We start from the raw sequence: 57462 nt of genomic DNA on the forward strand, positions 1-57462 counted from the left end.
TCAGCCGTTATGACCTCCGCAAAGAAGGGGCTGAACACTTCCATCACCATCTTGTCTGCATGGAATGTGGCGCAGTTGAGGAAATTGAAGAAGACCTGCTTGGCGACGTGGAGAAGATAGTTGAGAATGATTATAACTTTAAAGTTCTGGACCATCGCTTGACCTTCCACGGCGTATGCCGGGATTGTCAGGAAAGAAGCCGAAAAAAATGAATTTCGACGCATACATCGATGAATATCTCCTCTTTCTGAGAGTGGAAAAAGGTCTGAGCCAATCTTCAATCGAATCTTACCATCAAGATCTTAAAAAATATCAGACTTATTTGAATGACTCCGCCATAGATGACTTGAATCGGCTCGACACCGAATTCCTGATTCAATTCCTCAAGATGTTGGATGGTCAAGGTAAAAGCGCCAAAACTTTATCGCGCATGCAGTCTACACTGAAAAACTTCCATCAGTTCCTGGTGAATGATGATATCACCGCACATAATCCGGCACTACGCCTCCAATCCATAAGGAAAGGCAAGACCTTACCTGTCTACTTGACTGTTGAAGAGATGGAAACACTACTATCCACTCCCGACGACTCGATTGCGGGCAGAAGGGACCGTGCCATGATGGAACTACTCTATGCTTCAGGGCTCCGGGTCAGTGAATTGATCGACATCAAGACAAATGATATCAATACGAATCTTGGCTTCATCCGCGTAAAAGGAAAAGGCGACAAGGAGCGTATCGTACCGATTACAGACTATGTAGGCGATCTTCTTGACTCACATATTTCATCAGGACGATTGTCATTACTTAAGGATAAGAATACCGATATACTTTTTTTGACGAATAGGGGAAAGGGCTTCACCCGCCAAGGACTATGGAAGACGATAAAGAAATATGAAGTGCTGAGCGGCATTGGAAAGAACATCACGCCGCATACCTTCAGGCATTCTTTCGCCACCCACCTTGTTGAGAATGGTGCTGACTTAAGAGCCGTGCAAGAGATGTTGGGGCATTCCGATATCAGCACCACTCAAATCTACGCACAAATTTCGACCGTAAAGATCAGGGAAATGTACAAACAATTCCATCCAAGAAAGTAGGAGATAGCATGTTTAAAAGAATACACCTGGTAGTACTTGATTCTGTTGGAATCGGAGCTCAGCATGATGCCAAAGATTTTGGGGATGAAGGGTCGCATACACTAAAACATACACTCGAGCAATATCCTGTAGAACTCCCAAACTTGGAAAAGTTCGGTCTGGGATGCATAGACGCATTGCCAGACATCGATTGCCCGGAGGATACTGAAGCATTCCACAGTAAAATGGATGAAGTATCACAAGGCAAGGACACTATGACAGGCCACTGGGAAATCGCCGGTCTTGATATCAAAAAACCCTTTAAAGTATACCCAGATGGTTTCCCTGAAGCTCTGCTGGATAGAATCCGGGAAGCAACAGGCCGTGACATTTTAGGGAACAAACCGGCAAGTGGTACGGATATCATAAAGGAATATGGCGAGCATCAATTGAAAACAGGCGACTTGATCATCTACACATCCAATGACCCCGTCCTTCAGATTGCGGCTCACGAAGATGTTGTGCCTCTTGAAGAACTCTACGAGATTTGTGAAAAGGTCAGGGCGATGACACTTGACCCGGATTTCCTGGTGGGCCGCATCATTGCAAGGCCATTTATCGGGGAGTCGAAACACGACTTCAAACGTACTGAAAACAGACACGACTACGCGCTTGAACCTTTCGGCAGAACTGTGCTGAACGCGCTTGATGATAATGGTAATGATGTAATCGCCATAGGCAAAATCAACGATATCTTCACAGGCTCCGGTGTGACAGATGCTGTCAGAACAAAGAATAATGAAGATGGCATCGATAAGCTGCTCGAAGTCATGGATCGTGATTTCACAGGTCTTTCTTTCCTCAATCTGGTTGATTTTGATGCACTCTATGGCCATAGGAGAGACTCAGAAGGCTACAGCAAAGCGTTGAAAGCTTTTGATGATAGGCTACCGGAAATCGTTTCCAGATTGGCGGCTGACGATCTGCTCATCATTACAGCTGACCACGGAAATGACCCTACGTTCAAAGGTACCGACCACACAAGGGAGTCAGTGCCTCTCCTGATTAAATCTGGAAAAGATATGAACTATAAAGCACTGCGCAATTCCGAGACTTTCAGCGACTTGGCAGCCACCATCGCCGAAAACTTCAACATTGAGTATAAAACGCATGGCAAAAGCCTGTTTGAAGAGATTGTCTCACATGCGAAATAAAAAGTTCACCTTCATTCTGATTGTCTTGGCGGCACTCGCATGGGGGATTGGATATTGGGTCATGGTGCTATAGAAAACATCACTTTTGATGTTTTCTTTTTTTAATGGCAGCGTTCCGGTCTGAAATTACATCCGAACGATCCCTGAGCCTATGCTTAAACACGATTCCTTCTTCCTGTACGAATCTATTTATGGCCATCTCCCTGAATGTCCCGATAGGAGTCGATGGATCCTGCATGGCGTGCAGGTGCGACCATGTCTCATCGGTGAGGGGGAATTGCAAGGGGGTGAAGGGTATGGTTTTAATATGCTTCTTTCTTTCGTGAATCATTGTGATAAGAATTTCAGTCATGCCTAAAGAAAAAAGGTCATATTCATGCGCATCATAAAGTGCGATGGCTCGGCTATAGGAACGTTCGGCCCCTGCTGTATTTCCTTGCCTGTAATGGTATTCTGCAACTGCTACCAAAATAAGAAAGACTTCCGGATCATGTTTAGTCAAGACAGGCTTCGATTTCCAGTGACTCTCCATGATTTCATGGCATTCGAAGTAATCTTGCTTTATAATGAGTTCGTTATAGAAATCTAAGAGTTGTGTACGTTCCATTGTGCCAGCTCCTAACAATTGAGGTTATTTTATGGATGGTTATAAAGTGCGCCTCGATGTATTCGAAGGGCCTCTCGATCTCCTTCTTCATCTGATCAAAGAATTGGAAATTGATATCTATGATATACCGATGAAGGTGCTCACCCGCCAGTATATGGAATACATTGAAGAAATGAAAGAACTTGAGATCAACGTCGCAAGCGAATATTTGCTTATGGCCAGTGAACTGCTGAAAATCAAGAGTCACACACTTCTTCCCGAACCCATATACGCTGAGGAACCGTTCGAAGATCCAAGAGAATCATTGATGGAGCAACTGATTGAATATCAAAATTTCAAACAATATGCAGAACAGCTTTCCATGATGAAGCAAGAGAGTGAACGCTTGTATATCAAGCCGCCAGAAGAGTATGAAGAAGTGGATGTGTCAGAAGACGAGATGGATGTTTCGATATCTGAACTCCTTGTCGCCTATCAAAAAGTACGGTCGAGGGTTGCATTAGATCAGCCAAAGAACATTGTCATCAACCATGAACGATACACACGTAAAATGGCCGAGTCGTTCATTGGCGCGCATTTCACAGATCGCGACTCACTTGCGTTTCATGAACTCTTCAACTTTGATGAATCAAGATCCAAAGTTGTAGCTGTATTCATAGTACTGTTGGACTACGTCAAGGAAGGCCAAATGAGGATATATAGGGTGCAGGGAGGAGATTATAAAATTGAGAGGCTGTTGGAGTAATGGAAAAAATTGAAATTATAGAAGGGCTGTTGTACATTGCAGGTGATATAGGCTTGGAAGAAGAACAACTGATCATGCATGTTCCCATTACTAAGGAACAATTGGAGAGAGTGACGGATAATTACGATAAACCGAATTTCATCATTCAAAAGCATGGGTACAAATACTTTCTAAAGACATCCCAAGCGATGGAGAAGTATGTAGAACGCGTACTCAGCGACCGCCCAAAACAGAAACTGTCACAAGCTGCGCTTGAAGTCCTATCCATAATTGCCTATAACCAACCCCTTTCAAGAGGGGATATTGAAGTGATGAGAGGAATCAATTCTGATGGGCCTGTCAGCACCTTGCTGAGTAAGGGGTTGATTGCCAAAAAGAACATACAAGATGCGCGGGCGGCCCATTTCATAACGACAGATTATTTTCTACAGCTTTTCGGATTGACCGATTTGGAAGAACTCCCTACACAAGCGGATATCTCAGAACAAGAAGAAATCGACTTATTTTTTGATAACATGAAGGAGGAAGAATAATGGAAGAAATGCGTCTACAAAAAGCAATTGCAAACAGTGGTTATACATCTAGGAGAAAGGCTGAGGACCTGATAAAGGAAGGGCGTGTCAAAGTCAATGGCAAGACAGTATCGGAACTCGGCAGTAAAGTGGTTGATTCCGATAAGATAGAGGTGGATGGCGTGCCACTTGAAACTGAGGAGAAAGTCTATATCCTCTATTACAAACCAGGTGGCGAAATTTCTGCCGTCGAAGATGACAGGCAGCGCAGAACAGTTACAGATGCCTTCCAGCAAATGGATGTCCGCCTATATCCTGTAGGGCGGCTCGATTATGATACTTCCGGTATCCTTCTGTTGACGAATGATGGAGAATTCACGCAGTACATGACGCATCCGAAATATGAAATGAGCAAAATATACAGGGTCAAAGTCGATGGCATCCTAAAGAGGGAACAGCAAAAAATGATGAGGGAAGGAATCAGACTCGATGATGGGCTGACAGCTCCTGCAAAACTTAAAGTCATTAGGGACAAGAATAATAAGAACATGATCCTTGAGCTCACCATACACGAAGGGCGTAACCGTCAAGTTAGACGGATGTTTGAACATTTCGGTCTCAACGTTGTGAAATTGACACGCATCAACTATGACTTTTTGACTTTGGATGGCCTGAGCGAAGGGGAGTATCGTTTCCTCAAGCCGCATGAAGTCAAAAAATTGATCGCCAATGCCAAATCCAGATAGAACAGAATTGTCATAATACTGTCATGTAGGCTTAAATTATATGATGCTATAATGGACATTATGTATAGGGATAGGTAGGTGAAATAAATGAAGAAGAGTACCAGGAACGTGCTCAGGGTCAGCATCATAATACTGATTACGCTACTTATCGGTATCACGCTGTGGTTCAATCTGACCTCAGGCACAAAAACTGTGAATGTCGGCGACGAAGCTACAGATTTCAAACTGTCGACACTGGAAGGTGAAACCATCCAACTTTCTGAATTAACTGCTGAAAAAGGTGTGATCCTGAACTTCTGGGGCACATGGTGCAAGCCGTGCCGTGAAGAAATGCCTGATATGAATGATTTTTACATAGATGGGCATGAAGATTATGAAATCATCGCAGTCAATGTCGGTGAGAATCAACAACAGATCAGACAATTCATTTCCGGTTTGGATGCAGAGCTGCAATTCCCTATAGCACTGGACAGCGAAAAAAGTGTAACCGATGCATATAACATCGGACCACTCCCTACAACCATCGCCGTCAATAAGGATGGAGTAGTGGTTAAAAAACAAGAATACCAATTGAATCATGAGGATATCGCCTCCTTCATAGAGGCTTCCATAGAATAGGATGGATTTAAAATGAAGCTCAAGGACATACGATGTGAATCATGTGGGCATGTCAATCCGCCCGGAACCCAACTTTGCCAGTCCTGCGGTAAAATGATCGACAATGATTATGACAAAGACAAAATCAAAGACTTGATGCGTTATGATGGCAGTGCCGTAAGGTCAAAAACCCGCTCTAAGAGTATATTTGATAAAATATGGATATTTTTCACCTCAATCAAAGTGGGTGTCAGCATCATACTCGCAATCGCGGTTGCAGCAGCGATCGGCACAATCTTCCCTCAGGAATATTTCATCCCAATGGGTGTAGATCCAGCGGAACATTATCAGGAAAACTACGGCTCTTTAGGGTATCTTTACTACTCTCTCGGCTTCCATAACCTCTATTCATCCTGGTGGTTCCTTATCCTAAATGGCATGCTTGCATTATCCATCATAGCTGCAAGCATAGACAGGGGAATACCGCTGTTTAAGTCGCTTAGGAATCAGAGAGTTAAAAAACACAGTACTTTCTTCAGAAGACAAAGGCTTTCTGCAACGGATGAAGATGCTGGTAAAGTGAAGAAATTGGTCGATGGTCTTGCCAAAAAAAGATATAAGGTGAGGGAAGAGGACGGAAATTATCTGCTTGAAAAGGGCAGACTCTCAAGATACGGCCCTTACATCAACCACACAGGCCTGATTCTGCTTCTTCTCGGTAGCATGCTAAGATTCTTCCCAGGGATGTATGTGGATGAAATTCTCTATATCAATGAGGGGGAGACCGAAGAAATCCCGACCACCGAAGGGCAGTATTATATTAAAAATGAAAAATTTACCATCGACACTTATGAGAAAGATGATGGTGAAGTCTTCCAAAAAGCATTGGCTGAAGGCTCGAGTGTCATTAGCAATTTCCAGACTGACATCACTTTTTATGAAAATAAAAGTGCCGACATAGTGGGTTCGGCACCGGATTTGGAAGCGATTGACGAGTCTAGCATCCAAGTGAACCATCCGTACCGCTTCGACTCTTATGACGTGTATCAGTCAAGTTATGATAATTCACAGATGAAATCGATGACTTTCAGACTCGAAGATGCTTCAGGTAATACTATCGGAGATAACTTTACAGTGAACCTCGAAAATCCGGAGTCGACTTTCCCGATCACGGAAGACATCAATGTAAATATGCGGGCTTACTCGCCTGATTTTCTCGAAGTCGCTGAGAATGGTACACTCATATCAGAGACTCCGGTCCCAAGAAACCCAGCATTTGTGTTTGAAGTTGCAGATGGAGATGACAGTGAGCTGAGCTTACTGCAAATAATGAACAGTACAGATATCACCGAAAATAACGAATACAGCGTTCGGTTCGTCGGTGCAGAAGAGCATATCGCGACTGTGCTCACGGTTAAAAAAGACCACACCATCCCATTGATTGCCACTGGATTCGTCATTTTCCTGATTGGACTCGCAATTGGCTCTTACATCAACCATAGGCGCATATGGATAAGGACTGATGATGGGCTGTTGATGGCTGCACATACCAATAAAAATTACTTCGGTATGAAAAAAGAATTGAACGAAGTGCTTGCATCCACCGGTATGGAACCCGTTTCCGATAAGTTGGATGTTGCGCAAACTGATAAAGACGAGGAGTAATATTTATGGCATCTCAATTAGTTACATTAAGCAGCACATTGCTATATGCGGCATTTCTGCTTTATCTGGTGGCACTGTTGCCCCTGGCAGCAAGCATCAAGTCAAAATCTAAAAAGCCAGAAAAAATCGCTCTTATAATGATCATTATAGGGTTTGCCATGCAACTATCCTATTTCATATTAAGATGGATTGCACAGGGTCACGCCCCAGTATCGAATATGTATGAATTCATTACAATGTTTGCAATCATGCTCATTGCAGGATATTTAATCACCTACTACTATTTCAGAAGTGCCTTATTCGGTCTTTTCGCATTACCGGTTTCCTTACTTCTGATGGCCTACGGCAGTATGTTCTCAAGAGATGTGGAGCCGCTTATACCTGCACTTCAGAGTAGTTGGCTTGCAATCCACGTCATCACGGTCACCTTGGCCTATGGTATACTATCGATGAGTGCAGTAGCTGGGTTGATTTATCTCTTAAAAGCAGTTCCGGCAACTGAAAAGTCATGGCAGGCAAGATTCCTTGAAGCTATTATGGCAGGTATTGTCATCGTCGTCACTTTCATCGCAACTACAATAATCATGCAGAACGTGATTGGTTACCAAGATGACTTCATCTATCAAGATAAGCAAGGCCAGACTCAAGTGGCCGAATATCATCTTCCGAGCCTGGTGAATTTTGAAGGTGCCGTGGCGGTTGAAAATGTTGGTGATAATAATTATGAAGAAGCAGAACACTTCCATAGTGGCCTAAACTTGCCACCGATCATTGATTCACAGAAACTCAATACAGTAATCTGGTCAGTGATTCTAGGTACGATCGTCTACGGTATCGTACGCCTGATTTTAAGAAAACGCATAATTGCAGCATTGAAGCCATGGTCCAATAAAGCAGATCTGAATTTGATGGATGAAATTGGTTATCGTTCAGTAATCATCGGTTTCCCAGTCTTCGCCCTCGGTGGCATATTCTTCGCCGCAATCTGGGCCCAGATTGCATGGAGCAGATTCTGGGGTTGGGATCCTAAGGAAACATGGGCTTTCATCACCTTTATGTTCTATACGATTTTCCTACACCTCAGGTTGAATAGGGGATATGAAGGGGAAAAATCCGCTTGGCTTGCGATCATCGGTTTCCTGTTGATACTCTTCAACTTGATTGCAATCAACTTACTTGTAGCAGGACTACACTCTTATGCATAAAATGGAAAGAGGGGTTGTATGACTGAAAGAATTCTCGTAGTAGATGATGAGGAGCGTATCAGAAAGCTCCTCAATATGTACCTTGTGCGCGAGGGATATGAAATTGTAGAAGCCGAAGACGGCGAAGCAGCTCTTGAAATTGCAATGGAGCAGGACTTTCACTGCATCCTTTTGGACCTTATGATGCCTAAAATGGATGGCATAGAAGTTGCTAAACGTCTTAGGGCCCAAAAATCTACACCTATCATCATGTTGACCGCCAAAGGTGAGGAAAATAACCGGGTTGAAGGGTTCGAGGTTGGAGCAGATGATTATATCGTCAAACCTTTTTCTCCACGTGAGGTCGTCTTACGTGTTAAGGCACTTCTCCGCCGCTCATCTGAGACAGCTTTCATAGAAGCTGATGCCACCGCTAAGGATGTCATCATCTATAATCATCTTGTGATTGATAATGACGCCCACAGGGTGCTCGCTGACGATGAAAAAGTAAACTTGACGCCCAAAGAGTATGAATTGCTGCTGTTCCTGGCACGCAGCCCCGATAAAGTCTTCGATAGGGAAGAATTGCTGAGGGAAGTGTGGCATTACGATTTCTATGGTGACTTAAGGACTGTTGATACCCATGTCAAGAGGTTACGCGAGAAACTCAACAAAGTTTCACCGGAAGCGAGTAATATGATTCATACTGTATGGGGCATCGGTTATAAATTCGAGGTTAACGACTGATGAAATTCATTAATAGCGTTGTTACAAAACTGTGGTTGACTATCATTCTGATAGTAACGACAGTTTTAATTTTATTATCCATCATACTGAGTCTCTATTTCCGTAATTATGTATTGAATTCCACCGAAACACTTCTTCAGGAGGAAGTGTCACGAGTCGAAGAAATGGTGCTTACTGAACATTATGTCGATAATCCAGATGAAATACTATTTAGGGAAGATAACCTCATCATCTATATGGATGGGACTGTCCTATCAGAGGAATCTGCCACTGATGAATTGATCTTTAAGGAAACGATTGCCAAAGAGGATGGGGGAAGCACAGTCATCCTAAACGATATATACGGCCATGACTATATGGTGAAAGTCTCCAATCTCAGTGATTATTTCGACAAGGACACAGCTATTCTGAAATACCGTGATCTGGAGGATATCAATGAATCGATGCGTGCAGTGACAACCATAATCATTGCAAGTGCTTTTGTATTGTTCATCATCACCACCTTATTCGCCTTCTTTCTGATAAACCGATTGACGAGGCCTCTTATAAACCTTAAGAATGCAGCATTCAGAACAGCAAAAGGAGACTATAATACACTTCAAGTCAAAAGCCGCGATGAATTGGGTGAGCTTACCCTTGCATTCAACAAAATGAATGACGACATCAGACATAATGTATCGGAAATCACCCATGAGAAAAATTTACGTGAACAAATATTCACCTATATGAATGAAGGTGTATTATACTTCAATCGTACTGCCGAACTGATCTACAGCAACCATAAAGGGAATGAAATGCATCATATATTCCAGAGTACGGAAGCGGGCAGTATACGCTTCAACGATGCCATCAAGGAAGTGGCAGATAAGCGTGAATCCACCATCGAAAGGGTAGAGCTGCAGCATCGTCATTTCCAACTGTCGTACACCCCGGTGAAAGAGGGTGAGACAGTTTACGGAGTGATACTTCTCATACGGGATATAACTGAAGAAGTGGGTGCTGAGAAAATGCGCTCTGAATTCATTGCCAACGTATCACATGAACTCAAAACCCCAATGGTCATGCTAAGCGGCTATTCCGAGGCACTCCTCGACGACATTGTGACAGAGCCGCATGAGATCAAAGAAATGATCGGTATCATCAAAGATGAATCAGATCGCATGAATACAATGGTCAATGAATTGATTACAATTGCCCGCATGGACAGTCGTTCCGACTTCTTCGACATCGTGGATAATGACTTTAATCTGTTGCTTGAAAAACTAAAAAGCCGCTTCAGACATGAGATGAATGAAAATGGCATAAAATTCTCGTTGAATTCAATGGACGGACCTCTGGTTTTCCAATTTGATTACGACAAATTGAGCCAAGTGATGACCAATCTCCTGGACAATGCCATCCGCTATACTTCAATGGGAGATGAGATCAACGTGGATGTATCATCATCACCACATTCAGTGACGATCGAGATCCAGGACACGGGTACAGGAATCAAACCGGAGCATCAGGCTAGAATCTTCGAACGTTTCTATAAGGTTGATGAATCACGGACCAGGGGTCAGCACGGTACTGGATTAGGCCTCTATATCGTCAAAAGTATCATTGAAAGGCATAAAGGCACCATTGAACTGGAAAGTAGATTCGGGTCAGGCACTACATTCCGCATTACACTGCCAAAAATTACTGGAGAGGATTGATAAAAGTGAGAAGGTCACGTCTGGAGAAGCTGATCATCATAAGTATCTTGGCAGCCTTATCCTTCATACTCATGCTTGTACAGTTTCCGATACCCCTTATACCGCCTTTTTTGACTGTAGATTTTTCTGATATTCCCGCCTTCATAGGCTTCATGCTTTTTGGAGGTGTTGCAGGGTCTCTTGTGATTTTGATGAAGATTATATTGTATGGACTGCTCATGGCCAGTGAACCGATTGGACCTTTAGCAAATCTTCTCGCCTCATTTTCGCTTTTGCTCCCCGTATACTTCGTCTACAGTAAATATAAGACCAGAAAATCATTGATTTTAGGGTTCGTTTTAGGGATCACTACATTGACAGTGGCCATGGCTGTGTTGAATTATTTCGTCCTGCTGCCCATGTACGGCCTGATTATCGATCAGCGTGATCTTATAGAGAATATACGTGCAATAATTACTGCCGGAATCATTCCCTTCAATATCATAAAAGGCATATTGGTTGGTCTTGTAGCCTATCTGGTGTATACGAAAGTGATTCCAAAACTGAGGAACTGAGGAAATGAAGAAATCACCTTGATCTGTCAGATCAAGGTGATTTAAATATCATTACTCATATTTCAAAGGATCACCATCAAATGGTTCATCTTCAACTTTTATGGAATCCGTCGGGCATCCATCAAAGGCATCTTCCATATCTTCGAGCAACTCTTCCGGAACCGCTGCTGTTCCTTTATTGTCATCCAAGATGACATAGGCGATGCCGTCATCATCATAGTCATATATATCAGGTGCTGCCGCGCCACATGCACCACATGCAATACAAGTATCCATATCTACAATAGTATATTTTTTTCCGCTCAACACTTTCACCTCTTAACCGTTTCATTCTTTATCATTCTAATTCTAATTACACCATATTTCAATTAAATTAAATATTTGGCCTAATAATACAACCATGGTCGTATTAGGCCACAGACCAGCTCTTTAAATTAAAATGAAAACATATTATACTTACATTGAGAAATATTGAAGTTCTGAGGAGAATGTATATGAAAGACGATTTCTATAAAGATATAAACCATAAGCGGACCCCCGATGAAAAGAAGGATGGAAAGCAGGAAAATGGACATAATGAAAAAAAAGATGCACCCCGATTAAGCCGTGCTGAGCGTCATAAACAAAAAAATAAAACTGATGCAAAAACCAAGCGGCAACCACTTGGAAAAACTATCGGCAACTACATCAACCGCGAAAGTATAGACAAACAGAAAACATTCTTCCTAGATAAATTTTCTTCCTATAAAGAAAGATTCAGAGATGAAATCAATGTCTCTAAAAAGAAATTTGGAGAGTTGAAAAGAAAACGTCCAAATGTCCCTAAAAATAAAAAGCAAGATGAGAATACGCATAATGAGCGCCGCCTATGGCCCATCATTGTGGCTGGTGTCTTCATACTGCCCATAACCATTGCCCTCGGCATTATGATCACAAGCAACTTCTGGCCTGATGACCCGTCAACCCAGATAGCTGATCAATCAGAAGAAAACAGCGAAGAGACTGCGCCTGAGGCACGTAAAGAATTGGAAAAGAAAAAGACACAAAAAGAAAAAGAGGTTGCCCAGGCCCAAAAAAGTGAAAATGAAGATGATGGGCAAAGTGAAGAAAAGAAAGATGACTTGGGCACAGGCACATCGGACTTCTCCTACTCAGAAGAACAGCAGTCTGAACTCGATGACGCCGCTGATGCAGCGATAGAAGAAAAAGAATCAGGGAATGCCAGCGACACCCCGGACAGCCCGGTCACACCACCGGAAGAGGAGTCTCTCGAGCAACCTGAAGAAGCGACACAGGAAACAGATGAAGAACAGTCTTCCGTAGAAGAATCGGCACAGGAAACTGAGCAGGGGCAATCAGGTTCAATCGGCACTTATACAGTAAGGCCCGATGATAACCTGTACCGCATTGCACTCAGATTTTATGGCGATAATAGCCAGGAAAATATAGATAAAATACTCGAGGCCAATGGCATTAATGATTACAGAGAATTATCGGTCGGTCAGGAACTGACCATACCCGAATAGAAAGGTGTAGAACATGAAACAGATTGACACGATTATAATAGGAGCTGGGCCCTGCGGCCTTTCCGCAGCCATAGAGCTGCACAAGCAAGACATGGATTACCTGGTCATAGAGAAGGGGAATGTCGTTGAAGCGATCTACAACTATCCGACACATCAAACATTCTTCTCGTCCAGTGAGAAGTTATCCATCGGGGATTTCCCGTTCATTACCGAGCAGCACAAACCCCAGCGGAATCAGGCACTCGTCTATTATCGGGAAGCAGTTAAACACTTCAATTTGAAGATCAATACTTATGAAGAGGTGACTTCAGGGCGTAAATCTGGAGACCAGTTCATTCTTGAGACCTCCAAAGGACAGTATGTATGTAATCATCTCATCGTCGCTACAGGCTATTATGGCCAGCCGAATCATCTTGATATACCAGGTGAGGATAAGCAAAAGGTGTTTCACTATTTTAAAGAGGCACATCCATTCTTCAATCAGAAAGTACTGGTGATCGGCGGGAAGAATTCTAGTGTTGACGCTGCCATCGAACTCGAGAAGGCAGGTGCTGAGGTCACGGTCGTCTATCGGCGCGATGCGTATTCGAAAAGTGTAAAGCCATGGATCTTACCGCAATTCGATTCACTCGTTAAGAATGACATGATCGATATGCATTTCAGTACTGAAGTAGTGGACATCAAAGATCAGAGCGTGGTGCTTGAGAAGAATGGGGAAACATTCGAACTGCCCAACGATTTTGTCTTTGCGATGATCGGCTATCATCCAGACTATCGCTTCCTGAGCTCATTTGGCGTTGAGTTGAATGAGAATGAATATGGTACTGCTCCTAACCATGACCCGAACACCATGGAAACGAATATTCCAAATTTATATATTGCCGGTGTCATAGCAGCTGGCAATGACGCAAATACGATTTTTATAGAAAATGGCCGTTTCCACGGTAAAATAATTGCTGATGAAATCGCAAAACAGCATTCAGAACGATAGGTTAAAATTTGTTGAAATAATAATAAAACAACTTGGAAATCCTGAATTCAATGGATTTCCAAGTTGTTTTTCTGTAACATCAGCATGCTGGCTGTCAATGCCTGAATACTTCTTCCAGGGCCTCATGGCCATAATCATTACATAGCGCAAGCAATAATTTTATGCGTGCTTTCTGCCCGTTTAGACCATTCGAGAAAATCACGCCCCTTTGTTTCAAATCATGGCCGCCTCCTTCGTAGTCATAATAGCTTCCGACGATACCGTTAAAGGAGCGGGAGACTAGAATGACCGGAATGTCCGCATCAAGTGCAGATTGGAGGCCTTCCAATGCTGTTGGTGGAATATTGCCTTGACCGAGTGCTTCCAGAACCAGGCCATCGTATCCAGCATCCACCAATGCTTTAAAGAATGTATCATCCAGATCTGCATGGGCTTTGATGAGTGCTACCCTTTTGCCTAAATCGACGGAATTGAATTGATCTTGCTTGTTGATGTAGTGATGGTAATGGATGTCGTCCTTTGTCAAGAAGCCGATGGGGCCATGGTTCGGACTCTGGAATGTCGCAATATTTGATGTATGGGTCTTCGTCACATTACGGGCTGTGTGGATTTCATCATTGAAGACGACAAGTACACCCCTCGCAGCAGATTCCGGGGTCATCGCAGTCTTCAGGCTTGATATATAGTTATATAATCCATCAGACCCTATTTCATTTGAGGACCGCATTGCCCCTGTGATGACGACAGGTTGATCGATATCAAGCGTGAGATCTAAAAAGTAGGCCGTCTCCTCTAAAGTATCGGTGCCGTGGGTAATGACGAACCCATCATGCCTGCCGTCATCCTGTAGAATGATGTCACGGATTATCATCATATCTTCTAGAGTCATATGCGGCGATGGCTTCTGCACCGGGTAGATTTCATCCAACACAATCCCAAGTGCGCCTGCACCATCCGTCTCCATCCTGAGTGGATTTTCAGAAGTTGGAGTGACGATGCCATCTGTTGATGACATGCTGATGGTGCCGCCAGTATGTATCGCTAAAATTTTATTCTGCACATGACTTCCTCCTAAACGAATTTATAAATCTATGATAGAATATACTGGAACAATGAACAAGGCGGGTTTATATGAAAAATAAAATTAATATCGCAATTGACGGCCCTGCGGCGGCAGGCAAGAGTACCATTTCAAAACGTGTTGCCAAAAAATTAGGCTACATATATATCGATACAGGTGCAATGTACCGCGCCATTACACTTCATGTTATAAGACATGGCGATGCAGTATTGGATCATCTAGAAGATGTGGACATACGGTTTGGTGCTTCTGGCACATCTGTATTCCTGAACGGGGAAGACGTTTCCCAAGACATCCGTAGCCAAGAAGTGACCCAACGTGTCAGTGAGGTCTCTAGTCAGCACCAGGTGCGCTCTTACCTCGTTTCAATGCAGAGGAAAATCGCAGAAGAAAAAGGTGTGGTGATGGATGGAAGGGACATAGGATCTACCGTTCTGCCCGAGGCTGAGTTGAAAGTCTATATGAAAGCTTCCGCTGAAATCAGAGCCAAGCGCCGCCTGGAGGAAGAAGAAGCGCGTGGAGTCAAGATTGACATCGACACCTTGACTGAGCAGATCATCCGCCGGGATGCCCTTGATATGAACAGGGAGATTTCGCCGTTGGTCAAAGCACCAGATGCGGTGCTTTTGGATTCCAGTTATATGAGCATCGATGAAGTTGAGGATAAAATCATAAAGCTGGCAGAAGACCTGATTAGGAGTTGAAGAGATGTTTTACAATGTAGTCAAATCTTTGGTGAAAGGCTTTTACTATTCCCGTTTCAAGGTAAGGGTAATTGGAGAAGACAGGATACCTGCTACAGGTCCGGTTCTGATATGCAGCAACCACTCTTCAGAATACGACCCTCCCCTCATAGCCATCAATGTAAAGCGAGAGATGTCGTTTTTCGCCAAATCTGAATTATTCAAGATACCTGTGCTCGGTTTTCTGATCAGCCATTTGAATGCTATTCCAGTCGATCGAGGAAAAGGGGACAGGGCAGCGTTGAAGAAATCTGTCGAGAAACTGAAGGAAGGCAATATGCTCCTCATCTTCCCTGAAGGGGGCAGAAACAAATCCGGCACTTTGAAAGATCTTCAACAGGGTGCCAGTTTCATGGCAGTCAAATCCGGAGCTGCCATTGTACCCGCGGCAATCAAAGGCAACTATGACAGAAAAAAGGGGATTACACTTGTTTTTGGCAAGCCGATCGATACGAAAGCACTAACGGAAGAAGGTAAAAACCGTAAGGAAATTACTGAAATCCTCAGGGAAGATATCAACAATCTTCTGATTTCAGAGACAATCACTTGACAAATTGTGATATTTATAAGAAGTTAGAGGTATACTTTTTAGTAATGTAATGGAGGCAGGCACATGACGACAGATAATTTTAAAGAACAAGAGAACAACGAAGAAGTAAACGAAACACAAGTGGACGAAGTGACAGAAGGCAACGTAGAAACAACCGACAGTCTTCCTGAAGAGAACACAACAGATTCTGTAGGTACATTCGAAGTTGGTGACGTTGTCAAAGGCACCGTCTACAAAGTAGAAGACAAATTTGTCAAAGCACACATTGAAGATTCTGATTTTGAAGGCATCGTACCAATCAGCCAGTTGACCAACAAGAGGATTGAACGCCCTGAAGAAATCGTGTCGGAAGAAGACACTATCGAGGGTGTCGTCATCAAGGTGGAAAACGAAGAAGATCGCAAGAATGTCATTTTCTCAATCAGGAAACTGGATGAGGCGAATGCCTACGAAAAATTGCAGGAAGCCAAAGACAATGATGAGACGATTACCGGGAAGGTCATGGAAGTCGTCAAAGCAGGTCTTGTCGTCGATGTGGGAGTCAGAGGATTTATACCAGCTTCTCTTCTGTCAGACGCTTATATTGAAGATCTCGATCAATTCGAAGGACAGGACCTTGAAGTCAAGGTTGAAGATATCGAATCTGAAAAGAATCGTGTCATCCTAAACCGTAAGCGCATCGTAGAATCTGAAAAGGCCGAAGAACGCAAAAAGCAACTTGAATCACTGGAGGCGGGAAGTATCGTCGAAGGTGAAGTAGTGCGCATCACTACATTCGGTGCTTTCATTAATCTGGGCGATGTTGATGGACTCGCACACATTTCTGAGCTGGATTACAGCAGAGTCGAAAAAGTCGAAGATGCAGTTAACATCGGCGACAAAGTCCAAGTGAAGATACTCGACGTTGACCCTGAGCAGGAAAGGATCAGCCTATCCCTTAAACAGGCAAAAGCTAGTCCTTTCGATTCCTTCATTGAAGAACATTCAGAAGGGGAAGTGCTTGAAGGGGAAGTTAAACGCCTCGTCGATTTCGGTGCTTTCGTAGAAGTAACTCCAGGAGTAGAGGGTCTCGTACACGTTTCTGAGATCAGCCACGAACACGTAGCGACTCCTTCCGATGTTCTAAAAGAAGGTCAGACCGTATCAGTCAAAATCCTTTCCCTGGACGAAGATTCCGAAAAAGTATCATTGTCCATCAAAGAAACATCGGAAAAGCCTGCTCGCGATCCTGAGCCAAAAGTCTATCGTGACGATACAGACGATGACGCACCAACACTAGGTGATGTATTCGGAGATCGTTTCAAAGATCTTGATATCTAAACGTTCAAAATAATATTGGATACGACCAGATAAAGAGCGATACCATCGCTCTTTATTTTTATTTTTGTGTTAAAATAAGCTTAAATATAGGAGGTTACTTATGTATAAACCGACAATTGCCGTAGTAGGTAGGCCCAACGTTGGGAAATCCACATTATTCAACAGAATAATAGGCGAAAGAAAAGCAATAGTTGAAGATACTCCCGGCGTTACAAGAGACCGTCTTTACGCTACAGGCGACTGGTTAAACTATGAATTCAACGTCATTGATACCGGAGGGATAGAGATCAAAGACGAACCCTTCCAGGAACAGATTAAAATGCAGGCGGAAATAGCCATTTTAGAGGCGGACGTCATAATGATGATCGTCAATGGCAGGGAAGGTGTTACGAATGACGACCTTTTCGTAGCCCGCATTTTGCAGCAGTCCAAAAAACCCGTTGTTTTGGCGGTCAATAAAATCGATAACTTCGAAATGAGAAGCGATATATACGAGTTCTACGAGCTTGGTCTCGGTGACCCCTACCCGGTTTCTGGCTCACATGGCCTTGGATTGGGTGATGTTCTCGACCAGGCGGTAGAGCATTTTAAAAATATTGAAACCGACGTGGCGGAAGATGACTCTGTCCGGGTCTCATTGATAGGGCGGCCGAACGTCGGCAAATCAAGCCTTGTGAATGCTATTCTTGGAGAAGAACGTGTCATCGTTTCCGACGTGGCAGGTACAACTAGGGATGCGATTGACACCGACTACCATTATGATGGAGAACATTATAAACTGGTTGACACTGCCGGAATGAGAAAACGTGGCAAGGTTTACGAGGCTACAGAAAAATATTCTGTTCTTCGTGCCAATCGTGCCATTGAGAGATCTGATGTTGTCCTTGTCATATTGGACGGGGAAGAGGGCATAATCGAGCAGGATAAACGCATAGCCGGATTGGCTCATGAAGCGGGACGAGCTATACTGATTGTCGTCAATAAGTGGGATGCAGTGAAAAAGGACGATAATACTATGAAGAAGTTTGAAGATCAGGTGAGACAGGAATTCCAATTCCTTGACTATGCACCAGTAGCTTTCGTATCAGCCCTTAAAGGATCACGGTTACCCACGCTATTCCCACTCATCCGACTGGCTAATGAATCCCATAAGAAGAGGGTGCAATCAAGCACACTCAATGAAGTGCTGGTCGATAGTGTGAGCATGAACCCCACTCCGACAGATAAAGGCCGCAGATTGAACATTTTCTATGGTACCCAAGTCAGTGTCGGACCACCTACTTTTGTACTTTTCGTCAATGACGTAGAACTGATGCATTTCAGTTATCGTAGATATTTGGAGAACCAGCTGAGGAAGGCTTTTGATTTTACGGGTTCCCCGATCCACATCATCAGCAGAAAAAGAAATTAGGAGGTTTGATTGACTTATGAAAATTTCATTGATCGGTACCGGCAGTTTCGGCACCAGTTTATCATTGGTACTTGCAGATAACGGCCACGATGTCATCATCTATGGCCGGAACAGCGAAGTCGTTGAAGAAATTAATACAAAACACACCAATTCTTCATATCTGAAGGAAGTAGAACTCCCTTCAAGCATCAAGGCAACTGTGGATTTAAACGAGGCATTGACCCATGCACAACTGGTGGTTTTGGCTGTTCCTGTCAAGGCTATACGGCTTGTCACTCGGGATATGCATAAGCTGTTGGAATCTTTGGGTAAGAAAGTTCAAATAGTGCATGTCGCCAAAGGACTCGAACTCGGCACCCATCTTAGAGTATCTGAAGTCATTGCTGAGGAAACCACTGCTGATACCGTTAAAGATATTTCAGTACTGAGTGGCCCGAGCCATGCGGAAGAAGTTGCCAAAAGATCACCTACGACCGTTAGTGTGGCATCTGCGCAGCCGGAATATGCTAAAATCGTCCAGGATGTCTTCATGAACAACTATTTTAGAGTCTACGATAATGATGATATGGTGGGTGTTGAAATCGGTGGTGCCCTAAAGAACATCATTGCCCTTTCCATAGGCGTCATCCATGGGTTGGGATTTGGCGACAACGCGAAAGCTGCAGTCATCACACGCGGACTTCAGGAGATTGCCCGCCTCGGGACACGTATGGGTGCTGATCCACTCACATTTACAGGGCTTGCTGGCATGGGGGACCTCATCGTCACAGCAACAAGCATGCACTCCAGGAACTATAGATGTGGCATAATGCTGTCTGAGGGCAAGAGTGTAGAGCAAGCCCAAGAAGAGATGAACATGGTCGTTGAAGGCGTCAATACGACACGTGCCGCTTATGAACTTGCTGCAGAATACGAAGTCGAGATGCCGATAACAAAAGTGCTTTATCAGTTCCTATTTGAAGAAATGAGCGAAGAAGAGGCGATTTATGCCCTGATGCTCCGTGAGAGGACTGGAGAGACAGATAAGCTGAAAGAAGTTATGGGAAAACAAAACAAAGAATGGACTAGAGAGTGATCAAATGTTTGATATATCAAGAATGGATCTTATGTGGATATCTTTCTATTCAATAGGTGCGATGGCCCTGGCGGCTGTCCTCATTTATTTAGCGAGGTATAAAATGAATCAAGGGATTTTCAGTTTCATCATCTCAATGATTGCATGGGCCCTTCTGATCATTGCATTTCTGTTGATGATTCCTGTACTGGGGGGTAGTACCCATGCATAGATGGAGATTGATGGTGATGATCATCATCAGTACCATACTCATGGCCGGTTGCCTTTATCCGGAATCCGAAAAGGCAGAGCGCCAAATGCCTGATGAAGCACAGATCCAGATGGTACAGAACGCAGTGGATCTATTCAGTCAGGATTCCGGAGGACTTTTGCCCATTAAAACTAAAGAAGGTCAGCGCGAATACTTGGAATACCAAATCGACTTTGAGAAACTCGTTCCGGATTATTTGGAGAAAAGACCGGAAAATTCCTATGAAATGGGTGGACACTATCAATATGTCGTCATCGACGCTGAAGATGACCCGAAAGTTAAGCTTGCCGACCTGAGAATCACCGAGGAAGTACGTTCTCTACGTCTGCGGTTAAATGCAATGGGAGAACATGTTGAACTGGATGAACAGATTGGTCCGAATGTATACCCACTCGATTTGAAATTCTACAACTTGGAATCAAACCCTACGATAAAAAGCCCTTATACTGGAGCGGCATTGAATGTTTACTATAACGGTGGGGAGGAATTCATTGTAGACTACAGGGAGGACGTCGGAAAGATAATCAAGGAGAATGATCTCTCTTTTGAAACCGGAGAAGATGTACGCAGTGTATTGTACGAATACACACCCATAGTTCCGGTCTATTCCCCAGAAATCACAGTTGATGAGAATAATAACCCAATCTTCATGACAAACCGGTCAAAAGGTGATTAATACGCCTTTTTTTGGCCATAAAACTTCCAAATGCGTTGCAGTGCCCCAGTCACTGTGTTAAAGTCAAAACATAATGATAATGAGCATTATCATTATAGTTATATAAGGAGGTGGACCTAATGAACAAAACAGATTTAATCAATGCTGTCAGTGATCAGGCTGACTTGACTAAAAAAGAAGCAGGTGCTGCTGTAGATGCAGTATTTGACACTATTCAGGAATCACTTAAAAATGGTGAGAAAGTACAACTGATTGGTTTCGGTAACTTCGAAGTACGTGAACGTTCTGCAAGAAAAGGACGCAATCCACAATCTGGAGAAGAGATTGAAATCGCAGCATCGAAAGTTCCAGCTTTTAAAGCAGGTAAAGCACTCAAAGATGCAGTAAAATAATTAATCATTTTAGGCCTAACATATGGTTAGGTCTATTAATTTATAAGGTGATATTTTTCATGGATGCTCTAAGAAAAGAACTCATATCAGACCTCGGTTACCATTCACATATACTTGATATACATAATGATCCTTTCTTCGATTTCTTTTCAGATAATGCTCATACTTTCCGAAACCCCCATGTGAATCAAGCGGTCCTCTTCTTTAATACTGCTCTCAATTTTCTGGACACACCATCTGACGACAGTAGGGAACTTGGTGTGCTCGTAGGAGACTATCTCTTCAGTAAATTTTATTTGAAGCTCGCTGAGCATGAGGAATATGAAGTGCTCCATGATATGATGAACATGTCGAAGTCTTTGAGTTCTACAAAGTCAGAAGTGGCGCTCAAGGAGTCCAGCCCTCAACTTGAAGAGCTTAAATGGCTCCTGTATGGTCCGATGCTGTACTTGATCAAGCATGGCTATGCGGATGATTCACTCAATGATGTCATTGATGAACAGATTGAAAATCTGGACATCACTTCATTGCCATACATAAATCATAAGTAAAGGTGAGGTCAATGGATAAAGAGAAAAAAGTACAAAACATATTCAACACCATCTCAGGCGACTATGACAGGATGAACGATATCATCAGCTTCAACCAACATAATATCTGGCGCAATCGCACAATGAAAGAAATGTTCGTTAAAAATGACCACCGGGTGCTCGATGTCTGCTGTGGCACCGGCGATTGGACCATACAGCTTTCTGAAGTGGCCCCAGGTGCCCAGATTACCGGCTTGGATTTCAGCGAAAAAATGCTTGAAGTTGCTGCGCAAAAAGTTGAAGGGTATGAAAATATAGAATTGATCCAAGGCAATGCCATGTCACTGCCTTTCGATGACGATTCTTTCGATTACATCACCATCGGTTTCGGTCTGAGAAATCTGCCTGACTACTATAAAGCAATCACGGAATTTTATCGCGTACTCAAACCTGGCGGCAAATTGGTGATACTAGAGACATCCAATCCTGAAAATTATCTCATCAACAAAGGCTTCAACCTATATTTCGGTAAGGTGATGCCAGTATTGGGCGGAATTATTGCAAATCGTACTAAGGAATATGAATGGCTTTACGAATCGACAAGCACCTTCCTTACAAAGGACGAACTAAAAGCATTGATGGCTGAGAACGGTTTTGTAAATATAAAAGTTATCAGGCACACTTTGGGCACAGCAGCTACCCATATCGGATATAAGCCCATCGAATGGACGGGGTCGCTGTGAAAACAGTTAAAGAGTACCTTTCCTCAGATTTCGAGGAGATAAATGCATTGATTAAAAAAAGCCTGGCTCCAAGTGATGTGCTTGTCAATAATAAGAGTTATGAGCTTTTTATGTCGGGCGGAAAAAAAATTAGGCCCACGTTCACACTTCTCGCAGGAAAGCTTGGCGATCCGGGTAAATTTGGAGATGTGCTAAAAGCGGGTGCTAGTCTGGAACTCATCCATATGGCCAGTCTGGTGCATGATGACATCATCGACAACAGCAAAATGCGCAGAGGCAAAACGACGGTGTACTATGAACATGGTTATCTTCAGGCCATAAATACGGGTAACTATCTGCTGTCCACTTCAATCTCGCTCGTCAGCACGATAAAACATAAAGAATTGCATAGATCTTTTTCCGAAACGATAAGAGACCTGGTCGATGGAGAACTATTTCAGCTTGACCAGCAGTTCAATGCGCAACAGACGCTTGATGACTATTATCGAAAAATATACCGAAAAACTGCACTTCTCATCGAACTCAGCATCAAAATGGGCGGATATGCTTCTGGCTTATCTTCTTACACACTCAATCATCTGATCGAATACGGTTATCATATAGGGATGAGCTTCCAGATTATAGATGACTGCCTCGATTTCACGGGGGATGAAAAGAATCTGGGGAAACCGAAGTTTTCGGATATGGAGAATGGCCATTATACACTGCCCGTCCTTTTGCATCGGAATCGTGATGCCTCTTTCAGGGATAGGCTTGAAGCATTCAGTAAGGATGGAAAGCACCTTGAAGATTTGATAGAAACGCTACTTGCCTCAGACGCAATTGAACAATCCTTGTCAATCAGCTCCCAACATATTGAGAAAGCCCGGGAAGCCATAAGAGATATTGACTCCCCAATCAAGGAATATTTGATGGAAATAGCAGAAAAGCTTGCGAATCGTCCAAATTGAATTGAAATAACAAAAATAATAGTGTTAAAATGATGAAGAATAGAAAAAAAGGAGTTTTTGAATAATGGAAAAGACATTTCTAATGATCAAACCTGACGGGGTACAAAGAAATCTTATCGGTACCATCGTCGAACGCCTCGAAAACAAAGGTTTTAAAATTGCTGGTGCTAAATTGATGCATGTATCTGAAGATCTTGCGAAGACACACTATCAGGAGCATGCAGATAAACCATTCTTTGGAGAGTTGGTGGACTTCATCACTTCAGGTCCAGTTTTCGCCATGGTACTCGAAGGTGAGAATGTAATCGATACTGCTCGCCTTGTGGTAGGCTCCACAAACCCTCAACAAGCAGCACCGGGCACAATCCGTGGAGATTTCGGCCTTACAGTCGGCAAAAACATCATCCACGGTTCTGACTCAAAAGAGAGTGCAGAACGAGAAATTTCTCTATTCTTCAACGACAGTGAAGTATTGGATTACAACTTGTCCAACACTGACTGGATCTACTAGTAGATCTTAATACAAGCTGGGTAATCTACTCAGCTTTTTTTAGTATAAAAAATTAAATGGGAGGCTATTTACATGAGATTTTTAACAGCAGGGGAGTCGCACGGCCCAAAATTATCCGCAATAGTTGAGGGTTTTCCATCCAATCTTCCGATTGATAAGGAGAGGATGACGCAAGAATTGCTCAAACGTCAGGGTGGTTACGGCAGGGGACGTCGCATGCAGATCGAAAAGGATACCTTCCAGTTCGGAAGTGGCATCAGACACGGCAAAACACTCGGCAGCCCGATAATGATTGAAATCATCAATGATGACTTCAAACACTGGAGTAAAATCATGGGAAGTGAGCCTCTCACTCCAGAAGAACAGGAATCGCTGAGGCGTGTCATCACCAAACCGCGTCCCGGTCATGCAGATCTGGTTGGCGGGATGAAATACAATGTACGGGACCTCCGCAATATACTTGAGCGGTCTTCCGCCAGGGAAACTGCTGCACGTGTAGCGGTAGGCGCGTTGAGTAAGGAACTGCTGCATGCACTCGATATCCGCATCTACAGCCGCGTCAATCAGATCGGCAGCGTCGAGGATTCAGGCGACTACAGTATGGAAGAGCGCCGCGACCGTCCAGCCGAATCATCAGTCCGCATGGTGTCAGAAGAGAAGACCAAGGAAGCGGAAACTCTGATAGACGAAACAAAAAAACAAGGGAACTCGATCGGCGGTATAGTGGAAGTCATTGTTGAAAATCCACTTCCTGGGCTTGGGAGTCATGTCCATTATGATCGTAAACTCGATGGCAAGATTGCAGGCAGCATCATCAGCATAAATGCCTTCAAAGGTGTAGAATTCGGCATCGGCTTCAGGGCAGGGTCCACTCCAGGTTCTGAAGTCCAGGATGAGATCCTCTATACCGAGGAAAGAGGGTACCATAGACGCACCAACAACCTCGGCGGTTTTGAAGGCGGCATGACAACAGGAATGCCGATTATCGTAAAAGCTGTAATGAAGCCTATTCCAACATTATACAAGCCTCTATTCAGTGTAGACATCAACACTAAGGAACCATTCAAAGCAACGATAGAACGTAGTGACGCTTGTGCAGTTCCTGCTGCATCTGTAGTGTGTGAACATATGGTGGCCATTGAAATGGCACGCGCTGTGCTCGAGAAATTCCCTCATGATGACTTCAGCGAACTCCTCGCTGCTGTAGAACGATACAAGGAAAGAACAAAGGAGTACTAGATGGATATAGAGACCACCTATAATGACAACAACTATACGATTCATATAGGCTGGGGGATATTGGAAGAGAAACTTTTGAAGTACACGGCGCACTATGGAACAATCCACACATTGGTGGACCAGAGCGTCTACACCCTCTACTCCAGCACCATTGATGCTTTGGTCTACCAACCCATTATATTGGAAGGTGGCGAAAAATCCAAAAACTTCCAATCCTATGCCCATGTTATGGAAACACTCCTCTCTAAAGGCATCCACAGAAATGATCTGATCATTGTGATTGGCGGCGGTGCTTCTGGTGACGTTGGTGGTTTTATTGCATCTACTGTATTGAGGGGCGTAGACTATATCCAGATACCGACAACGCTTTTGGCACATGATTCATCAATAGGCGGAAAGACTGCTATAAACAGTGCCCACGGCAAAAACTTAATTGGTACATTCTATAGGCCTCAAGCAGTCATATATGATTTGAGTTTCCTGAAGACATTACCCCAGGAAGAACTGAGAAGCGGATTTGGGGAAGTCTTCAAGCATGCATTGCTCGACGGAGAGGACACTGTTCATTCATTGATGTCAAAAACCACCGAAAACATCCAGTTAGAGAGTCTGGAACCGTATATCATAAGTGGTATAAGAACGAAGATGCGGCATGTCACACAGGACGAAAAAGAGGCAGGTATAAGAAGATACCTTAATCTTGGACATACATTCGGCCATGCAATAGAATACAATGACAAGCTACCCCATGGCGTAGCGGTGGTACTTGGCCTCTACATCATGATGCATGTGTCAAATTCAAACTCAAACGCTCAAGTGTTTGAGCTATCGTCCTATTACAGGTACTTCAAACGGCTCGGTTATCCGATGGATACTCTAAAGCATATGGATGTCGAAAAGCTGATCGCCCTTATGTCGAAGGACAAGAAAAATCAGGATGACACGAGCATCGGTTTCATCTTAATGACGGAGATAGGGGTATGCCACTATCAACAAATCGCAAAGGAGCACCTGATCCAGCTTCTTGAAGAGTTAAAGGAGACATTATGAAAACATTGATGAACAGCCGGTTTTACGGCACCCTGAAAGTTCCAGGCGACAAATCGATCACCCATAGAAGCCTTATGTTCGCTTCATTGGCGAAGGGGACCTCTCATGTGAAAGACCCCCTCCTCAGCGAAGACACATATGCTACGAAAGCATGTATGGAGTCTCTGGGCGTCGAAATAGTGACTGAGGCCGAAGGGTGGAGAGTCGATTCTCCAGGAAGAAAGCACCTCCACTCCCCTAGTGCACCATTATATGCCGGTAATTCCGGAACTACCGCCAGGTTGTTGACTGGAATGATTGCCGGAATTGGACTGGAAGCTGAAATAATAGGGGATGCCTCCATATCGAAGCGCCCGATGGACCGCATTAAAGAACCCCTTGAACAGATGGGCGCACGCATTGCCCTGAAGAATGACAAATATCCTCCAATCGAGATAAGCAAGGCTGGGCTGTCACCCATCTCATATACTATGCCGGTCGCAAGTGCACAAGTTAAAAGTGCACTGCTTCTTGCGGGATTGTTTGTTGAGGGCAAAAGCGTCATAACCGAACCCTCGCCGTCCAGGAACCACAGTGAGCTCATGTTGGAGGAATTTGGGGCCGACATCTCGGTTGATGACCAAGTAATCACATTGGATGGTGGTAAAGAGTTGAGCCCTGCCGATGTAGTAGTACCTGGAGATATATCTTCGGCGGCGTTCCTACTGGTGTTGGCAATTCTCAAACCAGGTTCCGACATCACCATCGAGAACGTTTCCCTCAATGAAACACGTTCTGGCATTATAGATGTGTTGGAGATGATGGAAGCTGACATCACCGTTGAACCCACTTCGATGACAGGTGAACCCATTGGAAACATCCGCGCTATCTATACCCCCAAATTGAAAGGCTTTGAAATCTCAGGAGCACTCATCCCAAGATTAATTGATGAAATTCCGATCCTGACACTACTGACCGCCCATAGTGATGGACCATGCACGGTAAGGGATGCTGTAGAGCTCAGATATAAAGAGACAGATCGGATTCGCGCCGTCATCGATGAGTTATCAAAATTCGGATTCGAATTTACGGAATACAATGATGGATTTACAGTTTCCCTAGAAAAAATTCACCTGGCTGAGGGAGTGTCCATGAGAGGATATGACGACCATCGGATCATCATGATGCTGATTGTGTTGGGAATCGTGATGGACCAACCACTTGATATAGATGATATGACGGCCATAGATATTTCCTATCCGGATTTTATGGCAGACCTCGAGGCGTTAAGAAAGGATGCATAGCATATGCAAAATCAGATTTATGAAGTAGTTGACCTTTTGAGGAAAGGGGAACACCCGGAATCAAAATTGAATGAGGTATTGGCTGAAGTTCCCAAGCTGACGGAAGAGGAAGACCTGGAAGCCTTATTCATACTTGGCGATGCCCTCATGTCATTAGGTCTCCATAAAGAAGGGGAGACCGTATTCACCCATTTGAACGCGCATGTTGGGCATGATGATGAAGTGTTGTCTTACCTTATAGACATCATGATAACTGACGGCCGACTGGATGAGGCTTTGAGCTTGGTGAACAGCGCTGAGAAGACGCCTGCTATCCTTATATTGAAAGCTGAAATATTCCAGCAGCTCAACATGAATGACGTAGCCGTCAAATCGCTTCACGAAGCTAAAATGCTTTCTGATGACCCGATACTGGATTTCGGTTTGGCAGAAATCCACTATCAGGATGGACAATTCCCGGAAGCGATCCGCTTCTATGAAATGCTCACCGCAAATGATATCAATGAAGTGAATGGTATCGAACTTAATCTACGCTTGGCAGAACTTCATATGAATCAACTTGAGCTCGAGTCCGCCAAAGACTATTTTGAGGCTGTAGACGAGTCCAAATACACCAATGACGACCTTTACCGCAAGGCATTGCTCAACTATCAGCTCCAATCATATGAATCTGCCAAACAACTACTCGGTAAGGTCATCGAGAACGAACCTTACTTCGTCAACTCCTATATTCTACTGATGAACATATATGAAACGGAACATGATCTCGAAGCGGCTAAAGATCTGCTTAAAAGATATATTCTGGAAGATGATACGGATGCGCTCTTCTTCTTCCATTTGGGCCGTCTGCATTTCAGGAGTGGAGAGTCTGACGAAGCTATCACAAACTTCAGTCGTGCAATAGCACTCGATGAAGATTATGATGATGCCTACCTGATGCTTTTTGAAACCTTATTGAAATCATCAAGGACAGATGAAATAGGGGCCTATACCTCGCATCTCGATATCCATGCGTTGTCTGGAGAAAGTCTGTATCTGTTGGCCAAGATCCAACAGGAAAATGAAAATGACGATGATGCTTTATCGCTATATCAGGAAGCCGCAATGCTCATCGGAGACTCGCTGGAATTCTACACGGATTATTATGGTTACCTGACAGAGATCAGGCATCCTTCAAGAATGGAAGTATTGGATAAACTCAGGTTGATTGAACCTGACAATGTCGAATGGCAGTTTGAAAAGGAGAGGTTGGATGACGAATACGATGAAATATAGAAAAGACTTCATTGACTATATTTTATATAATTATGATTTTGATGACCGTATTGCGGTATGGATCTTAAACTTCATCAAATCGCATCCAGATATCTCAAGTAACATCCACTTTCAAGATGACCAGGAGATAGAACGTCACCTTAAAGTCGCTTCATCAGGACAAGGTCCAACGCTCATGCTTGAGAAGGGGAATACGATCACTGTAGATGGTGAAGTAATATTCCATGAATTGAATATGAATCAGGACGAGCCTTTACTGCTTACTTTCAGGTTAGGATATGAGGATAACCGTTATGAACAAATAAAGGAACTTGAATCCTCTCTGGACGAAGAGTTGATGGCCCTCAGCCGTACTGCCGTGCTAAGTCAGATTGATGAGGCCCTAGACAGGAAAGACCACGACCGTTTCATAAAATTGACCGATTACTTGCAGAAAACAAACCGATAGGAGGGCACCTGATGCTTTATAACCATCAAGATCTCAATGTGCTCAAAGATGAAATTGAATTTGTGGATACGGCTGTCATTCCCTTTGCGTATGGGGATATGAACGAAGATCCTAAAATGCACGCAAGCGATATGGAAATGATGCAGATGATCACTGTTCATCTTGAGAAACAGTTCAAAGGCAGACTCTTCATCACACCTGCAGTCGTTACCGTCAATGGCATCACGGCTGTTGTAGAGGACTATTCTGAGCAGCTCCGCAACTATGGCTTCAAGAAAATCATCATTCTTTCCCATAATGTGCCTCAGGTAGAAGGAACACATGGCATACAATTGAACCACATCCCCTTGGAGGATATGTCTGCAGATATGAAGATGAGCCTCATCGATGATGAGGTCAAAGATACGATGAAACAAATCATTGCGGTATGGAACAATAAAAAATAGGTGTTTTTACACCATTATGCTTTAGGCCGTTGTCAAAACTTGATATACGTTATTGACCGGCCTCATCTAATAGGCTAAAATTGAACTGTCCTAGTTATATTAATATGTAAAAGAACGCGCGTTTGAGGGGGGAAATACGAATGTCGCAAAAAGTAACAAGACGCCAATTTCTGAACTATTCCCTGATGGGGGTCGGTTCATTCATGGCTGCCGGCATAATACTACCTATGGGAAGATTTGCCGTCGATCCATTGTTCCAAGGTGAAGCAGAAGGTGCTATGATCACAACGAGCATCAAAGTCGATGAGATCACTGAAGAGCCTACGAAGGTCGACTTTTCCTTTGAGCAGCAGGATGGCTGGTATAAGAGTGAAGTGACTGACTTCGCCTGGGTGTATAAGGACGGAGATAAGCTCATAGCGTTATCACCGGTATGTAAGCACCTCGGTTGTACAGTGACCTGGGCGGGTGATGATGCAAACCCGAATCGTTTCTTCTGTCCATGCCATAATGGACTTTACGAGAAAAATGGTAAGAATGTTCCGGGTACTCCTCCAAGAGGACCATTGGATCAGTATGAAGTCGGCAAGTCCGATGGTTTTATTACAATAGGCGAATTGAAGCCTAACGAACTGGTGAATTAATATAGGAGGGAATAATGTGCTTAATAGAATCTATGATTGGATAGACGATCGCATGGACATCACTCCTATATGGAGGGATGTCGCTGACCATGAAGTGCCGGAACACGTTAACCCTGCCTACCACTTCTCAGCATTCGTCTATTGTTTCGGCGGGTTAACATTCTTCATCACTGTTATTCAAATATTGTCGGGCATGTTCCTGACAATGTACTATGTCCCGGACATCGTCAATGCTTGGAATTCCGTCTACTATCTGCAACATGATGTTGCTGCAGGACTTATAGTAAGAGGGATGCACCACTGGGGCGCAAGTCTGGTCGTAGTGATGATATTCCTACATACGCTCAGGGTATTCTTTACCGGATCGTATAAAGCACCACGTGAACTCAACTGGGTCGTTGGTGTACTGCTGTTCCTCGTCATGCTTGGGCTGGCGTTCACAGGCTACCTGCTGCCATGGGATATGAAAGCATTGTTTGCCACAAAAGTAGGTTTGGAAATTGCAGAGAGTGTACCGTTCGTCGGTGAATGGATTAAGACGTTGCTTGCTGGTGATGAACAGATCATCGGTGCCCAGACATTGACACGTTTCTTTGCCATCCATGTATTCTTCCTGCCTGCTGCTCTATTTGTACTGATGGCTATCCACTTCATCATGATACGTAGACAAGGCATCTCAGGACCACTATAGGAATCAAGGGAGGTAAATTGATATGAAACGTGGAAAAGGGCTGACTTTTGTCGGCGATTCCAGAATACAAAAGTATGAAAAGCCAAAACTAAATCGCGACTATTCAGAATTTCCTGGTCGCACGGAAGAATTCTATCCTGATTTCCTTCTGAAAGAATGGGTGACTGGTTCGGTTTTCCTTATAGGGTTCCTATGTTTGACAGTGGCCGATCCTGCGCCGCTTGAGCGTATAGCAGATCCTACCGACACTGGTTATATACCGTTACCTGACTGGTATTTCCTGTTCCTTTATCAGATACTCAAATACTCATACGCATCCGGCCCGTTCAACATCATCGGCGCAATCGTCATTCCGGGGCTTGGTGTAGGTGCATTGCTTCTTGCACCATGGCTTGACAACAATAAAGAACGCCTCTGGTCAAAACGTCCAGTCGCTTCTGCAATGATGCTGATTTCTTTTGCGATTATTTTCTATACTACATGGGAATCAGTGGCATACCACGACTGGGAGACACAGAATCAGCAAGGGGAGATCGTATTCTCCAACTTGGATACTGAAGACCCTGTCTACCAGAACCTCATCAAAACGAACTGTACAAGTTGCCACGGCGGTGAGCTGACCGGTGCTTCAGGTCCAAACCTGGTTGAAGCCGATCTCGCTCCTGAAACTGTACAGGCATTCGTAGAGAACGGCTCAGGGGATATGCCAGCATTCAAAGATCAACTTTCAGACGATGAAATAAAGCAAATCTCAGAATTTGTAGCAAACCTTGAAGAAACTTCAGAAGACGAATAAGTTCTTCTGGGAGCGTCACGCTACAGATCGATAAGTCAAAAAGCCCTAGGAATAGGGCTTTTTTTAATAAGGGAATGTTTATATGTATAAGCTACTGGACCTAATGTACAACAGGGCTTTTTTATTGCTCCTGCTCATTTCAAATATACTCGGGACTTTGTATGGGTATTGGTGGTATAGGGGACAGTTGGGTTCAACCGAATGGTACTTCATGCCTTTCGTCCCGGATAGTCCGACGGCCACGCTTTTCCTATGCATAGTTATCGTGCTGATTCTCCTTGGCAAAAGATGGGGGCTGATGGATGCGCTTGCCTTTACCACGCTTATAAAATACGGCGTATGGGCAGTGGTGATGAACTTCCTGACTTTCATAGAAACAGGTTTTGTTTCGTGGATAGGACTTATGCTTATAGCAAGCCACAGCATAATGGCTATACAGGCGTTCCTATTCCTGCCACATCTTGAAATAAAACAAAGTCATTTCTATATCACTGCAATATGGCTGTTCCATAATGACGTGGTGGATTATGTCTATGATCAGTACCCCGTATATGGTAATCTCGTCCAATACCAGGATCATATCGGGTATTTTTCGTTCTGGCTGAGTGTGTTGGTGCTGGTGCTGCTACATCAACTGGTAGAAAGGCGTTCTGATTGACGGGATACTGAAATTTGAAGTAAAATAAAGTATGTAAAAATAATGGAGGTTGGAATACACGTGTATATCATTCTATATTTTGTAATCCTTATGGTTGTTCCAATGCTCGCACAAATGAATGTAAAATCCACATTCAATAAGTATTCCCGTGTGCGATCAACCAGCGGCCTGACAGGACGTGAAGTCGCAGAGGAAATTTTGAAGGAAAATGGCATCTACGACGTGTCCGTTGAAAGAGGCAAAGGATTTCTGAGCGACTACTACGATCCCAAGAATAAAAAACTAGTTCTATCCCCCCACAACTATGATACGCCTAGTGTTGCCGGAACCGCGGTAGCAGCGCACGAAGTGGGGCACGCAATCCAACATGCAACAGGATATGCTTTCCTGAACTTCCGCTCCGCACTGTTCCCACTCGCACAAATTGGCAGTAATTTCTCGTACTTCCTCATCATTGCAGGAATGCTCATCACCTATGCACAAAGCAATGCAGGTGGTGGACTGGGTGAAATGCTCCTATGGGGCGGTATCGCACTTATGGCTTTTGCAGTACTCTTCCAGGTGGTCACGCTACCGGTCGAATTCGATGCTTCAAAACGCGCCATGAACCAGATAGAGACTTTGAATATCGTCAATGAGAAGGAATACCGTCATGCCAAGAAGGTCTTGAATGCAGCGGCCATGACTTATGTCGCCGCGACTGCTGTCGCTGTGGCAGAACTGGTCCGGTTCATCCTCATTGCACGTGGAAGCAATTGATAGTTTTTCTGGAACCCTTTTGGAGGGTTCCTTTTTTATTTGTCTTGAACTCTGGTAAAATAATGATGATATGAAGTAAACTCGACAATATATACTCTTTTGAATATCGATCATTGAATGATCAGAAAAGGATGATGAACATGAAGATTGCATTGATTGCACATGATAAGAAAAAGGATGACCTCTTACGTTTTATGGACATCCACTTGGATTTCTTCAAAAATCAAGAGCTCTTTGCGACAGGGACTACCGGAGGACGCATCATTGAGCATACAGGTTTGCCGGTCAACCGCTGTAAATCCGGTCCCCTAGGGGGCGACCAGGAGATAGGTGCTATGGTCGCGAATAAAGCCATAGACTGTATCATCTTTTTCAGGGATCCACTCACTGCCCAACCGCACGAACCGGATGTTACCGCCCTGCTCAGGTTATCCGATGTCTATGACGTGCCTCTAGCAACCAATGAGGGCACTGCGGAAGCAGTCTTGTACCATCTGACACGCACGGAAAGGGAGTAACACTATGAAAATTGGCATTACATGTTATCCAAGTGTGGGGGGCAGCGGAATCATCGCCACCGAACTTGGTATGCAGATGGCAGAGCGGGGGCATGAGGTCCATTTTATAACTTCCAACGTACCGTTCCGTCTAAGCACAAGCCATCCCAACATCTATATTCACCAGACGGACATCAATGATTACAGCGTTTTCCGCTATCCACCATATGACATAACCATCGCAAGTAAAATTTCTGAAGTGATTCTTGAGCACAACCTGGACATCATCCACATGCATTACGCAGTGCCCCACGCCGTATGTGGCATACTGGCAAGGCAGATGGCTGGACGGGAGGTGCCGGTTGTAACCACTCTCCACGGTACGGACATCACGGTGCTCGGCTACGATATGTCGTTAGTAAGCGCCATCCGTTTTGGCATAAACGGCTCTGATGCTGTTACGGCAGTTTCCGAGAGCTTAAAGGAACAGACGAAAGCTGTGATAGAGACGGAGAAAGAGATCCGCACTGTACATAATTTCGTCGATGAAAATTATTTTAATGTTGAACAGCGCATGATGACTAAGCAGAAGATGAAGGATCGTTTCAGTATAGATGAAGACACTGTCGTATTGATGCACACCTCAAATTTCAGGAAGATCAAGCGCATCGATGATATAGTGCGGGCCTTCCATACTGTGCATGAAGCACTCGATGGGGTGCTGATACTGGTGGGTGATGGTCCCGAAATGAACAGTGTCAAAAGGCTGGTAAAGTCACTGGGGCTAAAGGACCATGTCATCTTCGCTGGCCAGCAGACGGATGTACGATCATTCTATCTGATGAGCGACATCTTCTTGTTGTTGAGTGAGAAGGAAAGCTTCGGATTAGCCTTGCTCGAAGCGATGAACTGCGGCGCGGTCCCTATCGGCAGTGTGGCCGGTGGAATCAGTGAAGTGATCAGAAATGAAGACACTGGATTTCTAGTTGAGGTGGGGGACTACAGAAGTGCTGGAGAACATATCATGCAACTGGCGAAAGACCCTTCCTTATATAAGGAAATGCAAGAGAATATGTTGTCGGATATTGCATCAAGATTCCACTCAAATGTCATCGTCAGTCAGTACGAGAAGCTTTATGGAGATCTGTTAGGAGATGCAGACAATGCATGAGTTATTTACTTTAGGTGGAGAAATATTGAAGACATTGAAATCTAACGGGTTTGAGGGATACTTTGTTGGAGGCTGCGTACGGGATTACCATATGGGACGCACGGTAAATGATGTAGATATCACAACCAACGCTCTTCCAGATCAGACAGAATCATTATTCCCGCAGACGATCGACGTAGGTAAGGAACATGGCACGGTCATCGTAAGGATTTCAGGTGTCTCTTTTGAAGTCACGACGTACCGCACAGAAGAAGGCTACAGTGATTTCCGCAGGCCGGACCGCGTTTCTTTCACCAATCACCTTTATACGGACTTGGAGCGCAGGGATTTTACGATGAATGCGATGGCCATGGATGAAGATTTCAAGATTTTGGACCCCTATTCAGGCAAAGCCGATATAGCAGGTGGAATCATCCGGACTGTCGGATGCCCAAGGGAACGATTCGGTGAAGATGCCCTCAGGATGTTGCGGGCGGCACGCTTCTCTTCCCAGCTTCAGTTTGATGTCGAATCAGCCACACAGAACGCCATGACCAAGAGCGCCCAATACCTTGAACATGTGGCTGTAGAGCGAACAGTAGCAGAACTTGTAAAACTGTATGCTGGGCAGGATAATATAAAAGCAAAACACGTCCTTATCAAAACTGGAATTACAGCGCATCTCCCTTTCTTCAAGCTTGTGTGCGAAACATCGTTCCTCAAAACACGGCCAGGATCATTATTGGAAGAGATTGCACTGCAGATTTGGCTGGATGGAGATTTATATGATGCGCTCAATACTTTGAAACTTTCCAACGAGATGAAAAATGAAATCAACCAGATATTAAAATTGTCGGAGCATGCTGAACGAAAAGATTACTTGATGCTTGCATATAATTTTTCTGATAGAATACTATCTGTCGCTTCCTCCATGATGGGTGCCAATCCTTTTTTCTCCTCACCGCTGAAGGTGCAGAATATAACTGCCGCGATAGGGGTTAAATCGGATTTGCCGATACATTCACAAAAAGATATTGCCATCGATGGCAAACAACTTATGGCTTATTTTAATCTGCCTGGCGGCAAGTGGATCCGCACAATCATGGAGGCGCTTGAAGAAGAGATTCTACGTGGCAATTTAAAGAATGACAAGAATGAAATCATGAAATGGATGGGCGCCCATGTCGAAATCGAAACAGGACATATTAAGATTATTGAAGAGTGATGAATACATTTCGGGCCAGTCGATGGCGAATCAGCTTGGCATATCCAGAACTTCAGTATGGAAAAGCATTAAAGCGCTAAAAGCCGAAGGCTATCAGATTACTTCTGTCCCGAATAAAGGTCATCGGTTGATTGCTCCACCTGGCTACATAAATCAGACCGCCTTGGAAGTTCTGGTGGAGCACTCTGAAGTGTTCGGGCACATCGAATATCTGCAGACGGTCGACTCGACGCAGAATATCGCTTTTAAGATGCTCGATATCTATGACAGTGCATTTGTCGTGGTTTCAGAGGAGCAGACGAAGGGGCGTGGCCGATTCAATCGTGACTGGGCCTCCCCTAAACAGCGGGGGCTCTACATCTCACTCGTATTGAGACCGGACGTGCCGTTAACGGACATCATCCGGTTCAATTTGTTCATATCGTTGGCCATCTCCAGGTCCATTGATGAAACTTTTAATTTACCGAGCGGCATAAAATGGCCAAATGATATATATATCAATAATAAGAAAGTATGCGGATTCTTGACGGAAGTAGTGAGTGAAGGAAATGCCGTCAATGCTGTGGTATGCGGCATCGGCATCAATATATTCAAAGACGCGGCTTTGTCTTCCTTGCCAAAGGCAACTTCCATCGAAGCGGAGATGGCTGAAGGGGAAAGTCTGGATACAGATGTTTTCATTAAGACTCTCTTTAAAAACCTGGAACACTATTATGATCTGTTCCTCAAGCATTCATTCACTGCCATCAGGGACGAATGGAAGGCCAAGTCGATAATATTCGACAAATACTTAAAAATCAGCGAGACCGGAGATTCATACATGGCTAGGGCACTTGACATAAATGAGGATGGCTTCCTTGAAGTGGTGGATGAAAATGGTCGGCTCAGAAAAGTAATCAGTGCAGATATAGAATTATAGTGGGGAATCGGTGATAAGATGCAACATCAGAAATTTGCGGTTGTAGACCTTGAAACAACAGGCAACAATCGGAATAGGGACAGCATTATACAAGTAGGTATTGTAATAGTTGAAAACTTGAAGATAGTCGATCAGTATACTACATTCCTGTCGGATGAAGTCACGCTCTCTCCTTTCATCCAAGATTTGACGGGGATTGACAGCGGGATGCTTGAAGGTGCGCCAAAGTTTAAACAGGTTGCAAAGCACATCGCGAACATACTTGAAGGCTGCGTTTTCACAGCACATAATGTGGAATTCGACTACGGGTTTCTTGAAGTAGCCTTCAAGTCCTGTGGCATTTCCTTCCAACCATTATATCTTCTCGACACTGTTGAACTTTCCAAAATCTTCCTGCCCACGCTTGAGCGCTTTCAGCTCAATGAAATTGCGCAGGTATTGGATCTTGAACTGTCAAACGCTCATAGGGCTGATGAAGATGCGCGGGCAACCGCACGACTGCTTATCCATCTGCTCACTAAAATCACTGCACTTGATACAGAAACATTGAAGCTTTTGTATCATTTATCCAAACCCCTGAAATTTAACCTTTCAGATCTGATCTTTTCTGTAGCAGCAGAGTCTACATCATCAAAGACGACCCATCTCGAGCGGTATGGCACCTTCTATATCCGCAGAGTCAAAACGAAGACGGCAGACGCTATTCCCAAGTCAGTAGACGAAATATATAATGCCTACATACGCTGGTCACATAAAGACTTCAGGGCGGACCAGCTGCATCTTGCGAAAGAAATATTCGAAGCGATGGAACGATCTGAAAACCTCGCGGTGGAAGCGTATACTGGTATTGGGAAAACCATCGCTTTTCTTATTGCAGCCGTAAGCTATCATTCGTTGTATGGAAAACGGGTGTTGATATCCACGTCGAAGAAGATTCTGCAGAACCAGATCATCAAAGATGAATTGGCATCGCTGCAGGCGGCGCTTGGCAAAGATATACCGACAGCCAGCTTGAAGGGAAAAGATAATTACATTGATCTCGATGCCGTAGAACTTCTGCTCTCCGCTGAAGATGATAATACAGAAATCATACAGTTGAAGATGAAATTGCTCGTATGGCTTTTGGAAACTGAAACAGGGGATATAGCGGAAATACATTTAAGGGGACCTGAAAAATCCTACTACCGGACTGCGTCGATCCAATCCGGGACACTCGGGGAGATTTTCTTCAACCGTGCCCTAAAACGTGCCGAAGAGTCGACTTTGATAGTGACCAACCATTATTTCCTTACAGACTGTGCTGAATACCTACAGGATTTAGAAGTGCTTGTCATCGATGAGGCCCATCAGCTGAAGCGCGCGCTCGATGAGCGTCTGAAGGTCTCCTATGGCTATCAGGACATGAAGTTCTTCATTGGACAGATAGGCACCACCAATCAGGATAGATTACTCTCTACCTACCTTGAACAGAATGTTGCGGCGGATGCCGAAATGCTGGAGGATATATTAAAACGCATCAACCATAATATCGATAATATCTTCAGCGCCATCTCGGCCGGCAATAGAAACCAGCTTATGGCACATCTTGAGACAGGCTCAAGACATGCCTCGACATTCCTTGGCATCGTCAGGGACACAGGCGACTACCAGGCAATCTATAACCATATGCACCATTATGCTATGGTGCTTAAACAGATATACGAAGGGCTTCAAAATGAGCGCTTTTCTCTTGATGTTGACGTTAATTTCCAAAAGATAAAAATCCATATACAGCTTGATGATATGGAGACCATCAAAGAGAGGGTGGTGCGCGACTCGGCATCCATCCTGCTCTCAGGGACCCTCGAGGTGAACGGCGGCTTCAGCCACCTTGATTATTGGTTCGGAGAGCATGAGCCCCGCACCAAAGTTTTTGCGAATGATTCCCTGTTCAACAGCACGAAGCTCTTCATTCCTGAAGATGTGCCGGACTACAATATCAATGACGATGCCTTCATCTCGTCAATCGTGGAATACATGGCCGTCTATTTGAGTGAAACGGATCAAAAACTAATGATTCTATTCTCCAATTATGAACTGCTTGATAAGGTATATGAATACATGGAAGCCATCGAAACATTCGAAAGCTTCGTCATACTTAGGCAGACGAGAGGAATGGCCAGCGACAAGTTATTGGCCCAATTCAATCAGTTGGAACGCAGCATTTTGCTTGGCACTTCCAGTTTCAACGAAGGCATCAATATAGAGGGGGATGGACTGAAGAGCCTAATGCTGACAAAATTACCGTTCCCCGTGCCAAAACAGCCGGACTTCAGGCATTTCTATAAAAATGATCTGCCGGAAGCTGTTTTTCAATTCCGTCAAATAGCAGGGCGCATCCATCGCAAACCATCTGACAAGGGGCTTCTGTTCCTGTTCGATAAACGGCTGCTCAGCAGAAGGTATAAAAATGCCTTTCTGAAATACTTCCCTGACGAAAACGTCATAGAAGGAAACACTGAGTCTTTCAAAGCTTTGCTTCGTGACTTATAATGGATATAACACTATTAAAGGAGACAGACGATGCAACTCTCTAAAAAAATAAAGAACATCACACCAAGCCAGACATTGGCCATCACAGCCAAATCAAGAGAACTGAAAGCCCAGGGCGTTGATGTCATCAGCCTTGGAGCAGGAGAACCTGACTTCAATACACCAGATGAGATCATCGAGAAAACCTATCAGGCGCTAAAAGAAGGCCATACCAAATACACCGCTGCCTCTGGTGTTCCAGAGCTTAAAGAAGCCATTTCAAAAAAGATGAAAATGGACCATGACCTGCAATACGACACTTCAGAGATTTTCGTTGGAAGCGGTGCAAAGCATGTCCTCTACAACATCTTCCAGGCGACCTTGAATCCAGGGGATGAAGTCCTGATACCGACCCCTTACTGGGTAAGTTACACTGAACAGGTCAAACTGGCTGAAGGTAAGCCAGTCATCATGCATACAGATGAATCCACGTCCTTTAAAATGACGCCGGAAATACTTCAGCGCCACGTGACCGACCGTACACGCATGCTGCTCCTCAACTCACCAAGCAACCCAAGTGGCATGGTCTATACAGAAGACGAACTCCAGGCACTTGCAGATTATCTCGAAGAGACGGATATAATCGTAGTGGCTGATGAAATATACGAAAAACTCGTCTACGATAATGTACACATCTCGATCGCCTCGATGAGCGATAAGATGAAGCAGAACACCATCATCGTAAATGGTGTCAGCAAATCCCATGCGATGACCGGATGGCGCATCGGCTACGCTTGTGGCGATCGTGACCTCATGAAGGCCATGACTGACTTGACGACCCATTCGACATCAAACCCTGCCACACCCTCACAATGGGCTGCGGTGGCGGCTTACGAAATGGAAGAATCGTATCTGGTCGAATACAACAATACTTTCCGGGAACGCCGGGATAAAGCGTACAGTAAATTGATGGAGCTGCCGTATATAACTTGCATAAAACCAGAAGGCGCGTTCTACCTCTTCCCGAATTTCAAGGAGTGTGCTGTTAAATGCGGATTCGATAGTGTCGATGACTTCGTCGCACAACTGCTTGAAGAGCAACATGTGGCTGTAGTGCCGGGGTCCGGTTTCGGTTCACCCGACAACATCCGCCTGAGCTATTCATTGAGCGCAGAAGATATGGAAAAAGCGCTTGAACGCATCAAAAAATTCATAGCACAACATGCAAAAGGAGTTTGACATGAAGATTTCAATTAACCAGGCACCAAAACATGAAGGACAGAAAGTAACGATAGGATGCTGGCTGCTCCAGAAAAGAGGGAGCGGCAAGATTCAGTTCCTGCAACTTAGAGACGGGACAGGTTTCATGCAAGGCATCGTAGTAAAAGAAAATGACGAAAGTCTGTTCGAAACCGCCAAGGGCCTCAACCAGGAAACCTCCATGTATATTACCGGCACCATCAAAGCTGATGACCGCTCTTCGTTTGGATATGAGATGGAAGTCGAGGGCATTGAAATCATCCATGAGTCCCATGGATATCCGATCACACCGAAAAATCACGGCGCTGAATTCCTTATGGACAACAGGCATCTGTGGCTGCGTTCGAAGAAGCAGCACGCCGTCATGAACATCCGCAACCAGATCATCAAGAGCACTTATGACTATTTCTTCGACAACGGCTACAAAAAGATCGATCCGCCGATACTGACAAGCAGTTCACCGGAAGGTACGACAGAGCTGTTCCATACGAAATATTTCGATGAAGATGCCTACCTCTCACAAAGTGGCCAACTATATGCAGAAGCGGCAGCAATGGCACATGGAAAAGTGTTCTCTTTCGGACCTACATTCCGTGCCGAAAAATCGAAGACAAGGCGACACCTTATAGAGTTCTGGATGATCGAACCGGAAATGGCATTCTATAAGCATGAGGACAGCCTCGAAGTTCAGGAACAGTATGTAGAATACTTGGTTACGCAAGTTCTGGAACACTGCAAGCTCGACCTTGAACGGCTTGACCGTGATACAGCAGCGCTTGAGAGGATCAAAGCGCCGTTTCCGCGCATCACTTATACTGATGCGATAGAATTGTTGAAGGAAAAAGGTTTTGAAGATATAGAGTGGGGGGATGACTTCGGAGCGCCACATGAAACCGAAATCGCCAACCACTTCGATAAACCCGTCTTCATAATCAACTATCCAAAAGAGATAAAATCATTCTATATGGAAGAGAATCCCGAGGATCCACGTACCGTCCTATGTGCCGATCTGATTGCACCGGAAGGGTATGGAGAAGTCATTGGAGGCAGTGAAAGAATCCATGACTATGACACATTAAAACAAAGGATAGAAGAAAGCGGACTCAACCTTGATGCCTATGAATGGTATCTTGAATTGAGGAAGTACGGCAGCGTGCCGCATTCCGGCTTCGGACTCGGCCTCGAGCGTACTGTTGCCTGGCTGAGTGGTGTACAGCATGTCAGGGAAACAGCACCATTCCCACGCCTGCTCAACCGCCTCTACCCATAAAACCAATATCGCCGCAAGGCGATATTTTTATAAGGAGCTTTTATCATGCTTGCAGATTATATACAGTATATGAATGTGCCGGTCAATAAAATTCTACTCGACAATTACTCTAAACTCGGGTTGGATGAGAAATCATTGATCATCGTCATAAGACTGTCTGATATTCGTCAGAAGTCAGCAGAACTGCCTGACTTCAAACACCTTTCTGAAGGGATGACGATATCATTTGGAGAAGTTTCGGATGTCATCCAACATCTGATCGAAAACGGACTGCTTGAGGTCGAAACAGTCAAAGATGAAGGCCGGTATGTCGAACATTTCTCGCTCGAACCACTGTTCAGGAAACTTCCACAGTTCATCGAGGAAAAAGCAGCAGAGCCGGATCCTTCGGAAATACGCTCGTTATTCGAATATATTGAAGCACTGTATGGCCGTGTCATCAGCCCGAATGAATTCGAAAGGATCAACAGCTGGCTTGAAGACCCAGCAAATAGTGCTGAGTCAATAAAAGAAGCTGTCGATCTTGCCTATCAGAATCAAGTGACATCCCTTCAGTATGTCGAGCGCATCCTCAGTCAGCCGAGAAGCAAGAAGTCACCTCAAACCAGCACCCATATGCCCCTCAGATCTTGGTTGGAAGGAGAAGATGTCTTTGATTAGCCGGAAAAAAACCATAGAAATGATAGATAAGATTGACGCCATGTTCCCAGATGCCGAGTGTGAACTCGTCCATAAGAACCCGTTTGAACTGACTATAGCCGTACTCCTTTCTGCACAATGTACAGATAACCTCGTCAATAAGGTGACTCGTGAGCTCTTTAAGAAATATAAAGGACCCGAGGATTTTATTGCGGTCGAGCAGGCTGAGCTGGAACAGGACATCAGATCAATCGGCCTGTTTCGAAATAAAGCCAAAAACATCCAAAAATTAAGCAAAGATGTCATTGAGCGTTTTGACGGAATAATTCCTGATAATTACGATGATCTGGTCAGCCTTGCTGGAGTCGGCCGAAAAACCGCAAATGTTGTAATTTCAGTGGCATTCGGCGTCCCGAGAATTGCGGTGGACACGCATGTCGAACGTGTATCCAAGCGATTGGGCATTGCACGGTATAAAGACTCTGTGCTTGAGGTGGAACAGACCCTCATGAAGAAAGTCCCTGAAGATAGATGGAGTAGGACCCATCATCAGATGATCTTCTTCGGCAGATACCACTGCACCGCGAGAAACCCGAAGTGTGAAGCGTGTCCGCTTCTCGACGATTGTAGGGAAGGGCAAAAACGGATGAAGAAGGCAGGGCTACTGTGACGATCGAGGCAGTCTACGGTTCACTCATCAAAAATGCCCATCAGCCTGACCATGACCTTTACGACAAATACTATTCACTCGTCACCGATCATATCCAAAAGCACTTATCGGAACTAGAAGCAGACGATCACCCAGAAGTCCTCCCCCTTAATTACTGCGACAGGATTTCTTATATAAAAGCCAACCCCTATAAATACCACAGCATCGTCCAGTTGAATTTGATTTATACGGAATTCGTTAAAAAGCACGCCTCCTATTGCGTCAGGAGAAACAAAAAATAAGCACCCCAGCTGGGGTGCTTATTTTTTATGCCGCTTCATCTGTCTCTTCTTCCGTCTGTTCCTCCACTGGTTCTTCAACAGAAGGCGCCGCTTCTTCCGTCTGCTCCTCAGTCGGTTCAGAAGTCGGTTCTTCTGTCCGCTCTTCAGTGGCTTCTTCCTGGGTCGGCTCTTCAGTTGTTTCTTCCTGGACCGGTTCAGAAGTCGTTTCCTCAGTTGGCTCTTCGGTAGTCTCTTCCTGTGTTGATGGTTCAGTAGTATTTTCCTGCGTGCTTGGTTCTTCTTCACTTTCTGTAATGACCTGACTTGGTTCTTCTACTGTTTTCTCGGTTTCAGTGTTCTGTTGTTGTCTTCTGCCGGATTCTGTAGACTGAAGTCCTTCATTGCCCCGAACGGCGAGTTCATTGCCGTTCACCTGGACAACGCTATCAGGCCTTGCGAAATCTTGTCCATTATAGGTGCTGATCGACTGCATGATATCCCTGAAGAACCATTGCGGCGTAATGTGCTCATCCTGACCGACGAATGACGCCTCACCATTTTCAAGGGTTTTGTTGAACCCGGTCCACACACTCATCGTGTACTCAGGTGTGTATCCTACAATCCAGGCATCTTTCGCTGCATTGTCGGGCAGGTTATTTTCTTCCCTCAATTCTTTCGAGTAGGAAGTGGTTCCTGTTTTGGCGGCTATATTCAGGCCATTCATTGGAATGAAGTCTGCACTGCCGTAAGGTTCGAAAGTGCCTTTTAGCATATCCGTCATCATGTAGGCTGTATAATCTTCCATCGCCTTTTCGGATTCGCTCTCAAACTCTATGGTTTCGCCTTCATCGGTGACGACGTAGCGGATTGACTGCGCTTCATTGTATGTTCCGCCGTTGCCGAAAGAAGCGTAGGCTTGGGCCATTTCCAGTGGACTGAACTGTGAATGGTCACCGCCCCCGAGCACATCATTGAACGTCAATGACAGATCGTCTTCGTCCTCAGTGCTGTACTCAAGTCCGACATTTTCCGCAAATTTTTCGGGTGCATTCTCTCCCGCTTCTTCCTTTACGGCCTCAAAAGTCTTGACTGCCGGGATATTGAAGCTCTGCCTCAAGGCATCCCTCATCGTAACCTCCCCGTGATCCTTCATATCATAGTTGCTGATTGTATTGCTGAAGCCATCAGGTTGGTATTCCATTTCATCTTCAATGAGGTGATCCGTCCGCCACTTCATATGTTCTATGGCAGGGCCGTAGGAGAGGAAAGGCTTCATTGTGGACCCCACGTTCTTTTTGACCAATGCCTGGTTGTGCATGACGACTTCACGGTAATCGCGTCCGCCGGAGACGGCGACCAGGTTACCCGTCTCCGTGTCCAGTATAGTGGAAGCAATATTGAAGTGCTCGCTTTTGAATTTTTCATTATAATAATAATCTCTGTCATTGACCATAGTCTGAAGCTCTGCTTGGACATCACTGTCCATATTCGTGTAGATCGACAGACCGCTTGCCAGCGCTTCACCAAGCTCCATATCTTTGAATTTATCATTCGTCTGAAGTTCCTGCTTGACCATATTTATATATGAGGCGTATTCAGGATCTTCCGGCTCGCTCGAGGCACGCTCTTCTTCTGAACGGTTCACAAGATTTGCTGTGATGTCAGTATTAATCGCTTCATTGTACTGCTCTTCGGTGATGCGTTCATGATGCAGCATGAGATTCAGTACAGTGTGGGCCCGGTTGGTTCCCGATTCGCCATCTACATATAGATTATACCGGTTGGGCAGCTGCGGCAATCCGGCAAGGTAGGCTGTTTCCGCCAGGTTCAATTCATCAAGCTCTTTGTCGAAATAGTATTTTGAAGCTGTCCTGATGCCGTATATCCCATCCGAGTAGTAGATTTTATTCAAGTACATCTCGAGTATCTCGTCCTTCGAATATTCCTGTTCCAGGCGATAGGCGAGATACGCTTCCTGTGCCTTTCGGGCGATGGTCTTCTCTTCGGTCAGAAAGACCCGTTTGACGACTTGCTGCGTGATTGTACTCGCTCCCTGACTGCCGAAACCATCCGTAACGTTGTTGAGCACCGCTGCGCCGAGTCTCCGGAAGTCCACAGCCCCATGCTCATAGAAACGGTCGTCCTCAACCGACAGCACAGCGTCGGTGACGTATTCCGGCGTATTGTCGATGTCCAGCAGTTCCCGCTTTTGGCCTTCAAACAATTTCGTGACCAATTCATCGTCCTTATCGTATATTTTAGCAGGTATCGGGTCTTTCAGCTTCTCCTCGCTGAAGGCGGGGGCTTTCGATGCATAGTAGGCGAACAGGAAGGACCCGACAACCAGCATGACCAGGCCGATGAGCAGGAGCCATAAAACTATGCGTTTGATCATTGATGACCTGGAGCGTTTTCCACCTTTCTTCTGTGGCTTTCCAGAACTTCTCTTATAATTTTGTGCCATTGTCATTCTCCATTCTCGAAATAGAATTCATCTACAGCGTCCAAATATTGGATGCGCGGGTTTATGGCCTGCTTAAGCAGGATGCTCTCATCCTTGATGTCTTGATATCTGATTGATTTTCTGCCACCATCTTTATAAGCATCCCAAAACGGCAGGAACTTTTCAAAGGGCATCATATACGTCTCCCCATAGAATGAAAAGCGGAGGATGATAAAGACTAAGCCGCCATGCCTATGGCACCGTGTCATATGGTCAACCTGGTGTTCATGTATGTTGATGAAGGGGAAACGGGACTCGTTGTGCGTTTCCTTCGCTTCAAAGTCTATATATTTCCCTCGATATATGCCATTGTAGTCGCTTGTCGACGGTACTTTAAAGTAGGCTTCATCGATCTTGGCCCTGTTTCTTGACGGGTAGTCCACATTGACGATCTGCACGGGCGTCGGTTTCTTGTGTATGACGGCCCGTCCCGTCTCCAGGTAGAATTGATTGGTATGGTCAAGATCTTTTTCCAGCGTCATTCCCCGCGATCCGTAGCGGACCGTCCCGCTTCTCGACTTCTTCCGGGAAGCAGGATTGTTGTGCCGGGGCTTCGTGCCTTTAGGGTACTTCATGCCCATCACCTTTCGTTATTGTGTATGATGATATATCATTATACAATATTTACGCTGACTTAAACATTGATAATTATAGGAGGTGCAGCATTTTTGTCAAGAAACCCCTCTTTTTCCGAACTGCGCGCATTGCTTGATGAAGTTGCCCGGAGGTACGAGAAGGCCAGGGCAGGATATGAATTCGACTTCGATGAGGAGATCGAACCATTCCTTAAAGGAAACGAAGAAACAGTAATGTCCATAAGGAACATGAAGACGGACTTCCGCTTCAACGCTGCCACCCGTAAAAAAGCCGAAGAGGAATTCATGGAACTCCTGATGGCTTGCCATATGCGGCGCTTCAGTAAGAAAGTCTACCGCGAGAAATACAAATTCCTCAACATGTGGCTGGCCCACGCCGAAAGGGAGGCGTTATTCGGATGCGGACACTGATCGCCGGCTACAGGCCTTATGAGCTTGGTATATTCAAATCGTCACAGCCTGAAGCCCAGGTGCTTAAAGACTTCATGAAATTCAAATTGAAGGAATACATCGATAACGGCACCGAATGGTTCATCATCCAAGGGTACACCGGCATCGAGTTCTATGCCGCCTTGGCGATGATCGAGCTGAAAGAGGAATATACATTCAAATATTCTGTGCTGAAGCCCTTCCACGGGTTCGACGACCGATACAAAGAGGATGACGCGCTGCTGTTGCACCAGATTTTAGATAACAGCGATCATCATCAGTTCATCTTCGACAGACCTTACGAATCTCCGCGTATGTTCCCGATGATCAACCGATTCCTGATCGCCCATTCGGATCAGGCCCTCGTCGTCTATGATGAGCAGGCCGATTCAAAAACCCGATTCATATATGATCAAATGCTTGAACTAAAGGAAGATAGGCCGTATAATATTGAAAGAATACAATTTGACGAAATCAATGCTTTCATAGATTCCGCTTATGAGAGGTGATACAATGAGCGAGTACACGCTGAAGCTTTCAGCAAAAGATATATTCGAGAAAGAATTCGAAAAATCTATCAGAGGGTTCAAGCCGATTGAAGTAGATAGTTTCCTTGATGATGTGATCAGCGACTATCAGAAGATGGCTGACATGAATAATAGCCTCAAAAGACTGGAAGATGAGAATGTCCGCCTCAAAAAGGAAGTAGAGGAACTTAGGATCCGTGTAGCGACTAAATCACGCTCCGTTGATAACCAGACACAAAACCACCAGATCGACATACTCAAACGCTTGAGCAATCTGGAGAAAAAGGTGTTTGGACAGTCTAAAGTAAATTGATTCAAACCGGTACGTCTCGGATAATCGCTATGCACTCTGATGCATAGAGGAAAGTCCATGCTCACACACTTCTGAGATGAGTGTAGTGTTCGTGCTTGACGAAACAATAAGTCAGGGCAGCTCAAGGCTGACGGCGACGACAGGACCTAAGTGAGAATATGGTCCCAGTAGTCATAAATGTGCCACAGTGACGTAGCTTCTGCAGAAATGCAGAAGGTGGAACGCGGTAAACCCCTCGAGTGAGCAATCCAAATTTGGTAGGAGCACTTTCCAATGGGAATTCAACCGGCGGAGAGATACTACTTTGTAGTATAGACAGATGATTATCACCACTGTGCGAGTGTAACTAGTGCACATGACAGCACGGTGGTACAGAACATGGCTTACAGAGACACCGGACTAGACACGCTCTCCATTACGAAATGGGGAGCTTTTATTTTATAAATTATGGGTCATACATAAAAAAGAGAGGGTTTTTAGATGCAATTCAAACTGCTGGCAAACACACCAATGGGCGTAGAGAGGGTCGTCGCCGATGAAATAGAGGCACTTGGCTATCCTGCGACACTCGAAAATGGACGGGTCTATTTTGAGGGGGATGAAGCGGCCATCATCCGGACAAACTTGATGATGCGCACAGCCGACCGCATCCGCATCATAGTCGGGGACTTTGAAACGACATCCTTTGACGATCTTTTTGAACAGACGAAGGCATTGCCGTGGTCGGACATCCTCGGTCCGGCGGCTGCGTTCCCGGTTACAGGCCGTTCCCATAAGTCGACGCTGTACAGTGTACCCGACGTACAACGCATCGTGAAAAAAGCCATCGTCGAACATCTTAAAGAAGCATTCAACATAAAAGGCAAGCTGCCTGAAAACGGTCCAAGATACAAAGTGGACATCGCCCTCCTGAAAGACCGGGCAGTGCTGACCATCGATACAAGTGGCGATGCCCTCCATAAACGCGGCTACCGTACGGGACAAGGGGAGGCGCCGATCAAAGAAACGTTGGCCGCCACCATGCTCAAACTGGCCAACTATGACGGCTCGAAAACTTTGATAGATCCCTTTGCGGGTTCCGGCACCATCGCGATTGAAGCTGCATTGATGGCGCTTAATATCGCACCCGGTTCAAACCGTACTTTTGATGCTGAAAAATGGGATATCATCCCGGAGGCGGATTGGCAGAATATGCGTATGGAGTTGGAAGAGGCGGCTCTTTATGAGCGGGACATCAAAATCATCGCCGCCGATATCGACCCTGAGATGATATCTGTCGCTAAAGATAATGCCCTCGAAGTCGGCCTGCAGGATGACATCGAATTCCTGGTGTCCGACATCCATGATTTTGAGATTGAAGATGAAGATGCCCAACTGGTGACCAATCCACCTTACGGCGAACGCATCGGGGAGGCAAAAGAAGTCGAAGAGATGTACAGACGGCTTGGCGATATGATGACTGCCGACCCGACACTGAGCGTCTACCTGCTGACTTCAAATAAAATGTTCGAACATATAGTAGGGAAGCGCGCGACGAAGCGCCGCAAACTGTTCAATGGCTATATAGAGACCACATACTTCCAATATTGGGGAAAGCGGGGGAATGAATAATTGTCTGGAACCACTATCCTTGAAACCCTGTATAAATTACGGAAAGAGATCCTGAAGTCCAACAATGCATTTCTAGTGTCACAGATTGACCATGCCATTATGAAAACTTACAGGGACCAGCTTGTATTTTCATTCATCGGCCACTTCTCTGCAGGGAAATCCAGTTTGGTCAACCATCTTCTCGACCGCGATATCTTGCCTTCTTCGCCAGTGCCGACCACAAGCAACACCGTATCGGTGGAAATCGGTGAATCGGAGGAGATCCAGGCCTTTATCGACCAATATAGATATATTCCACTCGAAGACTACAGTGCGCTTAGGGAGTTGAACACCGGCGACTTGGACATCGCTTCAATTTCCATGACAGTCACCCACCCTGTATTCAAGGAAAAGACGGTCTTCCAGGATACGCCAGGTGTCGATTCCAGAACTGATAGTCATGAGGACAGTGCCAACCGCTTCCTATTGAACAGTGACTACATCTTTTTTACAGTCGAATACAATCATGTCGAAAGCGATCATAATTTAAGGTTGCTAAAAGAGATTTCAGAAATGAACATCCCGTTCTCCCTGATCATCAATCAGATTGATAAGCATGACGACCAGGAACTGTCGATGGACACTTTTATCGCGCGCATCAAAAAGACATTAAGTCAGTGGCGCATCATGCCGGAGAAAGTGTTTACAACCTCCATCTATGATTCTCCGCATAATGATGTAGAAGCACTGGTTGCGCACATCTCACAAGTCGAATCACACCGCGGGGCATATGAGGCGGCGTACCATGAACGCATTGTAGACAATATCGAGAGTCGTCAACTGCATTATCTGGATGACCAGATCTCTTCTCTGCAGGAGCGTCTGGGACTTGAAGAGGGTATTGAGAAGGATGTTGTAGAGGACCATATCAATTATCTCGAGAAGGAAGATGACCAGAACAAGATTGCAGCACTGCACTCCAACCCAGACCAATTGAAGACACATATACAGGAGAAACTGAAGGCGATCGCAAAGGACAGCTACCTATATCCCCACCCCGTGAAGTCTGCGATCACCGAATTTTTGAAGGTGTTATCCGGAGACATCAAACCAGGGGGGTTCTTTGGCAAGCAAAAGAAGTACCAATCATTATATGAGTCCCACCGCACAAAGATCGGTGAAGAGATCCAACCCGTCATCCAATCCGAAATAAACGCCCCGGTGAATGCCCTCTTTGATACGCTCGCTCTAGAGGGGCCCCCTTTCCGATACATTTGGAATGATGAACTGCTGTCTGAGGAAAACATCACCGCCCTGTCTTCCCAGTACATCATGAACTATTTGGATAAGTTGAAAGTCAGGATTGAAAAAGACGTCACCGCATCTGCATTGACCCATGCCGCCACATTATCCGCAACCACTGAAGGGGCGCGGACTGAAGACCATTCGGACGAGATTGATGAATCGAAACATCTGGCGGCATTGCTTGCCTTGAAGGAGTCGCTTGACACTGCCAACTACAGGCATTTCTATATCCATCTGGACGACGAAACCGAAAAACTTGAACTGACGGAAGCAGTGAGCCGTGATGTCGCCCACACCGAAGCGGAGCGCCCCGAATCGAAGGGGTATGAAGCACCTGCACCACAAGATATGGACATCGACCCGTTCGAACATATCCTAAAGATTCTAAAACCGCATCCGCGGTATGCGGAGTTCGCTGCAATAATCAACGATAAGCTCAAACGCATCCATGACGGTAAAGTCAACATCAGCGTCTTCGGTGGCTTCAGCGCCGGTAAAACGACGTTCATCAATGCATTGATGGGCCAGGCCCGGCTGACCGCAAGTCCGAATCCGACCACCGCCACGATCACTGAGATATCGAACGAAGGCGAGTCCCGGGCACTTTATAAGACAGAAGCGGATATCGTCCAGTCGCTGCAGGTGATCACCAATCAGGATGGTCAAGCCATCAATGATTTCATCCCTTGGATCAAACGCCATAAAAATAATGTCAAAGAAGCTTATATTCCGTTCCTAAATGGCATATTGACGCATTACGACGCCCATCGGGATGATCTGGGCAAGGAAATCAGCATGTCCGAGGATGCACTTATAGAAAAGATCAGCGCAGACGAAGAAGCTATCTTCATCCATAAAGCATACCTGTCCATCGATAATGAATTGACACAGCGCTTTTCCATCATCGATTCACCAGGCATAAACTCGATCAACGAACGCCATACAGAGGAGACGCACCGCATCATCTCAGACAGTGATATGATCATATACGTCTCCTACTACAATCATGTCTTCAGCCGTTCTGATGAGCGCTTCCTGCAGTATATAAAGTCGATAAAGGGCAGCGCCTTCCCGATCATCTTCATTATCAATGCGGTAGACCTGATGCGGACCGAGGCAGACTTGGAAAAAGTTATGGACTATACCCACGAGTCGCTTGATCACCTCGAGATCAGCCACAAAGTGTTTCCGGTCTCAAGCAAACAAGCAGTGGCGTCACATAATGATCAGTTTGAAGCGGCTAAGGCGGAAATCATCGAGATTGCCAACAGCAATGCCATCGGCATGCAGTATCAGTCCCTTAGGGAAACGGCCAATCAACTGGAAGCAGCAGTGGCTTCCAATATGCGGCGGTACCATAATCAGAATGAGGAAAAAGATCGCATTGAAACGCTGCGGCGCCGCCTCCTTGAAACACTTGCTGACTACAGTGCGCAGCAATTTGCCCAAACCTTGCATCAGGAGATCGACATCATCCTCTCCCATACTGAAAAGCAGCTGAAACTTAAACTCTATGATTACTTGAAATATTTGATATCGGTTGGGGACATAAAAGAACGGAATTTCATCGCCGACAATCTGACGGCGCTCTCCAATGACATCAATCAGCACCTTGGACTTGAACTCGCCACAAGTTTCAACGCAGTCTACCACAAGGCAGATGCCGAGCTTACGCAGTCCTTGACAACCATCAACGAAGACTTGGGCGCAGCCATGATCGCCAGTCGTATTGAAGACGGGCGTGTGCCGAGGCCACAGCCGGAACTACGCATCGATCCGCAAGTCCTGTTGGACCATCAAAAAGCACTTCATAAATCGAGGAGTCAGCCTAAAGCATTCAGGAGCCTCCTACTCGAACTGTCCGAGGCGATTGTCGCATCCATCGATTTCGAAACGCTAAAAAAAGAACTGATGCAGATGGCAGATGAGTATCTGAAAGCCAAAGACGCCGTTTTGGATGATGCACTCAACACTGTCTCACAAGCATTGAATGAACCGCTTGATGACATCAGTGAAACGGATTATGAAGAAGACCAGGCACTTTTCGAACAACTGAAAAGGCATAAAGGAGATTGAGAAATGATTATCGACAGTATCGAAAATAATCTACGCGGCACACAGTTCGTGCCCGTCGATTGCCGTAATGTCATGGATGATCTAGACGCATCCGCCGCGATGGTAGCGGACGAACCATATCTAGGCCGCCATGTCCCCCAAAAGCCATGGATGTTCACATCAGAAGGATTGAATGAAGGGCGTCATCCCATACCACCAGGCTCAGTGGTAGGCGCACTTTATGCTGCACTGAAGCAAGATGTGGATGCCGAGCTGCTTCTGTTGGATAAAGAGGACGCATTCTTCCATACGCGCCTCTATTATCTATTCAAGCTCTATGGCTTCCATGCTGTACTGTGGAATGACTCATGGGAGAATCTTAAAGATCCCGGCCTCACGCTACTGGAGCACACGCCTTCCTTACCGGATGAAGTTGATGAATCCCGTGATGTACAGCCTCCAGATGCATCGATGCTCGCCACACTCGAAGACGTAGAGCATGCCGTGGGCACTGATGATGTGCTGCTGATCGACGTCAGGGCACACAAACGCTACCTCGGTGACACTGAACCGATCGACTTTAAGAAAGGGCATATACCAGGGGCTGTAAATATCCCGTATTCCGACGTCTTCAGATCGGGCCGTCTGGATATGGGCAGCCTGGAACACCTCAGACCCTTCCTGTCGGAATTCAAGGAACTTATAGTCTATTGCGGCTCGGGCATGAGTGCGACTCCGCCATATTATGTACTCGACAACATGGGGGTGCCGGTGCGCCTTTATGGCGGCAGCTTCTCGGAATGGATCCTCCATCACGATGTGGAAATCGGTGAGTCGGATATGCATGAAAGGATGGCAAAATTTGAAGGATAAAAATCTGATAATAGACGGCATGGCCCTCTTGTTTCGCCATTTCTACGCGACCAGTTTCAGGCAGCAGTTCATGTACAGTGCTTTCGACAGACCGACCAACGGCGTGCAGGGTGTTGTGCGCCATGTCTTCAAACTGGTCGAAACCTTGCAGCCGACCCGGCTCATCATCACATGGGATATGGGATCACAGACGATCCGCAATGATTGGTATCCAGACTATAAAAAGAATCGCACAGCCCCGCCCGATGAGCTGATTCCGCAATTCGACCACATCAAGGAAGTATTTGATGACCTCGGCATCTTCCAGATCGGCATCAGAGGCTACGAAGCGGATGACATTATCGGTACGCTATCAACTGCGCTCGACGATGTCGTGATGGTCAGCGGTGACCGCGACCTTCTGCAGCTTTTGGATGAAGAAAATGAGTTGTGGCTGACTAAGAAAGGCTATACCGAATACCATCACTACACAAAAGAACGTTTTATAACGGAACATGGCATCACCCCTAGGCAATTCGTCGATGTAAAGGCGCTGATGGGGGATGCAAGTGACGGATATAAAGGCGTCAAGGGCGTGGGCGAGAAAACCGCATTCAAACTGATCCGGGAATATGGCAATATAGATAATATGCTGACTAATCTCGACACCCTGACTCCAGCACTGAAAAAGAAGATTGAAGTGGATATGGCATCTTTAAGGATTGCCCATCAGTTGGCGAAGATCATTACCGATGTCCCGCTTGACGCAAATGAGATAAGTGAATCGAGCATACTGCGCCTGTCCCTTCAGGACGTCGATCAGGTGCTCTTGGCACATGATTTGTCCATCGCCAGAAAATATGTAGGGAAGCTCGGTCTCTAGGAGGGTCTGTATGACGCGTGTATATATAGATGCAGCAGCAAGCACCAACCCGAAGGCCGCTGCCGGCGCTGTAGTCTTCAAGGATGACTCAGCACAAAAAGAATTCACCACGTATCTCGGGGAGATGGATAACCATGAGGCGGAGTGGGCGGTTTTGGAATTTGCTGTAGATAAGGCGCTTGAGCATGGTTTCCACTCATTGATCATCCACACCGATTCAAAAGTCATTGCAGATAGTTTCGATAAAAACCACGTCAAAAATAAAGTGTTCCGAAAATATTTTATGAGTGTTTCAGACAAGATAGGCGAATTGACATTGTTCATCATCAGCTGGACCCCGAGGAATAAAAATAGACATGCTGATGCACTCGCAAAAGATGCACTGTTCAGGCACCGGAAAAACTGATTGGGTGGCCTTGCCTTTTTTTATGGAAGGAACTTCGTTATAATCATTGGAGGAGGTTGAAAAGTGAATACAGATGTACTTGATAAAATTAATGATCTAGAAGAAAAGTACTGTCACGGCTGCCTTCTCAAAGAATTGAACCGTTCCGAAGGCACGAGGACAGCTGCACATAATTTCTGCATCCATGAGTGTTCGGTCGGTATTTCGATCCGTACACATGGCAATAAACTTCAATAGGAGGATTATAATGGAAATTGTAAAAATTGAACCTACACCAAGCCCTAATACAATGAAAATCACTGTGAGTGAAGAGAAGAAGGAAATGAAGTCATCGACTTATCGTGCTGTTTCAGATGATGCACCTGAGTTCATCAACCGTGTACTTGAATTGGAGGATGTGACCAGCGTCTTTCACGCCCTCAATTTCATATCAGTTGATAAGTCGCCGAAGGCAGACTGGGAAACGCTCATTCCCCAGATCGAGCAGACTTTCGATTCCAGCAATGACGACGAAGTAAAAAAAAACTAGAATCTGAAAATGCCTTTGGGTCCGTCTCGGCCCAAGTGCTTACATTCAAGGGCATACCTTACCAGATTAAGCTCAACGATGGCCAAGAACACCGCAAGCAGCTGCCAGAACGTTTCACCGATGCTGTTGAAGCGGCAACCCTTCCTGAAGACAACATCATCATGCTCAGGAAATGGGAGGATTATGGCACTAGGTACGGGGAGCCTGAATCAATCTTCCAGGAGTTGACTGAAGAGCTTGAAGCGCTTCATGATGATGAAGTGCTTAAGACCATGGTAGAGGAAGCAAAGACAAAGAAGACACCGGAACCAAAACGCTACTTCAAAGTAGAGAAGTCCGACTTCACTGCACGCGACAACTGGAAGGAACGCCTGTGGCTGCTCAATCATATGGAGACACCCACACAGGATGATTATCCCATCCTATCAATTGCCCTAGACGATGAGAAGATGCAGATCAGGCGGGAAGCGGTGAGCCTGCTGGCAATGATTGAGGAGCGTGAGACGCTGCCTTACCTTAAAAAAGCCCTGCAGGATCGTTCTGTACCTGTCAGACGGACTGCTGGTGATGCGTACAGTGACCTTGGATACAAAGAAGGGTTGCCGGACATCTATCCCTTACTCGGCGACAAGAGTCCGATTGTACGGTGGCGTGCAGCAATGTTCATATATGAGGTCGGCGATGAAGAAAGCTTATCTCATTTAAAGGCGCATAAAGATGATCCGCAGTACGATGTAAGGCTGCAGATCGAAATGGCCATCACCCGGATAGAGCAGGGCGAGGAAGCCCTCGGTAGCGTATGGAAGCAAATTCAGGAAAGGGAGCGATAATATGAACGCCTATGAAGAGTACATGAAGGAAATGGCACGTCCGATGCGAGAGGAATTGACTGGCATATCTTTCAATGACCTTACTACAGCAGAAGAAGTCGATCAGTTCATGAAGGATATCGGCAAAGATGAAACGGCATTTGTGGTTGTAAACAGCGTCTGTGGTTGTGCAGCGGGACTCGCACGACCTGCTGCCGTAACTGTAGCAGAACAGAACCCCATCAAGCCGGATCATAAAGCAACGGTATTCGCCGGCCAGGACAAGGAAGCGACTGAACGTATGCGTGATTACATTGGTCAAGCGCCTTCCAGTCCTTCCATGGCCCTTTTCAAAGGGGATGCACTTGTTCATTTTGTACCCCGGGAAAATATTGAGGGTCGGGATGTGCATGACATCATGATGGACTTGAAAGAAGCGTTTGATGAAAACTGTTCAAAATAAAAACAGGAAAGGCCAAGCCTTTCCTGTTTTTATTGGATAGGATCTACTCAAAAATACTCATCGACATCAAATAGAGAGCAAGAAGAGTGAGACCGACCGTCATAAATATTTCCATGATCGACACCCCAAATCAAATAAATTTTTTACTGTTTTAATTGTATTCAATGTATATTATATATAAAGACGTCCAAAAAGAAAAGGGGAGGATCTAATGAATACTTTTGATGATACTTATCATGAGCTTATGAAAAAAATCAAAAGCGAGGGCAGTTACAAGAATGACCGCACCGGGACCGGCACATATTCGTTGTTTGGTTATCAGATGCGCTTTGACCTTAAAGAAGGATTCCCGTTACTGACAACCAAAAAGGTGCTTTTCAAAATGCTTGCAACAGAATTGATATGGTTCATACGCGG

At 45.1% G+C, this 57462-nt stretch carries 65 protein-coding genes and 1 other RNA gene (2 of these 66 cut by a window edge); 61 read left to right on the forward strand and 5 right to left on the reverse strand.

Annotated features, from left to right (window positions below):
• The 3 genes in view from fur to deoB are tightly spaced (at most 8 nt apart) and all read left to right on the forward strand, a layout consistent with a single transcriptional unit that may run on beyond the window.
• Positions 1-212 carry the end of a ferric iron uptake transcriptional regulator gene (gene fur, locus ACZ43I_RS06055; RefSeq protein WP_344702908.1) on the forward strand. 241 nt of this gene lie to the left of the window's left edge, so 212 of the gene's 453 nt are visible here — the last part of the coding sequence; its start codon lies off the left edge, out of view; it ends in the stop codon at positions 210-212.
• Complete coding sequence (xerD, locus tag ACZ43I_RS06060; RefSeq protein ID WP_344702910.1) at positions 209-1099, forward strand: site-specific tyrosine recombinase XerD; 891 nt, start codon at positions 209-211, stop codon at positions 1097-1099. Before fur ends, xerD begins: the two co-directional genes overlap by 4 nt.
• A gap of 8 nt (positions 1100-1107) precedes the next feature.
• Positions 1108-2292, forward strand: a complete 1185-nt coding sequence (gene deoB, locus ACZ43I_RS06065; protein ID WP_344702912.1) for a phosphopentomutase — start codon at positions 1108-1110, stop codon at positions 2290-2292.
• A 79-nt stretch (positions 2293-2371) separates the two neighbouring features.
• Here the strand turns inward: deoB and ACZ43I_RS06070 are convergent, their stop codons facing one another.
• Complete coding sequence (locus tag ACZ43I_RS06070; protein ID WP_344702914.1) at positions 2372-2899, reverse strand: DUF309 domain-containing protein; 528 nt, start codon at positions 2897-2899, stop codon at positions 2372-2374.
• Between the two features lie 31 nt (positions 2900-2930).
• Here ACZ43I_RS06070 and ACZ43I_RS06075 point away from each other — a divergent pair, with 31 nt between their 5' ends.
• The 9 genes from ACZ43I_RS06075 (at position 2931) to ACZ43I_RS06115 (ending at position 11346) form a co-directional block, all read left to right on the forward strand.
• On the forward strand, positions 2931-3644 hold the full coding sequence (locus ACZ43I_RS06075; protein WP_344702916.1) for a segregation and condensation protein A: 714 nt from the start codon (positions 2931-2933) through the stop codon (positions 3642-3644).
• Positions 3644-4177: an SMC-Scp complex subunit ScpB gene (scpB, locus tag ACZ43I_RS06080; protein WP_344702918.1), complete on the forward strand. Its 534-nt coding sequence runs from the start codon at positions 3644-3646 to the stop codon at positions 4175-4177. The genes ACZ43I_RS06075 and scpB overlap by 1 nt, the downstream gene beginning before the upstream one ends.
• Positions 4177-4902, forward strand: coding sequence for a pseudouridine synthase (locus ACZ43I_RS06085; RefSeq protein WP_344702920.1), 726 nt, complete (start codon positions 4177-4179; stop codon positions 4900-4902). Before scpB ends, ACZ43I_RS06085 begins: the two co-directional genes overlap by 1 nt.
• A gap of 87 nt (positions 4903-4989) precedes the next feature.
• Complete coding sequence (locus tag ACZ43I_RS06090; protein ID WP_344702922.1) at positions 4990-5520, forward strand: redoxin domain-containing protein; 531 nt, start codon at positions 4990-4992, stop codon at positions 5518-5520.
• A gap of 12 nt (positions 5521-5532) precedes the next feature.
• On the forward strand, positions 5533-7164 hold the full coding sequence (locus tag ACZ43I_RS06095) for a cytochrome c biogenesis protein ResB (RefSeq protein WP_344702924.1): 1632 nt from the start codon (positions 5533-5535) through the stop codon (positions 7162-7164).
• A gap of 5 nt (positions 7165-7169) precedes the next feature.
• A complete protein-coding gene (gene ccsB / locus ACZ43I_RS06100) occupies positions 7170-8369 on the forward strand; it encodes a c-type cytochrome biogenesis protein CcsB (RefSeq protein ID WP_344702926.1) in 1200 nt (399 codons plus the stop codon).
• A gap of 18 nt (positions 8370-8387) precedes the next feature.
• A complete protein-coding gene (locus ACZ43I_RS06105) occupies positions 8388-9095 on the forward strand; it encodes a response regulator (RefSeq protein WP_464761292.1) in 708 nt (235 codons plus the stop codon).
• Complete coding sequence (locus tag ACZ43I_RS06110) at positions 9095-10792, forward strand: ATP-binding protein (RefSeq protein WP_464761294.1); 1698 nt, start codon at positions 9095-9097, stop codon at positions 10790-10792. The genes ACZ43I_RS06105 and ACZ43I_RS06110 overlap by 1 nt, the downstream gene beginning before the upstream one ends.
• A 5-nt stretch (positions 10793-10797) precedes the next feature.
• On the forward strand, positions 10798-11346 hold the full coding sequence (locus ACZ43I_RS06115; protein WP_344702932.1) for an ECF transporter S component: 549 nt from the start codon (positions 10798-10800) through the stop codon (positions 11344-11346).
• Positions 11347-11397: 51 nt separating this feature from the next.
• On the opposite strand, the gene ACZ43I_RS06120 is transcribed toward ACZ43I_RS06115, so the two are convergent.
• A complete protein-coding gene (locus tag ACZ43I_RS06120; protein ID WP_344703096.1) occupies positions 11398-11622 on the reverse strand; it encodes a ferredoxin in 225 nt (74 codons plus the stop codon).
• 218 nt (positions 11623-11840) lie between these two features.
• On the opposite strand from ACZ43I_RS06120, the gene ACZ43I_RS06125 reads away from it, so the two are divergent.
• Positions 11841-12872, forward strand: coding sequence for a LysM peptidoglycan-binding domain-containing protein (locus ACZ43I_RS06125; protein ID WP_344702934.1), 1032 nt, complete (start codon positions 11841-11843; stop codon positions 12870-12872).
• A gap of 13 nt (positions 12873-12885) precedes the next feature.
• Positions 12886-13863: a YpdA family putative bacillithiol disulfide reductase gene (locus ACZ43I_RS06130; protein WP_344702936.1), complete on the forward strand. Its 978-nt coding sequence runs from the start codon at positions 12886-12888 to the stop codon at positions 13861-13863.
• 94 nt (positions 13864-13957) lie between these two features.
• On the opposite strand, the gene ACZ43I_RS06135 is transcribed toward ACZ43I_RS06130, so the two are convergent.
• Positions 13958-14878 carry an asparaginase gene (locus tag ACZ43I_RS06135; protein WP_464761760.1) on the reverse strand — a complete coding sequence of 307 codons (921 nt, stop codon included), beginning with the start codon at positions 14876-14878 and terminating at the stop codon, positions 13958-13960.
• A gap of 116 nt (positions 14879-14994) precedes the next feature.
• Here ACZ43I_RS06135 and cmk point away from each other — a divergent pair, with 116 nt between their 5' ends.
• The 33 genes from cmk to ACZ43I_RS06300 all read left to right on the forward strand — a co-directional run bounded on the left by cmk (position 14995) and on the right by ACZ43I_RS06300 (position 43806).
• Positions 14995-15648 (forward strand): (d)CMP kinase, encoded by a 654-nt coding sequence (gene cmk, locus ACZ43I_RS06140; RefSeq protein ID WP_344702942.1) that lies wholly within the window; start codon positions 14995-14997, stop codon positions 15646-15648.
• A gap of 4 nt (positions 15649-15652) precedes the next feature.
• The gene (locus tag ACZ43I_RS06145; RefSeq protein WP_344702945.1) at positions 15653-16237 is read left to right on the forward strand and encodes a lysophospholipid acyltransferase family protein; all 585 of its coding nucleotides are present in this window, start codon (positions 15653-15655) and stop codon (positions 16235-16237) included.
• A gap of 63 nt (positions 16238-16300) precedes the next feature.
• Positions 16301-17557, forward strand: a complete 1257-nt coding sequence (gene rpsA, locus ACZ43I_RS06150; protein WP_344702948.1) for a 30S ribosomal protein S1 — start codon at positions 16301-16303, stop codon at positions 17555-17557.
• A gap of 100 nt (positions 17558-17657) precedes the next feature.
• Positions 17658-18968, forward strand: a complete 1311-nt coding sequence (gene der, locus ACZ43I_RS06155; protein ID WP_344702950.1) for a ribosome biogenesis GTPase Der — start codon at positions 17658-17660, stop codon at positions 18966-18968.
• A 16-nt stretch (positions 18969-18984) separates the two neighbouring features.
• Entirely contained in the window at positions 18985-20043 is a 1059-nt protein-coding gene (locus ACZ43I_RS06160; protein WP_344702952.1) for an NAD(P)H-dependent glycerol-3-phosphate dehydrogenase, read from the forward strand.
• Between the two features lie 61 nt (positions 20044-20104).
• Positions 20105-20254, forward strand: coding sequence for a DUF2768 family protein (locus ACZ43I_RS06165; protein WP_464761761.1), 150 nt, complete (start codon positions 20105-20107; stop codon positions 20252-20254).
• On the forward strand, positions 20247-20969 hold the full coding sequence (locus tag ACZ43I_RS06170; RefSeq protein WP_344702954.1) for a hypothetical protein: 723 nt from the start codon (positions 20247-20249) through the stop codon (positions 20967-20969). Before ACZ43I_RS06165 ends, ACZ43I_RS06170 begins: the two co-directional genes overlap by 8 nt.
• 119 nt (positions 20970-21088) lie before the next feature.
• Entirely contained in the window at positions 21089-21361 is a 273-nt protein-coding gene (locus tag ACZ43I_RS06175) for an HU family DNA-binding protein (RefSeq protein WP_031544853.1), read from the forward strand.
• 59 nt (positions 21362-21420) lie between these two features.
• Positions 21421-21912, forward strand: a complete 492-nt coding sequence (locus ACZ43I_RS06180; protein ID WP_344702957.1) for a hypothetical protein — start codon at positions 21421-21423, stop codon at positions 21910-21912.
• Between the two features lie 11 nt (positions 21913-21923).
• On the forward strand, positions 21924-22634 hold the full coding sequence (locus ACZ43I_RS06185) for a demethylmenaquinone methyltransferase (RefSeq protein ID WP_344702959.1): 711 nt from the start codon (positions 21924-21926) through the stop codon (positions 22632-22634).
• Between the two features lie 47 nt (positions 22635-22681).
• Complete coding sequence (locus tag ACZ43I_RS06190) at positions 22682-23584, forward strand: polyprenyl synthetase family protein (RefSeq protein ID WP_344702961.1); 903 nt, start codon at positions 22682-22684, stop codon at positions 23582-23584.
• Positions 23585-23648: 64 nt separating this feature from the next.
• Positions 23649-24095 carry a nucleoside-diphosphate kinase gene (gene ndk, locus ACZ43I_RS06195; protein WP_344702963.1) on the forward strand — a complete coding sequence of 149 codons (447 nt, stop codon included), beginning with the start codon at positions 23649-23651 and terminating at the stop codon, positions 24093-24095.
• Between the two features lie 72 nt (positions 24096-24167).
• Positions 24168-25334: a chorismate synthase gene (gene aroC / locus ACZ43I_RS06200; protein ID WP_344702965.1), complete on the forward strand. Its 1167-nt coding sequence runs from the start codon at positions 24168-24170 to the stop codon at positions 25332-25334.
• Positions 25335-26384, forward strand: coding sequence for a 3-dehydroquinate synthase (gene aroB, locus ACZ43I_RS06205; protein ID WP_344702967.1), 1050 nt, complete (start codon positions 25335-25337; stop codon positions 26382-26384).
• Positions 26381-27667, forward strand: a complete 1287-nt coding sequence (gene aroA / locus ACZ43I_RS06210) for a 3-phosphoshikimate 1-carboxyvinyltransferase (protein WP_344702969.1) — start codon at positions 26381-26383, stop codon at positions 27665-27667. Before aroB ends, aroA begins: the two co-directional genes overlap by 4 nt.
• Before the next feature lie 3 nt (positions 27668-27670).
• On the forward strand, positions 27671-28942 hold the full coding sequence (locus ACZ43I_RS06215; RefSeq protein ID WP_344702971.1) for a tetratricopeptide repeat protein: 1272 nt from the start codon (positions 27671-27673) through the stop codon (positions 28940-28942).
• Positions 28920-29390 carry a YpiB family protein gene (locus ACZ43I_RS06220; RefSeq protein WP_344702973.1) on the forward strand — a complete coding sequence of 157 codons (471 nt, stop codon included), beginning with the start codon at positions 28920-28922 and terminating at the stop codon, positions 29388-29390. Before ACZ43I_RS06215 ends, ACZ43I_RS06220 begins: the two co-directional genes overlap by 23 nt.
• 11 nt (positions 29391-29401) lie before the next feature.
• Positions 29402-29836, forward strand: coding sequence for a DUF2487 family protein (locus ACZ43I_RS06225; protein ID WP_344702975.1), 435 nt, complete (start codon positions 29402-29404; stop codon positions 29834-29836).
• A 140-nt stretch (positions 29837-29976) separates the two neighbouring features.
• A complete protein-coding gene (locus ACZ43I_RS06230) occupies positions 29977-30480 on the forward strand; it encodes a ubiquinol-cytochrome c reductase iron-sulfur subunit (RefSeq protein ID WP_344702976.1) in 504 nt (167 codons plus the stop codon).
• 16 nt (positions 30481-30496) lie between these two features.
• A complete protein-coding gene (gene qcrB / locus ACZ43I_RS06235) occupies positions 30497-31171 on the forward strand; it encodes a menaquinol-cytochrome c reductase cytochrome b subunit (RefSeq protein WP_344702978.1) in 675 nt (224 codons plus the stop codon).
• 22 nt (positions 31172-31193) lie between these two features.
• Positions 31194-31967 carry a menaquinol-cytochrome c reductase cytochrome b/c subunit gene (locus ACZ43I_RS06240; RefSeq protein WP_344702980.1) on the forward strand — a complete coding sequence of 258 codons (774 nt, stop codon included), beginning with the start codon at positions 31194-31196 and terminating at the stop codon, positions 31965-31967.
• A gap of 82 nt (positions 31968-32049) precedes the next feature.
• Entirely contained in the window at positions 32050-32625 is a 576-nt protein-coding gene (locus ACZ43I_RS06245) for a DUF1405 domain-containing protein (RefSeq protein ID WP_344702982.1), read from the forward strand.
• A 42-nt stretch (positions 32626-32667) separates the two neighbouring features.
• Positions 32668-33384, forward strand: a complete 717-nt coding sequence (locus ACZ43I_RS06250; RefSeq protein ID WP_344702984.1) for a zinc metallopeptidase — start codon at positions 32668-32670, stop codon at positions 33382-33384.
• 140 nt (positions 33385-33524) lie between these two features.
• On the forward strand, positions 33525-33902 hold the full coding sequence (locus ACZ43I_RS06255; RefSeq protein ID WP_344702986.1) for a methylglyoxal synthase: 378 nt from the start codon (positions 33525-33527) through the stop codon (positions 33900-33902).
• A gap of 4 nt (positions 33903-33906) precedes the next feature.
• Positions 33907-35052: an N-acetyl-alpha-D-glucosaminyl L-malate synthase BshA gene (bshA, locus tag ACZ43I_RS06260; protein WP_344702988.1), complete on the forward strand. Its 1146-nt coding sequence runs from the start codon at positions 33907-33909 to the stop codon at positions 35050-35052.
• Positions 35045-36256, forward strand: coding sequence for a CCA tRNA nucleotidyltransferase (locus tag ACZ43I_RS06265; protein ID WP_344702990.1), 1212 nt, complete (start codon positions 35045-35047; stop codon positions 36254-36256). Before bshA ends, ACZ43I_RS06265 begins: the two co-directional genes overlap by 8 nt.
• Positions 36213-37175: a biotin--[acetyl-CoA-carboxylase] ligase gene (locus ACZ43I_RS06270; RefSeq protein WP_344702992.1), complete on the forward strand. Its 963-nt coding sequence runs from the start codon at positions 36213-36215 to the stop codon at positions 37173-37175. Before ACZ43I_RS06265 ends, ACZ43I_RS06270 begins: the two co-directional genes overlap by 44 nt.
• Before the next feature lie 18 nt (positions 37176-37193).
• Positions 37194-39707 carry a helicase C-terminal domain-containing protein gene (locus tag ACZ43I_RS06275; protein WP_344702994.1) on the forward strand — a complete coding sequence of 838 codons (2514 nt, stop codon included), beginning with the start codon at positions 37194-37196 and terminating at the stop codon, positions 39705-39707.
• Positions 39708-39737: 30 nt separating this feature from the next.
• Entirely contained in the window at positions 39738-40925 is a 1188-nt protein-coding gene (locus tag ACZ43I_RS06280) for a pyridoxal phosphate-dependent aminotransferase (protein WP_344702996.1), read from the forward strand.
• A gap of 1 nt (position 40926) precedes the next feature.
• A complete protein-coding gene (gene asnS, locus ACZ43I_RS06285) occupies positions 40927-42216 on the forward strand; it encodes an asparagine--tRNA ligase (RefSeq protein ID WP_344702998.1) in 1290 nt (429 codons plus the stop codon).
• Between the two features lie 45 nt (positions 42217-42261).
• On the forward strand, positions 42262-42876 hold the full coding sequence (locus tag ACZ43I_RS06290) for a DnaD domain-containing protein (RefSeq protein WP_344703000.1): 615 nt from the start codon (positions 42262-42264) through the stop codon (positions 42874-42876).
• Complete coding sequence (gene nth / locus ACZ43I_RS06295; RefSeq protein ID WP_344703002.1) at positions 42869-43525, forward strand: endonuclease III; 657 nt, start codon at positions 42869-42871, stop codon at positions 43523-43525. The genes ACZ43I_RS06290 and nth overlap by 8 nt, the downstream gene beginning before the upstream one ends.
• On the forward strand, positions 43522-43806 hold the full coding sequence (locus ACZ43I_RS06300) for a YpoC family protein (RefSeq protein WP_344703004.1): 285 nt from the start codon (positions 43522-43524) through the stop codon (positions 43804-43806). Before nth ends, ACZ43I_RS06300 begins: the two co-directional genes overlap by 4 nt.
• A 25-nt stretch (positions 43807-43831) precedes the next feature.
• Here ACZ43I_RS06300 and ACZ43I_RS06305 read toward each other — a convergent pair whose 3' ends face one another.
• Positions 43832-46249: a transglycosylase domain-containing protein gene (locus tag ACZ43I_RS06305; protein WP_344703006.1), complete on the reverse strand. Its 2418-nt coding sequence runs from the start codon at positions 46247-46249 to the stop codon at positions 43832-43834.
• A gap of 2 nt (positions 46250-46251) precedes the next feature.
• Positions 46252-46869, reverse strand: coding sequence for a Holliday junction resolvase RecU (gene recU, locus ACZ43I_RS06310; protein WP_425568373.1), 618 nt, complete (start codon positions 46867-46869; stop codon positions 46252-46254).
• A gap of 87 nt (positions 46870-46956) precedes the next feature.
• Here recU and ACZ43I_RS06315 point away from each other — a divergent pair, with 87 nt between their 5' ends.
• The 14 genes from ACZ43I_RS06315 to ACZ43I_RS06380 form a co-directional block, all read left to right on the forward strand.
• Positions 46957-47295 (forward strand): hypothetical protein, encoded by a 339-nt coding sequence (locus tag ACZ43I_RS06315; protein WP_344703010.1) that lies wholly within the window; start codon positions 46957-46959, stop codon positions 47293-47295.
• The gene (locus ACZ43I_RS06320; RefSeq protein WP_344703012.1) at positions 47283-47822 is read left to right on the forward strand and encodes an SLOG family protein; all 540 of its coding nucleotides are present in this window, start codon (positions 47283-47285) and stop codon (positions 47820-47822) included. Before ACZ43I_RS06315 ends, ACZ43I_RS06320 begins: the two co-directional genes overlap by 13 nt.
• A gap of 4 nt (positions 47823-47826) precedes the next feature.
• Complete coding sequence (gene gpsB, locus ACZ43I_RS06325) at positions 47827-48153, forward strand: cell division regulator GpsB (RefSeq protein ID WP_344703014.1); 327 nt, start codon at positions 47827-47829, stop codon at positions 48151-48153.
• 12 nt (positions 48154-48165) lie between these two features.
• Positions 48166-48544: RNase P RNA component class B (gene rnpB / locus ACZ43I_RS06330), an RNA gene on the forward strand.
• Between the two features lie 89 nt (positions 48545-48633).
• The gene (locus tag ACZ43I_RS06335) at positions 48634-49764 is read left to right on the forward strand and encodes a THUMP domain-containing class I SAM-dependent RNA methyltransferase (protein ID WP_344703016.1); all 1131 of its coding nucleotides are present in this window, start codon (positions 48634-48636) and stop codon (positions 49762-49764) included.
• Positions 49765-53124 carry a dynamin family protein gene (locus ACZ43I_RS06340; RefSeq protein WP_344703018.1) on the forward strand — a complete coding sequence of 1120 codons (3360 nt, stop codon included), beginning with the start codon at positions 49765-49767 and terminating at the stop codon, positions 53122-53124. It begins immediately after the preceding gene.
• A gap of 3 nt (positions 53125-53127) precedes the next feature.
• Positions 53128-53976 carry a sulfurtransferase gene (locus ACZ43I_RS06345; RefSeq protein WP_344703020.1) on the forward strand — a complete coding sequence of 283 codons (849 nt, stop codon included), beginning with the start codon at positions 53128-53130 and terminating at the stop codon, positions 53974-53976.
• Positions 53966-54838: a 5'-3' exonuclease gene (locus ACZ43I_RS06350; RefSeq protein WP_344703022.1), complete on the forward strand. Its 873-nt coding sequence runs from the start codon at positions 53966-53968 to the stop codon at positions 54836-54838. Before ACZ43I_RS06345 ends, ACZ43I_RS06350 begins: the two co-directional genes overlap by 11 nt.
• A 10-nt stretch (positions 54839-54848) precedes the next feature.
• The gene (locus ACZ43I_RS06355; protein WP_344703024.1) at positions 54849-55244 is read left to right on the forward strand and encodes a ribonuclease HI family protein; all 396 of its coding nucleotides are present in this window, start codon (positions 54849-54851) and stop codon (positions 55242-55244) included.
• A 63-nt stretch (positions 55245-55307) separates the two neighbouring features.
• Positions 55308-55481, forward strand: coding sequence for a zinc-finger domain-containing protein (locus ACZ43I_RS06360; protein ID WP_344703026.1), 174 nt, complete (start codon positions 55308-55310; stop codon positions 55479-55481).
• Between the two features lie 10 nt (positions 55482-55491).
• Positions 55492-55773, forward strand: coding sequence for a NifU N-terminal domain-containing protein (locus ACZ43I_RS06365; protein ID WP_425568375.1), 282 nt, complete (start codon positions 55492-55494; stop codon positions 55771-55773).
• 35 nt (positions 55774-55808) lie between these two features.
• Entirely contained in the window at positions 55809-56603 is a 795-nt protein-coding gene (locus ACZ43I_RS06370) for a virulence factor (protein WP_425568376.1), read from the forward strand.
• 1 nt (position 56604) lies between these two features.
• The gene (locus tag ACZ43I_RS06375; RefSeq protein ID WP_344703028.1) at positions 56605-57045 is read left to right on the forward strand and encodes a BrxA/BrxB family bacilliredoxin; all 441 of its coding nucleotides are present in this window, start codon (positions 56605-56607) and stop codon (positions 57043-57045) included.
• Between the two features lie 211 nt (positions 57046-57256).
• Positions 57257-57462, forward strand: partial view of a thymidylate synthase gene (locus tag ACZ43I_RS06380; RefSeq protein ID WP_344703030.1) — the beginning only. Its footprint extends 748 nt past the window's final position; 206 of the gene's 954 nt are visible here — the first part of the coding sequence; its start codon is at positions 57257-57259; the stop codon falls past the right edge of the window.

It is taken from the genome of Salinicoccus jeotgali (assembly GCF_055379195.1).

What these genes read in the sequence shown, in the direction of transcription:
- xerD (WP_344702910.1), top strand. Translation starts at nt 209, where the DNA reads ATGAATTTCGACGCATACATCGATGAATATCTCCTCTTTCTGAGAGTG.
- deoB (WP_344702912.1), top strand. Translation starts at nt 1,108, where the DNA reads ATGTTTAAAAGAATACACCTGGTAGTACTTGATTCTGTTGGAATCGGA.
- ACZ43I_RS06070 (WP_344702914.1), bottom strand. Translation starts at nt 2,899, where the DNA reads ATGGAACGTACACAACTCTTAGATTTCTATAACGAACTCATTATAAAG.
- ACZ43I_RS06075 (WP_344702916.1), top strand. Translation starts at nt 2,931, where the DNA reads ATGGATGGTTATAAAGTGCGCCTCGATGTATTCGAAGGGCCTCTCGAT.
- scpB (WP_344702918.1), top strand. Translation starts at nt 3,644, where the DNA reads ATGGAAAAAATTGAAATTATAGAAGGGCTGTTGTACATTGCAGGTGAT.
- ACZ43I_RS06085 (WP_344702920.1), top strand. Translation starts at nt 4,177, where the DNA reads ATGGAAGAAATGCGTCTACAAAAAGCAATTGCAAACAGTGGTTATACA.
- ACZ43I_RS06090 (WP_344702922.1), top strand. Translation starts at nt 4,990, where the DNA reads ATGAAGAAGAGTACCAGGAACGTGCTCAGGGTCAGCATCATAATACTG.
- ACZ43I_RS06095 (WP_344702924.1), top strand. Translation starts at nt 5,533, where the DNA reads ATGAAGCTCAAGGACATACGATGTGAATCATGTGGGCATGTCAATCCG.
- ccsB (WP_344702926.1), top strand. Translation starts at nt 7,170, where the DNA reads ATGGCATCTCAATTAGTTACATTAAGCAGCACATTGCTATATGCGGCA.
- ACZ43I_RS06105 (WP_464761292.1), top strand. Translation starts at nt 8,388, where the DNA reads ATGACTGAAAGAATTCTCGTAGTAGATGATGAGGAGCGTATCAGAAAG.
- ACZ43I_RS06110 (WP_464761294.1), top strand. Translation starts at nt 9,095, where the DNA reads ATGAAATTCATTAATAGCGTTGTTACAAAACTGTGGTTGACTATCATT.
- ACZ43I_RS06120 (WP_344703096.1), bottom strand. Translation starts at nt 11,622, where the DNA reads ATGGATACTTGTATTGCATGTGGTGCATGTGGCGCGGCAGCACCTGAT.
- ACZ43I_RS06125 (WP_344702934.1), top strand. Translation starts at nt 11,841, where the DNA reads ATGAAAGACGATTTCTATAAAGATATAAACCATAAGCGGACCCCCGAT.
- ACZ43I_RS06130 (WP_344702936.1), top strand. Translation starts at nt 12,886, where the DNA reads ATGAAACAGATTGACACGATTATAATAGGAGCTGGGCCCTGCGGCCTT.
- ACZ43I_RS06135 (WP_464761760.1), bottom strand. Translation starts at nt 14,878, where the DNA reads ATGTCATCAACAGATGGCATCGTCACTCCAACTTCTGAAAATCCACTC.
- cmk (WP_344702942.1), top strand. Translation starts at nt 14,995, where the DNA reads ATGAAAAATAAAATTAATATCGCAATTGACGGCCCTGCGGCGGCAGGC.
- ACZ43I_RS06145 (WP_344702945.1), top strand. Translation starts at nt 15,653, where the DNA reads ATGTTTTACAATGTAGTCAAATCTTTGGTGAAAGGCTTTTACTATTCC.
- rpsA (WP_344702948.1), top strand. Translation starts at nt 16,301, where the DNA reads ATGACGACAGATAATTTTAAAGAACAAGAGAACAACGAAGAAGTAAAC.
- der (WP_344702950.1), top strand. Translation starts at nt 17,658, where the DNA reads ATGTATAAACCGACAATTGCCGTAGTAGGTAGGCCCAACGTTGGGAAA.
- ACZ43I_RS06160 (WP_344702952.1), top strand. Translation starts at nt 18,985, where the DNA reads ATGAAAATTTCATTGATCGGTACCGGCAGTTTCGGCACCAGTTTATCA.
- ACZ43I_RS06165 (WP_464761761.1), top strand. Translation starts at nt 20,105, where the DNA reads ATGGCCCTGGCGGCTGTCCTCATTTATTTAGCGAGGTATAAAATGAAT.
- ACZ43I_RS06170 (WP_344702954.1), top strand. Translation starts at nt 20,247, where the DNA reads ATGCATAGATGGAGATTGATGGTGATGATCATCATCAGTACCATACTC.
- ACZ43I_RS06175 (WP_031544853.1), top strand. Translation starts at nt 21,089, where the DNA reads ATGAACAAAACAGATTTAATCAATGCTGTCAGTGATCAGGCTGACTTG.
- ACZ43I_RS06180 (WP_344702957.1), top strand. Translation starts at nt 21,421, where the DNA reads ATGGATGCTCTAAGAAAAGAACTCATATCAGACCTCGGTTACCATTCA.
- ACZ43I_RS06185 (WP_344702959.1), top strand. Translation starts at nt 21,924, where the DNA reads ATGGATAAAGAGAAAAAAGTACAAAACATATTCAACACCATCTCAGGC.
- ndk (WP_344702963.1), top strand. Translation starts at nt 23,649, where the DNA reads ATGGAAAAGACATTTCTAATGATCAAACCTGACGGGGTACAAAGAAAT.
- aroC (WP_344702965.1), top strand. Translation starts at nt 24,168, where the DNA reads ATGAGATTTTTAACAGCAGGGGAGTCGCACGGCCCAAAATTATCCGCA.
- aroB (WP_344702967.1), top strand. Translation starts at nt 25,335, where the DNA reads ATGGATATAGAGACCACCTATAATGACAACAACTATACGATTCATATA.
- aroA (WP_344702969.1), top strand. Translation starts at nt 26,381, where the DNA reads ATGAAAACATTGATGAACAGCCGGTTTTACGGCACCCTGAAAGTTCCA.
- ACZ43I_RS06215 (WP_344702971.1), top strand. Translation starts at nt 27,671, where the DNA reads ATGCAAAATCAGATTTATGAAGTAGTTGACCTTTTGAGGAAAGGGGAA.
- ACZ43I_RS06220 (WP_344702973.1), top strand. Translation starts at nt 28,920, where the DNA reads ATGACGAATACGATGAAATATAGAAAAGACTTCATTGACTATATTTTA.
- ACZ43I_RS06225 (WP_344702975.1), top strand. Translation starts at nt 29,402, where the DNA reads ATGCTTTATAACCATCAAGATCTCAATGTGCTCAAAGATGAAATTGAA.
- ACZ43I_RS06230 (WP_344702976.1), top strand. Translation starts at nt 29,977, where the DNA reads ATGTCGCAAAAAGTAACAAGACGCCAATTTCTGAACTATTCCCTGATG.
- ACZ43I_RS06240 (WP_344702980.1), top strand. Translation starts at nt 31,194, where the DNA reads ATGAAACGTGGAAAAGGGCTGACTTTTGTCGGCGATTCCAGAATACAA.
- ACZ43I_RS06245 (WP_344702982.1), top strand. Translation starts at nt 32,050, where the DNA reads ATGTATAAGCTACTGGACCTAATGTACAACAGGGCTTTTTTATTGCTC.
- ACZ43I_RS06250 (WP_344702984.1), top strand. Translation starts at nt 32,668, where the DNA reads ATGGAGGTTGGAATACACGTGTATATCATTCTATATTTTGTAATCCTT.
- ACZ43I_RS06255 (WP_344702986.1), top strand. Translation starts at nt 33,525, where the DNA reads ATGAAGATTGCATTGATTGCACATGATAAGAAAAAGGATGACCTCTTA.
- bshA (WP_344702988.1), top strand. Translation starts at nt 33,907, where the DNA reads ATGAAAATTGGCATTACATGTTATCCAAGTGTGGGGGGCAGCGGAATC.
- ACZ43I_RS06265 (WP_344702990.1), top strand. Translation starts at nt 35,045, where the DNA reads ATGCATGAGTTATTTACTTTAGGTGGAGAAATATTGAAGACATTGAAA.
- ACZ43I_RS06270 (WP_344702992.1), top strand. Translation starts at nt 36,213, where the DNA reads ATGTCGAAATCGAAACAGGACATATTAAGATTATTGAAGAGTGATGAA.
- ACZ43I_RS06275 (WP_344702994.1), top strand. Translation starts at nt 37,194, where the DNA reads ATGCAACATCAGAAATTTGCGGTTGTAGACCTTGAAACAACAGGCAAC.
- ACZ43I_RS06280 (WP_344702996.1), top strand. Translation starts at nt 39,738, where the DNA reads ATGCAACTCTCTAAAAAAATAAAGAACATCACACCAAGCCAGACATTG.
- asnS (WP_344702998.1), top strand. Translation starts at nt 40,927, where the DNA reads ATGAAGATTTCAATTAACCAGGCACCAAAACATGAAGGACAGAAAGTA.
- ACZ43I_RS06290 (WP_344703000.1), top strand. Translation starts at nt 42,262, where the DNA reads ATGCTTGCAGATTATATACAGTATATGAATGTGCCGGTCAATAAAATT.
- ACZ43I_RS06305 (WP_344703006.1), bottom strand. Translation starts at nt 46,249, where the DNA reads ATGGCACAAAATTATAAGAGAAGTTCTGGAAAGCCACAGAAGAAAGGT.
- recU (WP_425568373.1), bottom strand. Translation starts at nt 46,869, where the DNA reads ATGGGCATGAAGTACCCTAAAGGCACGAAGCCCCGGCACAACAATCCT.
- ACZ43I_RS06320 (WP_344703012.1), top strand. Translation starts at nt 47,283, where the DNA reads ATGCGGACACTGATCGCCGGCTACAGGCCTTATGAGCTTGGTATATTC.
- gpsB (WP_344703014.1), top strand. Translation starts at nt 47,827, where the DNA reads ATGAGCGAGTACACGCTGAAGCTTTCAGCAAAAGATATATTCGAGAAA.
- ACZ43I_RS06335 (WP_344703016.1), top strand. Translation starts at nt 48,634, where the DNA reads ATGCAATTCAAACTGCTGGCAAACACACCAATGGGCGTAGAGAGGGTC.
- ACZ43I_RS06345 (WP_344703020.1), top strand. Translation starts at nt 53,128, where the DNA reads ATGATTATCGACAGTATCGAAAATAATCTACGCGGCACACAGTTCGTG.
- ACZ43I_RS06355 (WP_344703024.1), top strand. Translation starts at nt 54,849, where the DNA reads ATGACGCGTGTATATATAGATGCAGCAGCAAGCACCAACCCGAAGGCC.
- ACZ43I_RS06365 (WP_425568375.1), top strand. Translation starts at nt 55,492, where the DNA reads ATGGAAATTGTAAAAATTGAACCTACACCAAGCCCTAATACAATGAAA.
- ACZ43I_RS06375 (WP_344703028.1), top strand. Translation starts at nt 56,605, where the DNA reads ATGAACGCCTATGAAGAGTACATGAAGGAAATGGCACGTCCGATGCGA.